General features: G+C 66.7%; 50 protein-coding genes and 4 pseudogenes (1 of these 54 running past the window's edge). 21 read left to right on the top strand and 33 right to left on the bottom strand.

Annotation, left to right across the window (positions count from 1 at the left end; translation table 11 throughout):
* On the bottom strand, positions 1-69 hold the start of the coding sequence (locus OC159_RS09475; protein ID WP_265500906.1) for a nucleotidyltransferase family protein. 948 nt of this gene lie to the left of the window's left edge; the window shows 69 of its 1017 coding nt (coding positions 1-69); its start codon is at positions 67-69; its stop codon lies beyond the left edge, outside the window.
* Positions 70-207: 138 nt separating this feature from the next.
* On the opposite strand from OC159_RS09475, the gene OC159_RS09470 reads away from it, so the two are divergent.
* The 7 genes from OC159_RS09470 (at position 208) to OC159_RS09440 (ending at position 7596) form a co-directional block, all read left to right on the top strand.
* Positions 208-867, top strand: coding sequence for an HAD family hydrolase (locus OC159_RS09470; RefSeq protein WP_265500905.1), 660 nt, complete (start codon positions 208-210; stop codon positions 865-867).
* Positions 864-1820: a sugar-binding transcriptional regulator gene (locus OC159_RS09465; protein WP_265500904.1), complete on the top strand. Its 957-nt coding sequence runs from the start codon at positions 864-866 to the stop codon at positions 1818-1820. The genes OC159_RS09470 and OC159_RS09465 overlap by 4 nt, the downstream gene beginning before the upstream one ends.
* A 129-nt stretch (positions 1821-1949) precedes the next feature.
* On the top strand, positions 1950-3275 hold the full coding sequence (locus OC159_RS09460; RefSeq protein WP_265500903.1) for an ABC transporter substrate-binding protein: 1326 nt from the start codon (positions 1950-1952) through the stop codon (positions 3273-3275).
* A 59-nt stretch (positions 3276-3334) separates the two neighbouring features.
* Positions 3335-4204, top strand: coding sequence for a carbohydrate ABC transporter permease (locus OC159_RS09455; RefSeq protein WP_265500902.1), 870 nt, complete (start codon positions 3335-3337; stop codon positions 4202-4204).
* Between the two features lie 10 nt (positions 4205-4214).
* Positions 4215-5039 carry a carbohydrate ABC transporter permease gene (locus tag OC159_RS09450; protein WP_265500901.1) on the top strand — a complete coding sequence of 275 codons (825 nt, stop codon included), beginning with the start codon at positions 4215-4217 and terminating at the stop codon, positions 5037-5039.
* 10 nt (positions 5040-5049) lie between these two features.
* Complete coding sequence (locus tag OC159_RS09445) at positions 5050-6054, top strand: ABC transporter ATP-binding protein (protein WP_265500900.1); 1005 nt, start codon at positions 5050-5052, stop codon at positions 6052-6054.
* A 75-nt stretch (positions 6055-6129) separates the two neighbouring features.
* Positions 6130-7596 (top strand): mannitol dehydrogenase family protein, encoded by a 1467-nt coding sequence (locus OC159_RS09440; protein WP_265500899.1) that lies wholly within the window; start codon positions 6130-6132, stop codon positions 7594-7596.
* 12 nt (positions 7597-7608) lie between these two features.
* Here OC159_RS09440 and OC159_RS09435 read toward each other — a convergent pair whose 3' ends face one another.
* From OC159_RS09435 to OC159_RS09370, 14 genes are all read right to left on the bottom strand, one after another.
* A complete protein-coding gene (locus OC159_RS09435; protein ID WP_265500898.1) occupies positions 7609-7899 on the bottom strand; it encodes a hypothetical protein in 291 nt (96 codons plus the stop codon).
* Between the two features lie 112 nt (positions 7900-8011).
* Positions 8012-8416 (bottom strand): DUF2934 domain-containing protein, encoded by a 405-nt coding sequence (locus OC159_RS09430; protein ID WP_265500897.1) that lies wholly within the window; start codon positions 8414-8416, stop codon positions 8012-8014.
* 42 nt (positions 8417-8458) lie between these two features.
* Positions 8459-10531, bottom strand: a complete 2073-nt coding sequence (gene glgX, locus OC159_RS09425) for a glycogen debranching protein GlgX (RefSeq protein WP_265500896.1) — start codon at positions 10529-10531, stop codon at positions 8459-8461.
* The gene (locus OC159_RS09420; protein WP_265500895.1) at positions 10524-11705 is read right to left on the bottom strand and encodes a sugar phosphate nucleotidyltransferase; all 1182 of its coding nucleotides are present in this window, start codon (positions 11703-11705) and stop codon (positions 10524-10526) included. Before OC159_RS09420 ends, glgX begins: the two co-directional genes overlap by 8 nt.
* A gap of 102 nt (positions 11706-11807) precedes the next feature.
* Positions 11808-14051: a malto-oligosyltrehalose synthase gene (gene treY / locus OC159_RS09415; protein ID WP_265500894.1), complete on the bottom strand. Its 2244-nt coding sequence runs from the start codon at positions 14049-14051 to the stop codon at positions 11808-11810.
* Positions 14048-15742 (bottom strand): malto-oligosyltrehalose trehalohydrolase, encoded by a 1695-nt coding sequence (gene treZ / locus OC159_RS09410; protein ID WP_265500893.1) that lies wholly within the window; start codon positions 15740-15742, stop codon positions 14048-14050. Before treZ ends, treY begins: the two co-directional genes overlap by 4 nt.
* Before the next feature lie 97 nt (positions 15743-15839).
* Positions 15840-15989 carry a hypothetical protein gene (locus OC159_RS09405; protein ID WP_265500892.1) on the bottom strand — a complete coding sequence of 50 codons (150 nt, stop codon included), beginning with the start codon at positions 15987-15989 and terminating at the stop codon, positions 15840-15842.
* A gap of 150 nt (positions 15990-16139) precedes the next feature.
* Complete coding sequence (locus OC159_RS09400; protein ID WP_265500891.1) at positions 16140-17900, bottom strand: acetyl/propionyl/methylcrotonyl-CoA carboxylase subunit alpha; 1761 nt, start codon at positions 17898-17900, stop codon at positions 16140-16142.
* Between the two features lies 1 nt (position 17901).
* The gene (locus tag OC159_RS09395; protein WP_265500890.1) at positions 17902-19446 is read right to left on the bottom strand and encodes a 5-oxoprolinase subunit B/C family protein; all 1545 of its coding nucleotides are present in this window, start codon (positions 19444-19446) and stop codon (positions 17902-17904) included.
* A complete protein-coding gene (locus OC159_RS09390; protein ID WP_265500889.1) occupies positions 19443-20204 on the bottom strand; it encodes a LamB/YcsF family protein in 762 nt (253 codons plus the stop codon). The genes OC159_RS09395 and OC159_RS09390 overlap by 4 nt, the downstream gene beginning before the upstream one ends.
* Before the next feature lie 56 nt (positions 20205-20260).
* Positions 20261-21109, bottom strand: coding sequence for a sulfate ABC transporter permease subunit CysW (gene cysW / locus OC159_RS09385; RefSeq protein ID WP_265500888.1), 849 nt, complete (start codon positions 21107-21109; stop codon positions 20261-20263).
* Positions 21106-21954: a sulfate ABC transporter permease subunit CysT gene (gene cysT / locus OC159_RS09380; RefSeq protein WP_265500887.1), complete on the bottom strand. Its 849-nt coding sequence runs from the start codon at positions 21952-21954 to the stop codon at positions 21106-21108. The genes cysW and cysT overlap by 4 nt, the downstream gene beginning before the upstream one ends.
* On the bottom strand, positions 21951-22943 hold the full coding sequence (locus tag OC159_RS09375; RefSeq protein WP_265500886.1) for a sulfate ABC transporter substrate-binding protein: 993 nt from the start codon (positions 22941-22943) through the stop codon (positions 21951-21953). Before OC159_RS09375 ends, cysT begins: the two co-directional genes overlap by 4 nt.
* Positions 22940-24031, bottom strand: a complete 1092-nt coding sequence (locus tag OC159_RS09370; protein ID WP_265500885.1) for a sulfate/molybdate ABC transporter ATP-binding protein — start codon at positions 24029-24031, stop codon at positions 22940-22942. Before OC159_RS09370 ends, OC159_RS09375 begins: the two co-directional genes overlap by 4 nt.
* A 263-nt stretch (positions 24032-24294) precedes the next feature.
* On the opposite strand from OC159_RS09370, the gene OC159_RS09365 reads away from it, so the two are divergent.
* Positions 24295-24888, top strand: a complete 594-nt coding sequence (locus OC159_RS09365) for a DUF2585 family protein (protein WP_265500884.1) — start codon at positions 24295-24297, stop codon at positions 24886-24888.
* Between the two features lie 6 nt (positions 24889-24894).
* Here OC159_RS09365 and OC159_RS09360 read toward each other — a convergent pair whose 3' ends face one another.
* The gene (locus OC159_RS09360) at positions 24895-25251 is read right to left on the bottom strand and encodes a hypothetical protein (protein WP_265500883.1); all 357 of its coding nucleotides are present in this window, start codon (positions 25249-25251) and stop codon (positions 24895-24897) included.
* A 56-nt stretch (positions 25252-25307) separates the two neighbouring features.
* Positions 25308-28868, bottom strand: coding sequence for a hybrid sensor histidine kinase/response regulator (locus OC159_RS09355; protein ID WP_265500882.1), 3561 nt, complete (start codon positions 28866-28868; stop codon positions 25308-25310).
* A gap of 310 nt (positions 28869-29178) precedes the next feature.
* On the opposite strand from OC159_RS09355, the gene OC159_RS20165 reads away from it, so the two are divergent.
* The 3 genes from OC159_RS20165 to OC159_RS20155 are packed head-to-tail and all read left to right on the top strand — an operon-like array spanning position 29179 to position 29785.
* Positions 29179-29340, top strand: a complete 162-nt coding sequence (locus OC159_RS20165; RefSeq protein WP_407674083.1) for a hypothetical protein — start codon at positions 29179-29181, stop codon at positions 29338-29340.
* On the top strand, positions 29292-29552 hold the full coding sequence (locus OC159_RS20160) for an imelysin family protein (RefSeq protein ID WP_407674087.1): 261 nt from the start codon (positions 29292-29294) through the stop codon (positions 29550-29552). Before OC159_RS20165 ends, OC159_RS20160 begins: the two co-directional genes overlap by 49 nt.
* A complete protein-coding gene (locus tag OC159_RS20155; RefSeq protein WP_407674086.1) occupies positions 29546-29785 on the top strand; it encodes an imelysin family protein in 240 nt (79 codons plus the stop codon). Before OC159_RS20160 ends, OC159_RS20155 begins: the two co-directional genes overlap by 7 nt.
* 181 nt (positions 29786-29966) lie before the next feature.
* Here the strand turns inward: OC159_RS20155 and OC159_RS09345 are convergent, their stop codons facing one another.
* The 4 genes from OC159_RS09345 to OC159_RS09330 form a co-directional block, all read right to left on the bottom strand.
* Positions 29967-30164 carry a hypothetical protein gene (locus OC159_RS09345; protein ID WP_265500881.1) on the bottom strand — a complete coding sequence of 66 codons (198 nt, stop codon included), beginning with the start codon at positions 30162-30164 and terminating at the stop codon, positions 29967-29969.
* A gap of 603 nt (positions 30165-30767) precedes the next feature.
* On the bottom strand, positions 30768-31109 hold the full coding sequence (locus OC159_RS09340; protein WP_265500880.1) for a hypothetical protein: 342 nt from the start codon (positions 31107-31109) through the stop codon (positions 30768-30770).
* 3 nt (positions 31110-31112) lie between these two features.
* Positions 31113-31292 (bottom strand): GMC oxidoreductase, encoded by a 180-nt coding sequence (locus OC159_RS09335; RefSeq protein ID WP_265500879.1) that lies wholly within the window; start codon positions 31290-31292, stop codon positions 31113-31115.
* Complete coding sequence (locus tag OC159_RS09330) at positions 31276-32232, bottom strand: GMC family oxidoreductase (protein ID WP_265500878.1); 957 nt, start codon at positions 32230-32232, stop codon at positions 31276-31278. The genes OC159_RS09335 and OC159_RS09330 overlap by 17 nt, the downstream gene beginning before the upstream one ends.
* A gap of 159 nt (positions 32233-32391) precedes the next feature.
* Here OC159_RS09330 and OC159_RS20150 point away from each other — a divergent pair.
* From OC159_RS20150 to OC159_RS09305, 4 genes and pseudogenes are all read left to right on the top strand, one after another.
* Positions 32392-32871: pseudogene (locus OC159_RS20150) on the top strand (PepSY domain-containing protein); the annotation flags it as partial.
* Positions 32872-32980: 109 nt separating this feature from the next.
* Positions 32981-33635: pseudogene (locus OC159_RS20145) on the top strand (response regulator).
* Entirely contained in the window at positions 33632-34294 is a 663-nt protein-coding gene (locus OC159_RS09310; RefSeq protein ID WP_265500874.1) for a hypothetical protein, read from the top strand. The pseudogene OC159_RS20145 and the gene OC159_RS09310 overlap by 4 nt, the downstream one beginning before the upstream one ends.
* 93 nt (positions 34295-34387) lie before the next feature.
* Complete coding sequence (locus OC159_RS09305; protein ID WP_265500873.1) at positions 34388-34951, top strand: ATP-binding protein; 564 nt, start codon at positions 34388-34390, stop codon at positions 34949-34951.
* Between the two features lie 184 nt (positions 34952-35135).
* Here the strand turns inward: OC159_RS09305 and OC159_RS09300 are convergent, their stop codons facing one another.
* From OC159_RS09300 to OC159_RS09280, 5 genes are read right to left on the bottom strand one after another with little or no spacing between them, the layout of a single operon-like run.
* Positions 35136-36833 carry an ABC transporter ATP-binding protein gene (locus tag OC159_RS09300; RefSeq protein WP_265500872.1) on the bottom strand — a complete coding sequence of 566 codons (1698 nt, stop codon included), beginning with the start codon at positions 36831-36833 and terminating at the stop codon, positions 35136-35138.
* Between the two features lie 11 nt (positions 36834-36844).
* Entirely contained in the window at positions 36845-37612 is a 768-nt protein-coding gene (locus OC159_RS09295) for an ABC transporter ATP-binding protein (protein WP_265500871.1), read from the bottom strand.
* Entirely contained in the window at positions 37609-39570 is a 1962-nt protein-coding gene (gene fhuB / locus OC159_RS09290) for a Fe(3+)-hydroxamate ABC transporter permease FhuB (RefSeq protein WP_265500870.1), read from the bottom strand. The genes OC159_RS09295 and fhuB overlap by 4 nt, the downstream gene beginning before the upstream one ends.
* 1 nt (position 39571) lies before the next feature.
* On the bottom strand, positions 39572-40477 hold the full coding sequence (locus OC159_RS09285) for an ABC transporter substrate-binding protein (protein ID WP_407674082.1): 906 nt from the start codon (positions 40475-40477) through the stop codon (positions 39572-39574).
* Positions 40471-42561: a TonB-dependent siderophore receptor gene (locus OC159_RS09280; protein ID WP_265500869.1), complete on the bottom strand. Its 2091-nt coding sequence runs from the start codon at positions 42559-42561 to the stop codon at positions 40471-40473. Before OC159_RS09280 ends, OC159_RS09285 begins: the two co-directional genes overlap by 7 nt.
* Positions 42562-42688: 127 nt before the next feature.
* On the opposite strand from OC159_RS09280, the gene OC159_RS09275 reads away from it, so the two are divergent.
* Positions 42689-43681, top strand: a complete 993-nt coding sequence (locus tag OC159_RS09275; RefSeq protein ID WP_265500868.1) for a siderophore-interacting protein — start codon at positions 42689-42691, stop codon at positions 43679-43681.
* Positions 43682-44248: 567 nt separating this feature from the next.
* On the opposite strand, the gene OC159_RS09270 is transcribed toward OC159_RS09275, so the two are convergent.
* Positions 44249-44413 (bottom strand): hypothetical protein, encoded by a 165-nt coding sequence (locus OC159_RS09270; RefSeq protein ID WP_265500867.1) that lies wholly within the window; start codon positions 44411-44413, stop codon positions 44249-44251.
* Between the two features lie 140 nt (positions 44414-44553).
* On the opposite strand from OC159_RS09270, the pseudogene OC159_RS20140 reads away from it, so the two are divergent.
* Positions 44554-44949 (top strand): annotated as a pseudogene (locus OC159_RS20140) (Rrf2 family transcriptional regulator); the annotation flags it as partial.
* Between the two features lie 59 nt (positions 44950-45008).
* Positions 45009-46115: an HPP family protein gene (locus OC159_RS09265; protein ID WP_265500939.1), complete on the top strand. Its 1107-nt coding sequence runs from the start codon at positions 45009-45011 to the stop codon at positions 46113-46115.
* A gap of 216 nt (positions 46116-46331) precedes the next feature.
* On the opposite strand, the pseudogene OC159_RS09260 reads toward OC159_RS09265, so the two are convergent.
* From OC159_RS09260 to OC159_RS20135, 3 genes and pseudogenes are all read right to left on the bottom strand, one after another.
* Positions 46332-46860: pseudogene (locus OC159_RS09260) on the bottom strand (4Fe-4S dicluster domain-containing protein); the annotation flags it as partial.
* Positions 46861-47148: 288 nt separating this feature from the next.
* On the bottom strand, positions 47149-49710 hold the full coding sequence (locus OC159_RS09255) for a GcvT family protein (protein WP_265500866.1): 2562 nt from the start codon (positions 49708-49710) through the stop codon (positions 47149-47151).
* A 109-nt stretch (positions 49711-49819) separates the two neighbouring features.
* Positions 49820-50401 (bottom strand): tetrahydrofolate dehydrogenase/cyclohydrolase catalytic domain-containing protein, encoded by a 582-nt coding sequence (locus OC159_RS20135; protein WP_407674085.1) that lies wholly within the window; start codon positions 50399-50401, stop codon positions 49820-49822.
* Between OC159_RS20135 and OC159_RS09245 the strand changes: the two genes are divergently transcribed.
* Positions 50318-50518 carry a hypothetical protein gene (locus OC159_RS09245; protein WP_265500864.1) on the top strand — a complete coding sequence of 67 codons (201 nt, stop codon included), beginning with the start codon at positions 50318-50320 and terminating at the stop codon, positions 50516-50518. The two genes, OC159_RS20135 and OC159_RS09245, sit on opposite strands and share 84 nt — an antisense overlap.
* Here the strand turns inward: OC159_RS09245 and OC159_RS09240 are convergent.
* Together OC159_RS09240 and OC159_RS09235 are read right to left on the bottom strand one after the other, a co-directional pair.
* Positions 50497-51429: an electron transfer flavoprotein subunit alpha/FixB family protein gene (locus OC159_RS09240; RefSeq protein ID WP_265500863.1), complete on the bottom strand. Its 933-nt coding sequence runs from the start codon at positions 51427-51429 to the stop codon at positions 50497-50499. The two genes, OC159_RS09245 and OC159_RS09240, sit on opposite strands and share 22 nt — an antisense overlap.
* A gap of 17 nt (positions 51430-51446) precedes the next feature.
* The gene (locus OC159_RS09235) at positions 51447-52196 is read right to left on the bottom strand and encodes an electron transfer flavoprotein subunit beta/FixA family protein (protein WP_265500862.1); all 750 of its coding nucleotides are present in this window, start codon (positions 52194-52196) and stop codon (positions 51447-51449) included.
* Positions 52197-52423: 227 nt separating this feature from the next.
* Here OC159_RS09235 and OC159_RS09230 point away from each other — a divergent pair, with 227 nt between their 5' ends.
* Positions 52424-53446, top strand: a complete 1023-nt coding sequence (locus tag OC159_RS09230; protein WP_265500861.1) for a GlxA family transcriptional regulator — start codon at positions 52424-52426, stop codon at positions 53444-53446.
* 61 nt (positions 53447-53507) lie between these two features.
* On the opposite strand, the gene OC159_RS09225 is transcribed toward OC159_RS09230, so the two are convergent.
* Positions 53508-55154 (bottom strand): BCCT family transporter, encoded by a 1647-nt coding sequence (locus OC159_RS09225; RefSeq protein WP_407674081.1) that lies wholly within the window; start codon positions 55152-55154, stop codon positions 53508-53510.
* Between the two features lie 485 nt (positions 55155-55639).
* Between OC159_RS09225 and purU the strand changes: the two genes are divergently transcribed.
* A complete protein-coding gene (purU, locus tag OC159_RS09220; RefSeq protein WP_265500860.1) occupies positions 55640-56524 on the top strand; it encodes a formyltetrahydrofolate deformylase in 885 nt (294 codons plus the stop codon).
* Positions 56525-56852: the final 328 nt, after the last annotated feature.

Here is a 56852-nt window from a genome sequence, read left to right as displayed (position 1 = left end):
CCGCAGGGACCGCAGCAGGTCGTGGTAGGCGGCGTGGGCAAGGGCGGAATGGCGTGTCGGCATGGTCATGTTCAACAGTCAGGTCAACTGTTGAATATGGCCATGTTCAACAAATCGCAAGTCTGTTGAACACCCCGTCCCGCGCCTCGGCTATTCCCCGCAGCGCGATTCGGGATTATGCCTGCCGGTCTTGAAGGGGCCTGACGAATGCGGATCGACCTGATCATCTTTGACTGCGACGGCGTGATCGCCGACAGTGAGATCCTGTCGGCCGAGGTGCTGATCGACCAGCTGGCGCAGCTTGGGATCGTCATTACGCTGGACGACGTCCGGCGCGATTTCCTGGGCCGCAGCTTCCCCACCGTCGCCGCCAGCATCCGCGACCGCTTCGCCCGCGCCCTGCCCGAGGGGTTCGAGGCGACCTATCGTGCCCGCCTGCTGGAGCGCTTCGCTGTGGACCTGACGCCGACGCCCCGCATCGGAGAGGTGCTGACGGCGCTGACCCGGCCGGTCTGCGTGGCGACCTCGTCCAGCGCGCCGCGCGTGGCCCGGACCCTGCAGCTGCTGGGGCTGACCGAACGGTTTGGCCCGCATGTCTTCACGGCCAGTCAGGTGGCACGTGGCAAGCCCGCGCCCGACCTGTTTCTGCTGGCCGCCGACCGGATGGGCTGTGACCCCGCTCACGCGCTGGTTATCGAGGACAGTGTACCCGGATTGCAGGCCGCTCGCGCCGCAGGGATGCGCGCGCTGCACTATGCCGGCGGCGCCCATCTGGCGGGCCAGCCCGCCCCCGACGGCGCCCGCAGCTTTGCCGACTGGCGCGACTTCCTAGGCCTTCTGGCCTCGGTCGAGGGGGCCCCGGCATGAGCCAGAATCGCTTCACCCCGGAATCGACGCGGCTGGACGATGCCGCCCGCGCCGGGTGGCTCTATTACGTCGCGGGCAACACGCAGGACGAGATCGCGCGCAAGATGGGCGTCAGTCGCCAGACGGCGCAGCGCCTGGTCGCGATGGCCCTGTCCGAACGCCTGGTCAAGGTCCGGCTGGATCATCCCATCGGCCGCTGCATGGACCTGGCGGCCGCGCTGCGCGACCGTTTCGACCTCGGCATCTGCGAGGTTGCGCCCTCGGACCCCGAGGCGCCGGATCTTCTGACCGGAATCGCCATCGCCGCCGCGGCCGAGCTGGAGCGCGTGTTGAAATCGCCCGAGCGCAGGATCGTCAGCCTGGGCACCGGCCGCAACCTTCGCGCCATGGTCGAGCAGCTGCCGATCATGTCCTGCCCGCAGCACGTCGTCGTGTCCCGGCTTGGCAACATGATGGCCGACGGCTCGGCCACGCCCTACAACGCCACGATCCGCCTGGCCGAGCGGATCGGCGCGCCGCATTTCCCTTATCCCCTGCCCGTCCTGGCAAGCAGCACGCAAGAGCTGTCCGCGATGCAGCAGCAGCAGGCCGCGCGGAACACCATTGACCTCTGCGCGCGGGCCGACCTGTCGCTGGTCGGCATCGGCCAGATGGACCTGACCGCGCCCCTGCATGTCGACGGCTTCCTGTCCCGCGCCGAGATGGACGAACTGTCCGGGGCCGGCGCCGTGGGCGAGATCACCAGCTGGGTCTATGACCAACACGGCCACATCATCGATTGTGCCTTCAACCGCCGCGTCGCATCCGCCCCCCTGCCCCATTCCTCGGAACGGCCGATGGTCGCGGTCGCCTCGGGCCTTGCCAAGCTGCCGGCGATTCGCGCAGCATTGGCGGGACGGCTGATCAACGGCCTGATCACCTCCGAAGCCATGGCCGAGCGTCTGCTGAGCTGAAACTCCCGCTTTCGCCGTTCATTTGGTGCGAATGGCAAAGGGGGTTCCGGGGATGTTGACAGACTTGCAATGTCAGGCGAATATATGCCCATCGGAGGGGCAATTGCCCAACCGGCAAGGGAGGACACCATGAACTCGACTTTCCGCGCCCTTCTGGGCGCTACGGCCCTGTGCGCAGTGGGCGGCGCGGCTGCCGCGCAGGACCCCGTGACGCTGACGATCGCCACCGTGAACAACGGCGACATGATCCGCATGCAGTCGCTGACTCAGGATTTCACCGAAAAGAACCCGGACATCACGCTGGAATGGGTCACGCTCGAGGAGAACATCCTGCGCGAGCGCGTGACGACCGACATCGCCACGAATGGCGGTCAGTACGACGTCCTGACCATCGGCACCTACGAGGTTCCGATCTGGGCGCGCCAGGACTGGCTGACCCCGCTGGACGACCTGCCCGCGGAATACGACGTCGATGACCTTGTCCCCGCTGTCCGCGAGGCGCTGTCGGTGGACGGCACGCTCTATGCCGCGCCGTTCTATGCCGAATCGGCGATGGTGATGTACCGCACCGACCTGGCCGAGGCCGCAGGCGTCACCATTCCCGACAACCCGACCTGGACCGATATCAAGACCGCCGCCGAGGCGATGACCGACAAGGACAACGAGGTCTATGGCATCTGCCTGCGCGGCAAGCCGGGCTGGGGTGAAAACATGGCGTTCCTGACCGCCATGGCCAACAGCTATGGCGCGCGCTGGTTCGACGCCGATTGGGCGCCCCAGTTCGACAGCCCCGAATGGCAGGAAACGCTGACCGACTACCTGACGCTGATGAACGAATACGGGCCTCCGGGCGCGTCGTCCAACGGCTTCAACGAGAACCTGTCGCTGTTCCAGCAGGGCAAGTGCGGCATGTGGATCGACGCCACCGTCGCCGCCAGCTTCGTGACCGACCCCGAGGACTCAACTGTCGCCGACAGCGTGGGTTTTGCGCAGTTCCCCAACAAGGAAGGCGTCGACAACCACGGCAACTGGCTCTGGGCCTGGAACCTGGCGATCCCGGCCTCCAGCCAGAAGCAGGACGCCGCCAAGACCTTCGTGGCATGGGCGACCAGCAAGGAATACACCAACATGGTGGCCGAGGCCGAAGGCTGGCGCGCCGCACCTCCGGGCACGCGGACCTCGCTCTACGAGAACCCCGAATACCAGGAGGCCGCGCCCTTTGCCGCGATGACGCTGGAAGCGATCAATTCGGCCGATACGCAGAAGGCCTCGGTCCAGGACATCCCGTACACTGGCGGCCAATTCGTCGCGATCCCCGAATTCCAGGGCATCGGCACGATGGTCGGGCAGACCTTCTCGGCCGCGCTGGCGGGTCAGACGTCGGCGGATGATGCGCTGGCCGCAGCGCAATCCGCGACGGCACGCGAAATGGCCCGGGCGGGCTATCCTAAGTAAGCGGTTCCGCGCCGTCCCGGTTCGGGGCGGCGCACCTCCCCATCGCAAGGACGCAAGCCATGGCCACCCGCCAGACCGCAAGTCTTGCGCGCCTGATGCGCGCACCCGCAATCATCCTGCTGCTGATCTGGATGATCGTCCCGCTGGGGATGACGCTGTATTATTCGTTCCTGAACTACAACCTGCTGAACCCGGCGGGCACAAGCTGGGCGGGCTGGTTCAACTATCGCTATTTCTATACGGATCCGGCTTTCTTCGACGCGATCCGCAATACGCTGGTGCTGGTGCTGGGCGTCCTGGTCATCACGGTCGTGGGCGGCATCGCCATCGCGCTGCTGATCGACAAGCCGATCTGGGGACAGGGGATCGTCCGGATCCTGATCATCTCGCCGTTCTTCGTCATGCCGCCGGTCGCGGCGCTGATCTGGAAGAACATGATCATGCACCCCTCCTATGGCGTCTTCGCCGACATCGCGAAGTTCTTCGGCGCGCAGCCGGTGGACTGGTTCGCGCAGTTCCCGCTGACCTCGATCATCATCATCGTGGCCTGGCAATGGCTGCCCTTCGCCACGCTGATCCTGCTGACCGCGCTGCAATCGCTGGACGGCGAACAGATGGAAGCGGCCGAGATGGACGGCGCCGGCGCGTTGTCGCGCTTCATCCACCTGACGCTGCCGCACATGGCCCGCGCCATCACCGTGGTGATCCTGATCCAGACGATCTTCCTTCTGGGCATCTATGCCGAGATCCTGGTGACGACCAACGGCGGTCCAGGAAATGCCTCGACCAACCTGACCTACCTGATCTATCGCGCCGCACGGCTGAACTTCGACATCGGCGGTGCCGCCGCCGGGGGGATCATCGCGGTGATCCTGGCCAACCTGGTCGCCATCTTCCTGATGCGCGCCGTCGGCAAGAACCTGGATTGAGGAGCATCACATGGCCCGCGCCGTCTCATCCCGCGCCAAGGTCGGCTATACCGTCGCCGCCTGGATCGTCGCCCTGCTGATCTTCTTCCCGATCCTCTACACGATCATCACCAGCCTGAAATCGGAACAGGAGGCCATTGCAGGCTTTGACCTGATCCCGTCCTTCACGCTGGAAAGCTTTCGCGCCGTCCAGACCCAGAACGACTATTGGAAGCCCTTCACCAACTCGGTGATCCTGTCGATCGGCTCCACGTTGCTGGCGCTGGTCGTGGCGATCCCCGCGGCCTGGGCGATGGCGTTCTCGCCCACCAAGCGGACCAAGGACATTCTGATGTGGATGCTGTCCACAAAGATGATGCCCGCCGTGGCGGTGCTGGTGCCGATCTACCTGATCTTCCTGCGCACCGGCCTGATGGACACGCGGATCGGCCTGACGGTCATGCTGATGCTGATCAACCTGCCGATCGTGGTCTGGATGCTCTATACCTACTTCCGAGAGATCCCCGGCGAGATCCTGGAGGCCGCGCGCATGGACGGCGCGACCCTGCGGGACGAGATCATCCATGTCCTGACGCCGATGGCGATCCCGGGCATCGCCTCGACGCTGCTCTTGAACGTCATCCTGGCCTGGAACGAGGCGTTCTGGACGATCCAGCTGACGACAACCAACGCGGCGCCGCTGTCCGCCTTCATCGCCAGCTTCTCAAGCCCGCAGGGGCTGTTCTGGGCCAAGCTGTCGGCGGCGTCCGTCCTGGCCATCGCGCCGATCCTGATCCTGGGCTGGTTCAGCCAGAAACAACTTGTCCGCGGCCTGACCTTCGGCGCGGTGAAATAAGGGGACGACCATGGGACGCATCACCCTGGAAAACGTGACCAAGCGGTTCGGAGATGTCGAGGTCATCCCGCCCCTGAACCTGGACATCAACGACGGCGAATTCGTCGTCTTCGTCGGCCCCTCGGGCTGCGGCAAATCGACCCTGCTGCGCCTGATCGCGGGGCTGGAGGACACATCCGGCGGGCGCATCCTGATCGACGGGCAGGACGCCACCGCGACGCCCCCCGCCAAGCGCGGCCTTGCGATGGTGTTCCAGTCCTACGCCCTTTATCCGCACATGTCGGTCAGAAAGAACATCGCCTTCCCGATGCGCATGGCGGGGGTGCCGCAGGACGAACAGGACCGCCGGATCGAGGCCGCGGCCAAGGCCCTGAACCTGACGAACTACCTGGACCGCAAGCCGGGGCAGCTGTCGGGCGGCCAGCGCCAGCGCGTCGCCATCGGCCGCGCCATCGTGCGCGAGCCTTCCGCGTTCCTTTTCGACGAACCGCTGTCGAACCTCGACGCCGCCCTGCGCGTCGGCATGCGGCTGGAGATCAGCGAGCTGCACAACCGCCTGGACACCACGATGATCTATGTCACGCACGACCAGGTCGAGGCGATGACCATGGCCGACAAGATCGTCGTCCTGCAGGCCGGCCGGATCGAGCAGGTCGGCAGCCCGATGGAGCTTTATCGCGCGCCGAAGAACCTGTTCGTCGCGGGCTTCATCGGGTCCCCGAAGATGAACCTGATCGAGGGCCCCACCGCGGCCGAATTCGGCGCCACCACCATCGGCGTTCGTCCCGAACACATCGCCGTTTCGGGGACCGAGGGCAGGTGGAAGGGCCGCATCGGCGTCAGCGAGCACCTGGGCAGCGACACGTTCTTCTATGTCGAGGACACGGGCCTGGCCGAAACGATCACCGTCCGCGCCGGCGGAAACATTGACCTGCACCACGGCGACACGGTCTGGCTGACCCCGGACATCGCCGAGATGCACCGCTTCGACGCGCGCGGCGACCGGATCGCCTGATCCGTCCACCGCTGCCCGATAGACCCTGCCCCGCGCCAGACACGCGCCGGTGGCGCCCTGACAAGAGGTCCGGCCATGGCCACCCCCCTGACGCAAGCCGCCCTGCCCCATCTGTCCGACGAGGTCGCCCGCCCCGGCTATGACCGCGCCGCGCTGACCCGCGGCATACTGCATGTGGGCGTCGGCAACTTTCACCGCGCGCACCTGGCCTGGTATCTCGACCGGCTGTTCCAGTCGGGCCAAGGCCATGACTGGGCGCTGGTCGGCGCCGGCGTGCGCCCGGGCGATGCGGCGATGCGTGACCGCCTGCGGGCGCAAGACTGGCTGACGACGCTGGTCGAACTTGACCCCGAGGGCCTGTCGGCGCGGGTGTTGGGGTCCATGATCGACTTCGTGGACGTGGATCCGGCCGCAACGATCGCGGCCATGGCCGATCCGGCGATCCGCATCGTCTCGCTGACCATCACCGAGGGCGGATACTATGTCGACGCCAAGACGGACGACTTCGATGCCACGCATCCCGATATGGTCCATGACGCCGAACATCCGGACGATCCGCGTAGCGTCTTCGGGATGATCCTTGCGGCGCTGCGGGCGCGGCGGGCCGCGGGCGTGCCGCCCGTCACGGTCCTGTCCTGCGACAACCTGCCCGAAAACGGCCATGTCTGCGCCCGCACGGTAGTCGGCCTGGCGCGGCTGTCCGATCCGGCATTTGCCGACTGGATCACCGCCAACGTGGCCTTCCCCTGCGGCATGGTCGACTGCATCACGCCAGCGACCTCGGACCGCGAGCGCGCGCTGGTGCGTGACCGCTTCGGGATCAGCGACGCGGCCCCGGTCGTCTGCGAACCGTTCCGGCAATGGGTGCTGGAGGACCGCTTTCCCCAAGGCCGCCCCGCGATGGAAACCGTCGGCGTCGAGTTCGTCGAGGACGTGACCCGTCACGAGCTGATGAAGCTGCGCATCCTGAACGGCGGGCATGCGGCCATCGCCTATGCCTCGGCACTGCTGGGGCATCACTTCGTGCATGACGCGATGGCTGACGACCAGATCGCCGCTTGGCTACGGGCGCTGGAAACGCGAGAGATCATTCCGACGCTGCAGCCGATCCCCGGCGTCAGCTACGACGAGTACCTGGGCCTGATCGTGTCTCGCTTTTCAAACCCGCAGATCGGCGACACGATCCCGCGGCTGTGCCTCGACGGGTCGAACCGCCAGCCCAAGTTCATCCTGCCGACGCTGCGCGACCGTCTGGCGGCCGGCGCGCCGATCGACGGGCTGGCGCTGGAGCTTGCACTCTGGTGCCGCTATTGCGAGGGCACAACCGAGGCCGGAGAGGCGATGGCGCCGAACGACGACAGCCATGCTGTCCTCAAAGCGCATGCCCAGGCCGCGCGTGATAATCCTCAGGCGTTCCTGGACAACCGCGCTGTCTTCGGCGACCTCGGCGACAACGCGACGCTGGTGACTGCCTTTGCCGCCGCGCTGGCAAGCCTGCATCGGGACGGCGTCCGTGCGATGCTGGCGCGCTATATCGGCTGACGCCGGCCGCGGTCAGGGCCGAAGCAGGATCATGGCGATGGCGACCACGATGACCAGGACGACCGGGATGGCGATGGTCCCAAGGGCCAGCCGTGCCCCCGTCTTCTGCGTAGTGCGATAATAGTCCATGTCGCTCGGCGCGCCGGTCTCTCCGGCCGAGCGGTCGATGCCCGCCTCGCCGACCTGCGCCTGACCAGGTGTGATAGGGTCGCCGCTGGACGGATCGACCGGCCCATGGCTGCCATGGACCTGCGGGGTTTCGTGGGTTGCACCGTCGGATGGACGTGGGTCGTTGGTTGTCATTGGTCTGCCCCTTCTGCGGCCGATGCCGTGGCGCGTTCAACATGGCAGCACGCGCTTTGTTCCGCGCAACCAATGGCCCCGGCGCCCGATCGGGGCCCGGGACCGTCGTGACCTATTCGGTAGGAGTCCGCTTGGCCCGCGGTTTGGTTGCGCGGGGCTTCGTCGCCGCGGCCCGCTTCCTGGGCGCAGCCGATTTGGCAGCCGTCTGTTCCTCGGCCGGAGGCGTCGCATCAAGATCGCCCGACGCCATGTCCGACCGTTCCGCCGCGATCAGGTCGTCGGTCTCTACGGGATTGTCGATCGAGGTTACGCCGGCTTCCTCGGCCGGAACCTCTGTCCCGTCAACGTCGGCACCGGCATCGCGGAGCGTCACCGCGCCCTGCGGGCCTTCGGCGACTTCCTCGTCGCTGATCTCGGCCTCGGCACGCATCCAGTGCTCGGACTCGCGGCCCTCTGGGCAGCCCTCGCTTTCCCAGATCTCGTGCGCGCGGGCCCTGATGCGTTCATTCCTGTCCATGTCGTCCTCCATCTCTTTCGGCGCGCCCGGAACCGGGACCGCCTATGATTGTTCCTGCGGCGCCTTCACCAGGGCCACCACGCTCTGCCACGCCAGGGGAAGCGTGCCTTCCACCGGCTCGTCACAGGCCACGACGGCTTCGGCCGTGTCGATCCGCCGCCGCCACGTGCCCTCGGGCAGGTCAAAGTCGATGTCGTCGCCGGCGTTCACGATGATCAGCACCTGCGGCATGTCGTCCGATTTCAGCATCAGCCCCAGGCAGCGCTGTTCGCCATCCGACCAGTCGCCTTCGCCCATGGCGTCGCCGCGCGGATGCAGCCACTGGCTGACCGGCTGACCCGGCTGCGCATCCTCGGGTCCTGCGGCAAAGCGCGAATGCGACAGGCCGATCTCGGCCCTGAAGGCGGCAAGCGCCTGGACGGCGTCGCGCACATCGGCGCGGCCGGCGTCCCAGTTCAGCCAGCTGATCTCGTTGTCCTGACAATAGGCGTTGTTGTTGCCACCCTGACTGTGGCCCAGCTCGTCGCCCGCCAGGATCATCGGCACGCCCTGCGACAGAAACACCGTTGCCAGCATCCCGCGGACCCGGCGCAGGCGGGCGGTGTCGACCGCCTCGTCCTCGCTCGGGCCCTCGGTGCCCATGTTGTCCGAGATGTTGTGGTCGTGGCCGTCGCGGTTGTCCTCGCCATTGGCCTCGTTGTGCTTGTCGTTATAGCTGACGGTGTCCCACAGCGTGAAACCGTCATGCGCCGCCACGAAGTTCACCGATGACGTCGCCGGTCGCTCGCTGTGGTTGAACTGCACGGGTGAGCCATAGAGCCGTTCCGAGATCGGCCCAAGCATCCCCGGATCGCGCCGCCAGAAGGCGCGCGTGTCGTCGCGGAACTTGTCGTTCCATTCGCGGAACGGCCAGCGATAGCCGCCGACCTGATAGCCGCCGTCGCCCACGTCCCAAGGTTCGGCGATCAGCTTGATGCCCGACAGGATGGGGTCTTGGCGGATGGCGTTGAAAAAGCTGCCGTCGCGCTCGAAGCCCTCCGCCTCGCGGCCGAGGGTCGAGGCGAGGTCGAAGCGGAAGCCGTCGACATGCATCACCTGCACCCAGTACCGCAAGCTGTCCATCACCATCCGCAGCACCATCGGATGGGCGACATTCAGCGTGTTGCCGGTGCCGGTCGTGTCGAAGCTGTGGCGCTTGTCTTCAGCCAGCAGGTAATAGGACGCGTTGTCGATGCCGCGGAAGGACAAGGTCTGGCCCAATTCCGACCCCTCGCAGGTGTGGTTGAAGACCACGTCCAGGATCACCTCGATCCCGGCCTTGTGGAAGCGGCGGATGGCTTCCTTGACCTCGCGGATCTGGCCGGACTTCAGATAGGGCGCATGGGGCGCAAAGAAGGACAGGGTCGAATAGCCCCAATAGTTCGACAGCCCCTTTTCGACCAGATAGCGGTCGTTGGCAAACGCGTGGATCGGCAGCAGCTCCAGCGTGGTGACGCCGATCTCGTTCAGGTGCTCGATGATCGGATCGGTGGCAAGGCCTTGAAACGTGCCGCGCAGGTCCTCGGGCACCTGAGGGTGGCGCTGCGTCAGGCCCCTCACGTGGCCTTCATAGATCACCGTCTCGTTCCAGCCGGTGCGCAGCGCGCGGTCGCTGTCCCAGTCGAAGTCCGAATCCACCACCACGCCCTTGGGCATGAAGGGCGCGCTGTCGCGTTCGTCGAAGCTCAGGTCATCCTCACCGATGGTATAGCCGTGCAGCGCATCATCCCAGATGATCTCTCCACGCAGCTCACGGGCATAGGGGTCCAGCAGCAGCTTGTTGTGGTTGAAGCGGTGGCCTTCGGTCGGCTCGTAGGGGCCGTGGACGCGATAGCCATAGACCTGCCCCGGCATGATGCCCGGCAGGTAGCCGAACCAGATGCCGCCCTCCATTTCGGGAAGCGGCAGTCGGTGAAGCTCCTGCTTGCCGGTGGAGTCGAACAGGCACAGTTCGACGCTGGTGGCATTTTCGGAATAAAGCGCGAAATTCGTCCCTTCTCCGAAGAACTCGGCCCCAAGAAGGTCGGATCGCCCCCCCGAGATGTCGAAGGCGGGAGGGCGGCTGGCGTCACGCATGAAGTCCTCGTCTGTTCAGGGAAAGCGTCGTTCGGGCCGGCGCAAGGGAAATCCGGCTGCGGCGATGGGCGGCACGGCGGTCCAGCATGGGCTGCGTGATCAGCACGGTACCACCAGGGCTGCGGGTGAACCAGCGGGCGTCTTCGTCGGCGTCCTCTCCGGTGGTCAGGCCGTCGGGGACACGCGCGCCTGCCGCGACGATGGTGCAGGAGAGCCGCGCCGAGGTGGGAACGATCGCGCCCGGCATAGCAATGCTGCCCCGGCCCAGGTGCCAGTCGGTCGCCGGGCAGGCCCGCGGCAGGCGCGCGGGCTGCCCCATGGCAAAGTCCAGCTGCGCCAGCCGAAGGGAATCCAGCGTCCCCACGTCGCGCCAATAACTTTCGCCGCAGGGACCGGAGGGCAGCTGCCAGACGGCCGCGACCCCCTGCGCCACGGCCGCGGGAATGACGTCGTGGCCGAAATCAAGCGCCTCGACCGGCATGTCGAACAGCGCAGTCTGCAGCCAAGCCTTCGAGAAGACGTAGATCCCCATGGACACCATGGCACGGTCGGGCCGGCCGATGATTGCAGGCGGCTGGCTTGGTTTTTCGAGGAAGGACAGGATGCGCCCCGACGCGTTGGCCTGCATGACGCCAAAGCCGCGTGCCTCGGCCAGTGGGACCACGTCCACCGCCACGGTGACCCCCGCGCCCTGTGCCTGGTGCGCGGCCAGAAGCGCACCGTAGTCCATGTCGTAGACATGGTCGGCGGCCAGGACCAGCACCTCGTCGCCGTCCATCTCCTGCATGTCCGCCCAGTTCTGCCGCACCGCATCAGCGGTTCCCAGGTATCGGCCCTGACCGTCGCGCAACTGCAGGCCACCACGGTCCAGGTGCCCCGACCAGCGCTTGGGCAGGTGGTCGTGCAGCGTTTCGGGCGCATACTGGGTGGCCACGACCATGCGCCGGATGCCCGACCGCACCGCATTCGCCATCGCAAAGTCGATGATCCGGTTCGCCCCCGCGAAATGCACCGCCGGCTTGCTGTCGGTGGCTGTCAGCTCGTGCAGCCGTGTGCCCTTGCCGCCCGCCAGCAGGATCGTCGCAAGATCCAGCGGGGGCGTCCTGGGGTGCTTTTCCCGGCTGTCGTCGAGGATGATCGGGCGGTTGTCAGGGTGGTGATGCTTGGCGGGCACGGCGACATCCTCGGGGGCTGAAGGTTGATCTGGGGCGGCGGATGATCGCGTGCCCGTTGATGAACCTCTCGGACGGGTTGTTGTTCCTTGTGACGTCAAAAGTTAACCGAAGGTCAGGCTGACGCGGCATCCGTCCGGCGCCGACCAGTCGAGCATGCGTGCGCCGTCGCCAGCAGGCGTGCCCGGCATCTCCAGCCGGGAGACCAGCTTCCGGTCGCCGTGACGCCGGATGATCGCGATGCCCGTCCCGTCCATCCGGGCCTCCGCCGTCGCCTCGGCAAGGAACGTCCGCTGTTCCTTGCGCAGGGCCAGAAGCGTCGAGGTCCAGTGCGCCTTGCGCGCGCTTTCGTTGGGGATTTCCGGATCTTCGTGCAGGCGTTTCAGGGCCGCCCAATCGACGGGCCGGCGGTTGTCCGGGTCGGTCAGCGCCAGGAACAGCGCGTCCGTGGCACGATAGATGTCCGGAAAGCCCGGCATCACCATCTTGAACAGCAACTGCGCCAAGATCAGCGCGTCGCCCCGCGCCAACAGGCGCGACAGCGCCTGCGGCTTGTCCGACCACTGCTCCAGCAGGGCGGCGGCGAAGGATGCCGCGGCCTCCTCGGACGCGGTGTCGGGGCGTGTCCAGAAGCTTGTCTCCTTGGCTTCTCTCATGGCCTTCTGCAGATGCGCGCCAAGCCGCTCGGCAGCGTCCGGGGCGCCGAAAAGGCCAAGGGCGCATTGTGCGACATACCAGCGCCAGCGCGGATCGACCGCCCCAGCCTGCGGAAGGTCGCCGGCGGCCTGCCATAGCGCCTGGAAATCCTCGGGCAGATGGCTGATCGCCACCATCCGCATCCGCGCATCCTCGGACCGCTTGGTGTCGTGCGACGATGTCAGGATCATGTCGGACGGACGCCCCCGAGACAGCATGGCGGTCGCGTCATGCGCCGAGATACAGGGCTCGTCAGGCTCGGCCCCCACCTCGTTGGCGGGAAGGTAGCGGGTCCAGCGGAAGCCTGCGGTATCTTCTTGCGACTTGGCCAGAAGGGCGCCGGTCACCTGCTGAAGCCGTGTCACCAAGGCCTGTTCCGATCGCGACTGAGGGTCCGCCCAGATCTTTGCCAGCAGCCGGAGAACGGCGTCGGACCGCAAACCCTGTGCAGCCTCGTCGGTGATCTTGGAAATCAGCTGCCGATCCTCGGGCCTGGCATCACCGCCCTCCACATAGGTGCGATAGCGCGGCATCGCCACCAGAAGACGGGTCACCGCCTCGCGCAGCGTCTCGGGGCCCGCCTCGGCCTCGGCCCGGCCGTCCAGCGCGGCGGTGGCCAGCTGCACCAGCTGAATACGCTCTGCCGCCAACTCGTGGTCCAGGACCTCGCGCTTCGATTGCGCCAGCACCTCGCGGAAAGACGATCGGTCACCCGTCGCGTCGCGCCAGACCGTATCCAGCCGCGCGATCCCTTCGGAGGGCGTCAGCATCCGCGCGATCAGGCGCGCGGCCTCGTACCCGGTCGTGCCGACGGTGGCCCAGTTCTGCGGCAGGACCTCGTCGCCGACGAGGATCTTCTCGACCCAGACCGGCGTGTCAGGCAGGCGGTCGGCCAGTCGGCGCAGATAGGTCTCGGGGTCGGCCAGTCCGTCAATGTGATCCACGCGCAGCCCGTGCACCTGTCCCGACCGCACCAGGTCGAGGATCAGCGCATGGGTGTCGTCGAGGACGCGCTCGTCCTCGACCCGCATGCCGATCAGGCCGGTCACGTTGAAGAAGCGCCGATGGGTGATGCTGTCGCGTTCCTTTTCATAATGGACCAGCCGCCAGTGCTGCGCCTGGTGCAGCATGTCCAGGTCGTCGGTCGTGGCACTGCCCGGTGCCAGGGGGATCGCCATGTCGCCCACCATCCAGTCGTCGCCCATGACCCGGAACGCGCCATCCTTCAGCATCTTGCGGAACGGCTCGGCCAGGAAGGGCAGGACCAGCGGCCCGGCGTGCCAGTCGATGTCGAAATGCCGTGCATAGCGGCTGGCATGACCATGGCGCAGCACGTCGGCCAGCCACGGGTTCTGCGGCGTGAAGGCCGTGTGGTTCGGAACAATGTCCAGGATGATGCCCAGGCCACGTTCGGCCGCGGCCGCGGCCAGTCGGTCAAAGCCTTCGCGGCCGCCAAGCGCGGGATCTACCTCTGTGGGGTCGGTCACGTCATATCCGTGGGTGGATCCCGGCGTCGCCGTGAAGATCGGCGACAGGTAGAGGTGAGAGATGCCCAGGCTGACCAGCTGGTCCAGCCGCTGCTGCACCTCGGTAAAGTCGAACCCTTCCCGCAACTGGATGCGACAGGTGGCGGTCGGAAACTGCATGCTCATGCAAGGGCCTTCACGGTCAGGGAAAACGGCTCGTCGGGGCGGCCGAATTGCAGGTTGGGATCCAGAAGGGGTTGCGGGTCCGGCTGGCCCAAGGCCAGCGACAGCGCCAGCCCACCGTCGTTGAAGCGCCAGGTGGCGCGGATCAGCCGCGGCTTGGGTCGCGTCACGTCCGACGACAGAAGCCCGCTCTTCAGCAGCGGCACGACATGGCGGTTGCGGAACGCCAGGGCGCGGCGGGTCAGGCCAAGCCACGACTGCGCCGGCGCGTCTTCCCGCCAGCCCAGCTTCGAGCGCTGGAAGGTCTTTGGCGACAGCGGGTCGGGAACGGCATCGCCAAGCGCCGCGATGCCCGCGAATTCGGCCGCGCGCCCCTTGCGGACAGCCTCGGCCAGATCGCCGGTGAAGTCGGCGAAGAACTGGAACGGGTTCGACTCGCCACGTTCTTCGCCCATGAAGACCATCGGGATATAAGGCGACACCAGCAGCAGCGCATGCATGACCGCGACGGCCTGAGGGTCGGCCAGCGTCAGCAGCCGGTCGCCATGGGCGCGGTTGCCGACCTGATCATGCGTCTGCGTCGCGTTGACGAAGGCGGTCGGCGGAAGGTGCCCCGAAGGTGCGCCGCGACGTTCTGCGCTGGCGCGGGGCTGGCCTTGCTCGATGTGCCCGCGCGACAGTGCCAGGGCCAGGTCTGCGATCGGATCGACGGCGAAGTTGGCGTAATAGCTGTCGGACTCGCCAGTCAACGCGACATGAACGGCATGGTGGAAGTCGTCGTTCCAGCTGGCGTCATAGCCCATGTCTTCACGCAAGTCGGGAATGTTGCGCTCGTCTTCCGTGACCAGGTGGCGGCGGGGCGACAGGTCGTGCACCGACGCTGCCAGTTCGCGCATGAAGCCGTCCGCCCCCGGACCCGAGATCTGGTGCACGGCATCCAGCCGCAGCCCGTCCATGCGGTAATCCACCAGCCAGTGCCGCGCGCACGAGATCCAGTAGTCCCGTACCGCGTTGCGCGAAAAGTCGATCGACGCCCCCCAAGGGGTCTGGCGGTCGGCGTTGAAGAAATCGGGCGAGGAATGGTGCAGCCAGGCGCCGTCCGGCCCGAAATGGTTCATCACGAGGTCGAGGATGACCATGAGCCCGGCGTGGTGCGCGGCATCGACAAGGGCCTTCAGGTCGTCGGGCGTCCCGTAGGCCGGGTGCGGTGCAAAGGGCAGCACCCCGTCATAGCCCCAGCCCCGCTGGCCCGGAAACTGGCCCAGGGGCATCAGCTCGACGGCGGTGAAGCCGAGATCCGCCAGATAGGACATGCGTTCCGCCGCCGCCCTGAACGTGCCGTCCGGGGTGAAGCAGCCGACATGCAACTCATAGATCGACGCCTCGGGCCAGGGGCGGCCCTGCCAGTCTGCCTTCCAGTCGAACATGTCGCGACCGGTGACGACCGAGGGGCCGTGGACGCCGCCCGACTGCAGGCGGCTGGCGGGGTCGGGCATGTCCTGCCCGTCGATGCGGAACATGTAGGTGTCGCCCGGCCGCGCAGGCGCAAGACGCGTCCAGGTGCCCTCTGCCGCTTGCTCCATGGGCTGGGGCTGGCCGTTCAGGATCAGTTCGACTCCGGATGCCTGCGGTGCCCACAGCCGAAAGGTGCTGTCGCCCTCACCCGGAACGGTGCCCCAGAAGCCGTGCGTCATCGATGGTCTCTCCTGCAAACTGCAGGTTCAATGACGGCGGGGCCGGGCGCGTTCCACGTGCCGCGCAAAAAGCTGTCGCGGGCGCAGGTGGGGGCGTTCAGGCGTCTGCGGAAGGGCGCGGACCCACGAAGATCCGCTGGCCATCGGGCGTGATGGCCCACACGCCATCTCTGCTCAGTTCGACGGTCAGCGGGTCGTCCTCGGCCGTGGCCTCGAAGACGACGATCAGGTTGCGCAGCATTTTCATCGTGAACGGGACGCGAACGGTAGGGAAACATTCGCCGGGTGGAGTCCCCCCCGAGGTTTGAGTCATCGGATACCTCTTGACGCGGGCGTGAACTCTGAACGCCCGAAGCTTAGCAACAAGGGCAGGTTATCGCCATAGCCCTGCGTCGGTTCAGGTCTCGATGCGCGCAACTCCGCTTCCGGTTGTAACGGATGCGCCTTCCGGCTGAAGGTGCGCCAGACGGCCCGCCATCGGGGCGGTGACAGCGGTTTCCATCTTCATCGCCTCGATCACGGCGATGACCTGGCCGGCCTCGACCTGCGCGCCATCTGCGGCCTTCCACAGCGACAACGTCCCCGACACGACGGCCGAAACGATTTCAGGATCGGCCTTGGGCGGGTCCTGCTGCTGCGTTCTCGCGGGTGCCGCTGTCATAAGGCCGGGGGGCAGCGCCAGCATGTGCCGCCGTCCGTCGATCTCGATGGCCAGGCGCAGCATCGGCGGATCGTCGGCGGGTGTCACCCGCGCCGCCGGTGCGACGGCCGTGGCCATGCGGTCGGCGAAGTCGGTCTCGATCCAGCGCGTATGAACGGCGAACCCGTCCGTGGCCCGAAACTCTGGCGCGGTCAGCACTGTCCGGTGGAACGGCAGCGTCGAGGCGACGCCGTCGATCCTGAACTCGGCCAGCGCACGCGCCGCCCGGTTCAGCGCCGTCTGGCGGTCCGGTCCCCAGACGATCAGCTTGGCCATCATCGAATCGAATTGCGGCGGCACGGCATCCCCCTGCTCGACGCCGCTGTCGAGGCGGATGCCGATCCCGCCGGGCGGCTGCCACAGCGTGACCGGTCCCGGCGTCGGCAGAAAGCCGCGGCCTGGATCCTCGGCATTGATGCGGAACTCGATGGCGTGGCCCCGCGGCTGGGGCATGCGGTCATCGACCAGCCGCGCCCCGCGCGCCACGCTGATCTGGGCGCGCACGATATCGATGCCGGTGGTCTCCTCGGTCACGGGATGTTCGACCTGCAGGCGCGTGTTCACCTCGAGGAAAGAGATCGTCCCGCTTTCCGACATCAGGAACTCGACCGTTCCGGCGCCGCTATAGGCCGCACGGGCGCAGATGTCGCGGGCGGCGCCGGTGATGCGGTCCTGCTGATCGGGCGTCAGGAAGGGTGCGGGCGCTTCCTCGATCAGTTTTTGGTTGCGACGCTGCAGGGAACAGTCGCGGGTGCCCAGCACCTTGACCGTACCATGGCGGTCGGCCAGCACCTGCACCTCGACATGCCGGGGGCGGTCGAGGAACTGCTCCAGATAGCATTCGCCGCGTCCGAAGGCGGCCACGGCTTCGCGCGTGGCGCTTGCAAACAGCTCCTCGACCTCGTCGAGATCCCAGGCAACCTTCATCCCACGACCGCCGCCACCGAAGGCCGCCTTGATGGCGACGGGAAGGCCGTGGTCGCGCGCGAACGCCAGTGCCTCGGCCGCGCTGGCGACGGGTCCGGGGGTGCCCGCGACAAGCGGTGCCCCCACCTGCCGCGCAAACTCGCGGGCGCGGATCTTGTCGCCAAGCGCGTCGATGGCGGCCGGATCGGGGCCGATCCAGGTCAGGCCGGCATCCTGCACAGCCCGCGCAAATCGGGCGCTTTCCGACAGGAAGCCATAGCCCGGATGGACCGCATCGGCATGCGACAGGCGGGCAACTTCCAGGATGCGCGCGGTGTTCAGGTAGGTCTCGGACGGACGGGTGCCGTCCAGCGGGAACGCCTCGTCGGCCAGTCGCACAAACGGGGCATCGCGGTCGGGATCGGCATAGACGGCAATTGCGGCAATGCCTTCGTCCCGGCAGGCGCGGATGATCCGCAGCGCGATTTCGCCCCGATTGGCGATCAGGACGCGGGACATGGGGCCAAGCGGCGTGTCGTCGAAGATCGTCATGTCAGCCTTCCGGATCGATGGGCGCAAAGGGCGCGGCGGCATCGAAGCGGATGCGCGCGCCCGGCGGCAGCTGGCCCGCGAGGTCCAGCGTATCCGGTTGCAGGGTGGCGATGACGGGATAGCCGCCGGTCAGCGGGTGGTCCGCCAGGAACAGCACCGGCTGGCCGGAATGCGGCACCTGGATGGCACCGGCCGCGCAGCCCTCCGAGGGAAGCTCGGCGGCGTCCGGCCGCAGGATCGGGCCGCCCGAGAGCCGGATCCCCACGCGGGACGAATGCCGCGTCACCAGCCATTCCTGCGCCAGGAAACTTTGGACCGCGCTGTCGTCGAACCAGTCGGTCCGGGGGCCGAGGGTGACTGGCAGGTTCACGACGTCGCCGATTGCCGGCAGGTCCGGCGCCGGGTCGGGATCGCTGACTGCCATCGCGGCCTGGTGCGCCAGCGCCAGCGCATCGCCCGCAACCAAGGGGGACGGGCCAACATGCGCCAGCGTGTCGGTCGCCGCAGAGCCGAGCGTCCGCTGCACCTGAAACCCGCCGCGAACCGCAAGATAGCTGCGCATCCCGGCCGTCGCGGCGGCAATCTGCAGGTGGTCGCCGGCGTCCAGCGCGAAGGCCCCGCCCGGCTCGACCGCAGCGGCGCCGAAGGTTGCCCGCGCCGCGCCGGAAAGTGCCAGCGTCATCGAGACTTCCGCCAGAAGCCGCACGGGGCCTGAGGTAACCTCCAGCGCCGGCGCGCCCGCAGGGTTGCCGACGGCGCGGTTGGCGCGGCGCAAGGCGCCCCGGTCCAGCGCGCCGGACGCACTGACCCCCTGCCCTGCCTGCCCCGGGCGGCCCAGATCCTGCACAAGGATCGGAAACGCCGTCTCCTGAACCCGCAGCCCCTGCACCTTGGCCGTGGGCGCGGGGGTGTCGGACCGCACGACCACCCGCCCCGGCACGAAGCGGACCCGCATCCCCGGCCGCAGCAACGCGGGTGGCTCGCGCGACAGGTCCCACATCGCCGCATCGGTGCGGCCGATCAGCTGCCAGCCGCCGGGCGACTCTTGCGGATAGACGCCGCAGAACCGACCCGCCAGGGCGACCGAGCCTGCCGGGATCCGTGTCCGCGGCTCGGTCCGGCGGGGCAGATCGAAGCGGGCATCGTCGCAGGTCATGTAGGCGAAGCCGGGCGCGAAGCCGCAGAAGGCAACCTGCCAGATGGCGGCCTGGTGCGCCTTGATGACCTCTGCCACCGTCAGGTTCATCAGGCACGCGACCTCGTCCAGATCCTCGCCGTCATAGGTGACCGGCAGCTCGATCACATCGGCGATCCGGTCGCTGGCCTGCGGGGGCGCAGCCGCGCGGCCGCGGATCGCACGGGCAAGCGCCGCGTCAGCCGCGATGCCCGGCGCAGTGCGCACCATGATCGTGCGCGCCGCGGGCACCAGGTCGATCACACCCGGCAGCGGGTCGGCCAGCAGCGCGTCGTAAAGCGCCAGGGTAGCGTCGAGGTCCGCAAGCTCGGCCAGGAAGCAGCGTGGGCCGACGGGCAGGAAGCGGATCATGGTGCGAACGCCGCGATCCCGACCCCTCCGGCGATCAGGGCCTCTCGGATGCAGGCGGCCATTGCCACGGCGCCGGGGCTGTCGCCATGCACGCAGATGCTGCCCGCGCGCAGGGACAGCAGGGTGCCGTCCTGCGCCTCGATCTGGCCCTGGCGCGCCAGGCGGACCATGCGTTCGGCAATCTGGTCGGGATCGGTCAGGACGGCTCCGGAGGTGCCGCGCGCCAGCAGGGTCCCGTCGGCGGCGTAGCCCCGGTCCGCGAACGCCTCGGCCACGACGGACAGTCCGGCGGCGGCGGCCCGGTCCAGGATCGGGGCGCCCGCCAGCCCCATCAGCACCAACGACGGGTCGACCGCCAGCATCGCCGCGATCACCGCATCGGCCTGCCGCGCGTCATGGGCGATGGTGTTGTAAAGCGCGCCGTGCGGCTTGACGTAGGCAACCCGCGTCCCCGCGGCCCGCGCCAGCCCCTGCAGGGCGCCGATCTGGTAGATGACATCGGCTTCCAGATCGCCCGGCGCGACATCCATCGCCCGGCGTCCAAACCCCACGCGGTCGGGATAGCTGACATGCGCCCCCACCGCCACGCCTCGCCGCGCCGCCTCGCGCAGCGTCGCCAGCAGCCCCGCCGGATCGCCCGCGTGAAATCCGCAGGCGATATTGGCCGAGCTGACGATGCCCAGCATCGCCGCGTCGTCGCCCATCCGCCAGGCGCCGTAGCCTTCGCCCAAGTCGCTGTTCAGGTCGATCGTGGTCACATGCGCCCCCTTCTTCCGGGGCAGGATCAGGGGTTCGGAAGGGGGCGTCAAGGCCCTCAGCCGCGCCGCGATTCCAGCGCCGTCTTCAGCGCCAGCGCGACCAGCGCGATCAGCGTGAGGGTGGATGCGGCGGCAAAGGCACCGACGGTGTTCAGGTCGTTGAACAGCAGCTCCACATGCAGGGGCAGCGTGTTCGTCTGGCCGCGCACGCTGCCGGAAACGACGGACACGCCGCCAAATTCGCCAACCGCCCGTGCGGTGCAGAGGACCGCGCCGTAAAGCAGCGCCCACTTGATGTTGGGCAGCGTCACCCGCCGGAAGACCTGCCAGCCGGACGCGCCAAGCGTCACGGCGGCCTGTTCCTGGTCGGTGCCCTGCGCCTGCATCAGGGGCAGGACCTCGCGCGCCACAAAGGGGGCGGTCACGAACATCGTCACCAGAACGATGCCCGGCAATGCGAAGACCACCTGCAGGTCCATCTCTCGCAGCCATGGGCCCAGCAGCCCCTGCCGGCCATAGAGCAGCAGATAGCAGATGCCGGCGATGATCGGAGAGATTGAAAACGGGATCTCGATCATCGTGACCAGCACGCCTCGTCCGGGGAAGCGGTGCTTGGCGATGGCCCAGGCTGCGGCGATGCCGAAGCCGATGTTCAGCGGCACCACGATCACGGCGATCAGGCTGGTCAGCCAGATGGCGTGCAGCGTGTCGGGGTCCATGATGTTGGCGGCATAAACCTGCCAGCCTTCGGAAAAGGCGCGCACGAAGATATAGGTCAGCGGCGCCACCACGACCAGCAGCGTCAGGACAACGGCCAGCGCCACCAGCAGGCGCGCGCCGCCGGTGCGGGCGGGGCGGCCGTGATGTGGCGTCGCGCCGGGGGCGATCAGGGGCTGCGCGCTCATCTGGTGGCCTCGCGGTGGCGGGCAGCCCAGGATTGCAGGATGTTTGAAACGACCAGCAGCACCAGCGCGAAAGCCAGCAGGACCAGCGCAATGGCGGCAGCGCCGTTATAGTCGTATTCCTCAAGCCGGATATAAGCCAGCAGCGCGGCAATTTCCGTCTCGAACGGCAGGTTGCCGGCGATGAAGACGATCGCCCCGAATTCGCCAAGCGACCGGGCAAAGGCGGTCGTGCAGCCCGCCAGCCAGGCGGGCAGGATCGCCGGGAAGACGACGCGGGAAAAGATCTGCCAGGGGCGCGCGCCAAGCGTCTCGGCCGCCTGTTCCAGCGAGCTGTCCAAATCCTCCAGCACCGGCTGGACCGTGCGCACCACGAAGGGGATCGAGGTGAAGGCCATCGCCAGCGCGATTCCCCAGATGGTGTAGACGACCTGCAGCCCGGCGGCGTCCAGCACGGACCCGAACCAACCATTGGCGGAAAACAGCGCCGTCAGCGACAGTCCAGCCACCGCTGTCGGCAACGCGAAGGGAATGTCCATCAGCGCGTCCAGCAGGCGCTTGGCGGGAAAGTCGTACCGGACCAGCACCCACGCCATCAAGAGGCCATAAGCGGCGTTGAAGGCGGTGGCGATGGCCCCCGCAGTCAGCGTGATGCGAAAGGCCGCCACCGCCCGGTCGCTGCTGACGATGGCCCAGAAGGCGGCGGGACCGATCTCGGCCCCCTTCAGGACCAGCGCCGCGATCGGGATCAGAACGATCAGCACCAGATAGAGCAGCGTCGTCCCCAGGCTGAGCGTAAAGCCCGGCAGGACGCGCTTGGCGCGGATGGGGGCGGCCGCCGCGATCATCGGTTCACGAAGACCTGGTCCAGGATGCCGCCGCTGGCCAGGTGGTTTTCGGTCACGGCATCCCAACCGTCGAAGACCTCGTCCACGGTGACCAGTTCGACCGGGGCCTGTGCGTCGGCGAATTCGGCGGCAACCGCTTCGTCGGTCACACGATAATCACGCTCGGCCAGAATGCGCTGTGCCTCCGGGGTATAGAGCCAATCCAGATAGGCCTGCGCGACGTCGGTGGTGCCGTTATCCTCGGCATTCTCGGCCACGACGGCAACCGGGAAGGCGGCAAAGAGGCTCATCGACGGTGTCACGCGTTCGAAACCCTCGGCGGAGTATTGTTCTGCGATCTGGCCGGTCTCGGCTTCGAAGGTGACCAGCACGTCGCCGATGCCGCGTTCGGCGAAGGTCTGGGTGGCAGCACGCCCGCCCGTGTCAAAGACCGGCACACCGGCAAAGATCTTGCGCACGAAGTCCTGCGCCGCCGCTTCATCGCCATCGTTCTGGGCCAGCGCATAGGCATAGGCGGCCAGATAGGTATAGCGGGCATTGCCGCTGGTCTTGGGGTTCGGGAAGACGGGCGCCACATCCTCGCGCGCCAGGTCGTCCCAATCGTCGATGTTCTTCGGATTGCCTTCGCGCACCAGGAAGGCCGGCAGCGAATAGAAGGGCGAGGCGCCGTTCGGGAACGCGTCGCGCCAGTCCTCGGGCAGAAGGCCGCCCTCGGCCAGGACGTCGATATCGGTTTCCTGGTTGAAGGTCACCACGTCGGCCGGCAGCCCTTCCAGGATCGCGCGGGCCTGCTTGGACGACCCGCCATGCGACATGTCGATGGTGATGGTCCGGCCGGTCTCTTCTTGCCAATGTTCGGCAAAGGCCGGGTTCAGCACCTCGAACAACTCGCGGGCGACGTCATAGCTGACGTTCAACAGCTTGTCCTGCGCGGCGGCGGGACCGGCCAGTGTCAGGCCAACGGCGGCGGCCAGAAGGGGCAGTTTCATCGGGCGATTTCCTTTCGCAAGGGCAGGACGTGGGCCGCATGGTCGCGGCGGCTATAGGGGAATACCGCGGCGGCTTCGACGCCGAGGGTGACGGTGGCGCCACGGGTCAGGGCAGGCGCACCGCGGCGGGGCATCTGGACCTCGACCTCGGTGCCGTCGGGGCGGGAGGCGGTCAGATGCAGTTCGGCCCCGGTGCTGCCTAGGCTGCCGACCGTCCAGCAGCCGCCGGCATCGGGAACCGCGCGGATGTCGGCGGGGCGGGCAAGGATGTGCGCCGGACCATCCGGCAGCGCGCGGCGCGGCAGGGCGGTCAGGTCCAGCCCCGGCCCGCTGGCACGACCGGCGAGCAGCGTCACCGGCAGCTCGACCGTGGCGCCCATGAAGCGGGCGACGAAGGGGCTGGCCGGGTGGTCGTGGATCTCGTCGGCATGTCCGATCTGCTCGATCTGGCCTTGCCCCATGACGACGACGCGGTCGGCCAGCTCGAACGCCTCCTCCTGGTCGTGCGTCACGAAGATCGTGGTCGATCCGGTTGCCTCGTGCACGCCCCGCAGCCAGCGGCGCAGGTCGCGGCGGATCGCGGCGTCCAGTGCACCGAAAGGTTCGTCCAGCAGCAGCACGCGCGGCTGGATCGCCAGTGCCCGGCCCAGGGCCACGCGCTGGCGCTGGCCGCCCGACAACTGCGCCGGATAGCGGTCAGCCAGCTGGTCGATCTGCAGGAACGCCATCAGCTCATCGACCTTGGCGGCGATCTGTGCGCGGGACGGCCGTTGTCCCCGGGGCTGGACGTCAAGTCCAAAGGCGATGTTGTCGCGCACGCTCATGTGCGGGAACAGGGCGTAGTGCTGAAAGACGAACCCGATGCGGCGGTCGCGCGCGGCCAACTGCAGCCAGTCCTGCCCCGCCACCTGCAACTGTCCCGCGTCCGGCCATTCCAGACCCGCGATGATCTTCAGAAGCGTCGTCTTGCCCGACCCTGACGGCCCCAGCAGGGCCATCAGCTCTCCGTCGGCGACGTCGAGGTCGATGCCGCGCAGCACCTCGGTCCTGTCGAACCGCTTGGTCATTCCGCTGATCGTGATCGACATGGCGCGCCCCCTTCTGTCACCCCGTCAGCTAGCCAGCGCGCCCGCACCCGGCAAGCCCCGATCGCGACGCCGAGGCCATGCGGGGCGGGATCGCTGTTCCAAGGAAGGCGGCGCTGCGCAGACGTCCGTCAACGACACGGACAGGGCGGCGAACGCTGTTCCACAAGGTCGCTGCCCTGCGAACCGCATGTTCTTATTTCGTCGCTGCCGCACCCGGCACGGCGGGTCTTGCCACCGGCATCCGCTGCCCTAATCTTCGCGCAATGAGCAGCGACTCCTCCTCGACCGTGCCGGGTGCACCCACGACGCCGCCCCGCGCCCGGCGCGGGATCACGCGTGGTCAGGCGATCGCCGCGCTTCTGGGGGCGACGCTGGCAAAGATCGGGTTCTTCCTGTGGCTGGACCGGCCGGTCGGCTGCGACTGCGGGCGCATCTGGGCGCTTCCTTCGGAACCGCGGCTGAACTCTCAGGTGATGCTCGACCCCTATACGCTGCTGCATGTGGTGTTCGGGGCGGTTCTGGCCGTCGTCCTGATGCGCCTGCGGCCGCGCTGGACCGGGTGGACGCTGGTGATGGCCGTCGTCATCAGCAGCACCCTGTGGGAACTGGCCGAGAACCTGCCGCCGGTCATCCTGATGTTCAACTATGACGCAGGCGACCCCCTGGCCTATCACGGCGACAGCCTGCTGAACGCCTCGGCCGACACGGCGGCGGCGCTGCTGGGTGCCGGGATGGCGCGGCTGCTGCCGGTTCCGGCGGTCCTGCTGGCCGCCTTGGCGGTCGAGCTGTGGCTGTCGGCCTGGATCGGCGATGGCTTCGTCATCGCGACCCTGCGGGCGATCCCGGGCCTCGGCTAGCCGGGATCAGCCTTTATCGAAGTCTGCGCCGCGGGCGTTGTCATCGGTCAGCGCCGCCGCTGCCACTGAAAAGAACCCGTAACCCAGCATCCCCTGCCGCAGGCGCCGGTCGCCGACACGCATGGCCGCGATGCAGAAGGCCGCGCCCTGCGCGGCATCGATGGCGCGGTGCGTCGTCATGCCGATAGGCCGGTCCTGGTCGGGACGATAGCGGGTCAGCAGGCTGTAGCCTGCAACGAAGGCGCCGGCCGCCAGGAACCTGCGCCGGACATGCGGACGCGTCCGCGTCAGCAGCGGCGGCAGCAGCGCCAAGGCAGCCGCCGAGGCGGCATCGAGCATCGCGTGTTTCTCGGGCGGGATCATCCAAGCCTCCTTCCGGACCGGAGGGGGAACCGTCGAGGCGCCGCGATGTTCCCATGTCAGCCCCTCGTCACGTCCAGCGCTTCGATGGCCGCCGCCAAGGCGATGTCGTCGAAGGGCTTCGAGAGAAGCCGCGTGCGACCGTCAGGCTTGAAGCCCGGCACCTCGGAATGGCCCGTCGCGAAGATCAGGGGAAGCGTCGGGTTGCGGTCCCGCGCCTGGCGCGCAAGCTCGTCGCCCTGCATGTCTGGAAGGCCCACATCCGTCAGCAGCAGGTCGACCTTGTGCCGGGACAGCAGATCCAGCGCCGTCGTCGCCCGCCCCGCCTGCAGGACGTTGTGGCCCAAATCCTTCAGCATGTCGACGACCGAGATGCGGATCAGCACGTCATCCTCGCAGACCAGGATGCAGAGGCCCGGGGCGCTGCTGGTCGCCGGTTCCGGCGCCGGGGCGGCCTCGGGCTGCGGCGACTGCGGCGGCGAGGCACGACGCTGCGCCGAATTGGCGAACTGGTGGCGGATCTTGCGGGCCAGATCCTCGCGGCCATAGGGCTTGCTCAGAAGCTCGACCCCCTCGTCCAGGCGACCGGCATGCACAATCGAATTTTCGGCATATCCAGACGTGAACAGGACCTTGAGGTCGGGCATCCGAGCCTCGGCCAGCCGCGCAAGCTCGGTCGATTTCATCGGTCCGGGCATGACGACATCGGTGAACAGAAGGTCGACATGGACGCCGCTTTCCAGAATCGCCAGCGCACCCTGCGCATCCGAGGCCTGAAGGACGTTGTAGCCGAGGTCGCGCAGCGTCTCGACGACGGTCTCACGCACGCCCTGGTCGTCTTCGGCCACGAGGATGGTCTCGGTTCCGCCGGTGATGGGACCGAAGTCGCGGCTGTCAATCTCGTCCTCGGGACGCTGGACCCGCGGCAGATAGAGCGTGATGGTCGTGCCGACGCCGACCTTGCTGTCGATCCCGACATGGCCGCCCGACTGGCGCACGAAGCCGTAGACCATCGAAAGCCCTAGGCCCGACCCCCTGCCCTCGGGCTTGGTGGAGAAGAACGGATCGAACACCTTGTGGAGGATCTCGGGGTGGATACCGCTGCCGGTATCGGTCACCGACAGCATGACATACTGCCCTGAAACAGCCTCGGGGTAATCTCCGATCCGGAGACCTTCCAGATGCGCGTTGTCGGCGCGGATGGACAACTTTCCGTGCCCCTCCATCGCGTCGCGGGCGTTGATCGCCAGGTTCAGAAGCGCGTTTTCCAGGTTGCCGCGGTCGATCAGCGTGTTCCACAAGTCGTCCGCGATGGCGGTATCGACCTGCACGGCCTCGCCCACGGCGTGGTGCAGCATCTCGTCCAGGTCCGGTATCAGCCGCCCCAGGTTGACGACCTTGGGCGCCAGCGGCTGGCGACGGCCGAAGGCCAGAAGCTGCGAGGCCAGCCGGGACCCGCGGGCCACGCCCTCCATCGCGATCTGGATGCGGCGGCGCGCCTTGTCGTCGTTGGCTGCATTGCCTGCCAAAAGTTGCAGGCTGCCGCCGATCACCTGGAGGAGGTTGTTGAAATCATGCGCGATTCCGCCGGTCAGCTGGCCGATCGCCTCCATCTTCTGGGCCTGGCGCAGGGCCGCCTCGCTGCTGGCCAGGGCGGCGGCGGTCTCTCGTTCGCCGGTGATGTCGCGGCCGAAGGCAAAGATCGTCTCGCTGTCGAAGACGGTGGTCCATTCGACATGGCGATGCTCGCCGTTCCGGGCGACCAGCGTGGCCTGCAGCGGGTGCGCCGGAACCCCGTCGGACGAGGTGCCGAGCAGCGCGCGCAGGGCCGCACCAAGCTCTTCCTGATCCTCGGGCCGGATGAATTCCAGCGCGGTGCGGCCGACGGTTTCCGCCTGCGTCCAACCCAAAAGATCCGTCCAGGCCGGGTTCACGGCGGCAATGCGGCCGGAATGTTCGGCGATGATCTGCAGCACGGGCGACAGCGTCCAGATCCGCTCACGCTCTCGGGCAAGGCGGCGCTCACGCGTGATGTCGCGGCCCACGGCATGGATGCGGCCGCCATCCGGCACAGCCGTCCAGTCCAGCAGACAATAGCTGCCGTCCCTGCAGCGATAGCGGTTCTCGAATGCCAGCGTCGGTTCGCCGCGCGACAATCCCTCAAGCTCGGCCAGCGTCGCTGCAATGTCGTCAGGGTGCAGGAAATCCAGCAGCGGCTTTCTCAGCATCTCGGATTGCGACCAGCCCAACAGACGCTCGGCCGAGGGGTTGATCGCCGTGATCAGGCCGGCCGAGTCGCAGACCAGCATCATTTCCTGCGACAGGTTCCACAACCTGTCGCGGTCCTGCGTCGACTGCGCCTCGGCCAGCTTCTGTTCATGGATGTCGGTATTGGTCCCGATCCAGCGGGTGATATAGCCGAGCTCGTGGCGGATCGGCAGCGCACGCACAAGGTGCCAGCGATAGGCGCCGTCGGCGCGGCGAATGCGGAACTCGGCCTCGTAGTGGCGACCCGAGCGGATGGCTTCAGCCCAGTTGAGTGCCGCCGTCTCTCGGTCGTCGGGATGCGCAACGGCAAGCCAGCCGTCGTCGAGCAGCTGGTCGAAATCGCGGCCGGTATAGTCGATCATCCGGTCGTTGAACCAGTCCGATTGGCCATCTGGCGGCGCCGTCCAGACGTGGTTCGGCATGGCCTGCGCAAAGGTCCGGAACTGCGCATGCTGTTCCTTGATGGCGGTTTGCGCGGCTATGCGCTCGGTCACGTCGATGCCGGTGACGAAGATGCCCGTCACCTTGCGTTGGGCGTCGGTCATCGGCTGATAGACGAAATCGAGATAGCGCCGCTGGACCGCACCCGTCGGCTCAACCGAAACGTCGTAGACGGCGCCGTTCATCCGAACCGCCTCGCCGCTGGCGAAGACCCTGTTCAGATGGTCCAGATAGCCCTGCTGCACCGCGTCCGGCAATGCCTCGGCCACGGTGCGTCCCAGGACGTCGCGTTGGCCGATGACCTGGTTGAAGGCCGGGTTGACCAGGACGAAGCGGTGTTCGGGGCCCTCCAGCATGGCCATGAGCGATGGCGACTTCTCGTGCATCTGCTGCAACCGCTGCCGGTCGTCCTGCAGCTGGCGATCGGTCAGGACGCGAACGGTCGTCTCGACAACCATCGCGATCACGCCCAACGGCGTGCCATCGTCACCGAGGATCGGTGAATAGTCCAGGTTCAGCCAAGCGGGCGCAGGCGCGGCGCCGCGGTGCAGGATCAGTTCCTGATCCTTCAGCGACACCGTCTCGCCACGACCGAGAACCGCCTCGATGATCCCGTCGTTGAATTCGGCGACCTCGGGCCAGGCCTCGCGCACATTGGCGCCCATGACCTCGGGGTGGCGGCTTCCCGCGACCTGCGCATAGCCGTCGTTGTAGATCATCACGCCTTCCTCGCCCCACAACGTGACGATGGGCAGAGGAGAGCGCAGCATCGTTCCTACCACGGCCCGGACGGCCACGGGCCAGTGCGCGATATCGCCCAGTGGCGTCTTGGACCAGTCAAAGGCGGCCACAAGGCGCGGCGCCTCGCCCGGTGCGTGAACGAAGGCGTTGCGGTCGATCACGTCGTTCATCCCGATCCTTCGGCACACATGGTGGACAATTGCCTGTTGATCGGAAAAAGCGAACGCCGATGCAAGCCGATCAAGAACAATTGCCCGCGACGAAACGCCGGATTTCATTAATATTTGTCAATTTCCAGGCTCACATCGCGTGCTCTGCCCGGCGTCGAGGTTCCCATGACGTCCGCCGCCGGCCCTGCGGGTCCACACCAAGTAAAAGTATCAACTATGTAGGTGCGGCTTCTCTGCGCTGGATCGGTGCCATGCACGTCGGCAGCCGCGTCCCGCCGCTCGACACGCCGGATCTGATCGGGCAACCGCGATGAAGCGCCATTTTGCCTCTGCCTTGTCGTCGACCACGTTGATCGCCACGCCCATGCTTGTCGCCGATCCCGCCGCAGTCGTGAGCCATCATGCCGACATGGCGCAGGCCAGATACTCCGACAGCCTGAAAACCGTGCGCAACCTGCAGTCGATGCGCTGATCGCCTCGCCCTCCGAGGAGACCCAGGCCGCGGCCCGCGTGGCCCGGGTCTCGGCGCGCGTGCCCTATCAGCAGACCGAGGTGTTCCGCTTTGGCAATCCGCTCGTCGGTGACGGGGAAGATTGCGTGAACGCCTGGCCGCTGGACGAGGGGCTGATGACTATGTTGCCGACGGATCTGCACAGAACGAAAAGAACGACTTGGCGGTGCTGAATGTCATCGCGGCTCCGCAGTTCACGCTTTCGGGCACCAAGGTCGAAGCGACCCAGATCACGCCTGCGCTGGTCTTGGACACGCTGCACGAGGCCGACGGGGTCGAGGCCAACGTCGCCTCGGGCTGTCACGCCATCGAGTTCCTGCTGTGGGCCAAGACAAAGGTACGGGATCCGCGCCACGGCGCAGAACCTTGCTCGGCTTGCCGCCCAGCTGCGCCATGGCTGGACTGAAAATTTCGGCCCGCTGCTGCTGTCGGCCGGACAGCCTGGAGGTCGGGACAGCATCTCGCGGAACAGCCGGGGCCCGACGCGGCACATGTCGCGGGTCCCGACCACTGCACCAACGGTTCGGCGTCTGGAGCGTTCACCTCGCGTGTCAAGCGCCGGCAGGTCCGAGAAGATGACGATCTCGCTAGGATGCTGTGCTGCGCCATCGCCCCGGCCGGCTTGGGAATGCTGAGATGTAAAGCACGAAGACCAGGCATGAAAAATCCATATCCCAGGAATAGGCCGATATCCGGATGATAAAGCGGAACAGCATCGCCAGCACGAAGCCGACTGCGAAATGGCGGCGCCAGTAGAGCGCGACGATCGCGATCGCATCGATCATGAAGGTCCCTTAGATCGCGAGGTAGCGGCCGACAAGGTTGCCCTAGAGCCCGGACGGACTGGCGAGCGGAAGGTAAAGGCCGACGGCGCAGCTGACCGTCGGGTTCAGGAGGTCCGTGTTGATCTTGTGGAAGATGCCAGAAGTACATCACGGCGAGCAGCGCGCGGGCCACGATGCGGATCTGTCCGTAGAAGGCGATGCGCTCGATGCCCGTCGCGCCAGAGTTGATGTAAAGGTAGCCGGCACGCAGCAGGATGGCGGGGTCCATCACCATCGTGATCGTCTGTTTGTTCGACGCGTTGGGCGCGCAGCGGATAGAGGATCATCACCGTTGCCGCCAGCGACAGCAGCACGGCTGTCGCCCTGGGGCGGGCGATCAGCAGAACGCTCTGGACGATGACGGCTTAGGCCGGGACGGCATGAAAGAGCCCGTTGGTGCCCGATAGCGGCCGGCAGTCGCCCGCGATACTGAAGCCAGCAAGCGCCCACATCGGCGCGCCGCCAGACCATCCCGGGCGTCGAGCGGCTGGTCGACCGTGCGGGAGCGGAACGAGGACATGAATGAACTTCTGGTCAAACTGGTCAAAAGCACCACGCAGCGACTTACTGAAACTCGCCCGGAAGGTGACGCTCGTACTGTCCGATGATCATTCCGCGATTGCCGGGCGGCGCATGGCGCACGATCCCAGAGGTATTCAACCGTTCTGCCGCACCATAGATGACGGCGAGCTTTTCGGCGAGAAGAAGCCACGGTCTTTGTGCCCGCACCTCGGAAAGAAATGCGGTGCGGTCCTCGGGCGACATGCGGATCGGTCCCAGGTGCCGCTCAAGCACGGCATGTGCCAAGTCCTCATCGGAATGGGTGGCGCCAGGGACGGTTGCCCCGGCGACAGCCAAGGTGCCGCCGACAAGAACGGCCAAGGTCGATCTTCGTGAGAGCGCCATGATCTACCTCGGCTGCAACAACTGTTGGGCGGCGCAAACCGAGGGTGCCGCCGCCGTCAGACTGGGGGCGGCGCGAGAGAAGGTCGGGAAGGTGCTTGTGCCCACAACGACAAGATTGCGCAGGCGGTGGTGGACCACCCCGGCATCGACAACCGAGGTCGCCGGATCATCGCCGGCCCGCAACGTCCCCTGCAGGTGTGGTTCGGTTCCGCGGACACGATGATCGAAGATGTCCCGGACCAGCAGGGGCGCCAGAAGATCGGGCAGTTCCCTGCGTGCCTCGGCCACCCCCGAACGGCCTAGTCGGACAGCCCACAAATTCGACGAAGGCACCGTCGTCGGCGTCCAGCACCACGCGATTGCGGTCGTCAAGCAGTTCCTCGGTGACGATCACGATAGGGAAGGTCGGGCGCATGCGTTCCGGCTCGACCCGCATGCCGTGGGACCAGCGATTTTCGAAATAGACCAGGGCCGCGCCGTGTTCCGTAGGGTGCGCGCCGTCGTAGAGACCGAAGTTCAGGCCCGTCGTGATGGTGCTGCCATCGAAGTTTTCGATACCGTCGAGGAACACTTCGAAGCTGGCGCCGTGAGACTCGTGCAGGCCCAGCCCGACGAGGCCGCCGCAAAGGACTGATCGCAGCAGGATCGCGGGGGTCTGGATCGCGTTCGCGCCCAGCACGAAGAGGTCGGCGGACGCCGTGTAATCCCGCCCTCCAGCGCGATAGGTGACAGAGCTGACGCTGTTTCTGGCATGTCCCAGGTGCCGAACCTCGGCTCCGGTTACGACACTGACCTCGGGGGCGGCGAACAGATGCATCAGCCCGTTGCTGACCGTGAACTTGGCGTCGGCCGGGCAATATCGACACCGCAGCGAGGCGCAGTAGGCGATCCGCGTCTCTGTCGCCTGGCGCGCACGGCCGGTCGGCATGGTGAAATGCTGGTGCGGTTGCGCGGCCTTCATGATGCGGTCGGGAGGCGACATGCGGTGGGGCGGCTGGGGAAACGGGAGCGATCGCGGCATGACGTGGGCCATGTCCCCGTCGCCCGAGATCGACATGGTCGCCTCGGCGCTGCAGCAGGCACCCTCGAGGTCGTCGTAGCTGATCGGCCAGTCTGCCCCCACACCACAAAGTGATTTCCAGAGGGAATCACTGGGGTGCAATCGCGGCGGCGGCGCGCACCACCAGCAGTTCGTGCCGCCACCCAGGCCGATTGTGAAGTCCCAAGGCTTGTCAGAATCAGACCGGTAGGTCGAGCTGTCCGGGATCGGGCTGTTCGCCTGATGCATAACCTGCCAGGCATGCGGCACATGCTGACCACATTTCAGCAGCAGGATCCGGCCAGGGCCGCGAGCGAGCATCTCGTGCAGGAAGAACGCCGAACAGAAACCGGAGCCGATCACGATGCAGTCGAAATGGTCACTGGCGACAGCCTATGCAGGCATATTCAGCATAAGGCGCCATACCTCGACAAACTGACCTGCAAGGAGACGACCCGTGCCGATCTGAAGTGGTTCTCAAACCGGCAAGGCCGGAGCCTCGCCTCGCAGACTTTCGCTTGCAGCGTTCGCAGACGAGTCAACGATCATCGTCTCCTACACCATCAATGCGATATAGAGGTGACACATGTCCTGCGCGGCGAGATCCTGCCGCTGGACCGCATCCTGGACGTCCTGCAGGCCGAGACGACGGACCAGATCATCGAGATCCAGCTGGAATATGACGGCGGCCGCCTGACATTTGAATTCGATCTTCTTGCGAACAATGGCCATCTCTACGAAGTCGACATCGATGCGCAGAATGGCACGGTGCTGGAGATCGAGGCCGAGGACGACAGCAGGGACGACGATTGGCGACTGACCGGGGCGGACGATGCGCTGCCTGATCGTCGAGGACGACGAAACCATCGCCGCCGGGGTTGCCTGCGCCTTGCGCCGTGCCGGCTTCGTCACCGAACGCGTGGCCGACGGCGAAAACGCCTGGCTCACCGGCGGGACCGAGGACTGGGACATTGTCGTGCTGGACCTTGGCCTGCCGCGGCTGGACGGGCTGACGCTGCTGAAACGCTGGCGCGCCGAGGGGGCCGAGATGCCGGTCCGGATCCTGACCGCCCGCGGCAGCTGGAGCGAGCGGATCGAGGCATCGATGCCGGCGCCGACGACTACCTGCCCAAGCCGTTCCGCATGGAGGAGCTGGTCGCACGGGCCCGGGCGCTGGTGCGGCGGGCGCGGGGCCCCGCGCATCCGGCGCAAGAGGTCGGTCGACTGGCCCTCGATCTGAACCGCCAGACCGTCAGCGTCGCGCCCTGGACCTGACCCCGCTGGAGTTCCGGCTGATCTCGTACCTGGTGCTGAACCTCGACCGGACCGTGCCGCCGACCGAGCTTCTGGACCTTCTGCTAGGCACCGACGACGCCCGCGACACCAATGCCATCGAGGCGGTCGTCGCCCGCCTGCGCCGCAAGACGACCCCCAATGTGATCGGGACGCGCCGCGGCTTCGGCTATCACGTCGAGCAGTCGCGGTGATCCTGGCCCGTGCTTCGGTCCGGCTGCGCCTTGCGCTTCTGTCGGCCGTGCTGGTCGTGGCGGGTCGGGGGCTGGGCATCCTGTTCGACCGGCAGGTCACGCAGCTTCTGGTCAAGGAATTGGAGGCCAACAGCAACACCTTGATGGCCGGGCGAACCCGGTCGGTCGCTCGATGTCCGTCCCCGCGACATGGGCCGGGACCCGCGTTATCTCAGCCCTATTCGGGTCACTATTGGCAGATCGAGGCTACGGGGCGCACCACGCGCTCGACCTGCCTTTGGGACGCGGTGCTGGCGGTGCCAGAGGTCGCCCCGCGTCCCGGGGAAACCGTGGTGGGGGAAGCCACCGGCCCGGACCAGCAGGATCTGCTGCTGATCGACCGGACGGTGACCATCGGGGCGGACCGCACGCCGCTGCGCATCACGGTGGCGGTCGACCGCGCCTCTCAGCGGCAGACGGCGCATCTGTTCCAGCGGGACCTGCTGCCGTTCCTGCTGGGGTTAGGGGCGCTGCTGATCCTGGGCTTTGCGGTGCAGCTGTCGGTGGGCCTGCGTCCATTCGACCGGATCCCGGCGACCATCACCGCCCTCGCACGGGCACGCGCCCCCGGGTCGGGCAGGACCTGCCGCAAGAGCTGCGCCCCCTTGCGCAGGCCATAGACGGGTTGCTGGACGACCGACGACCGCATCCGCCGCGCCCGCCACCGCGCCGCCGATCTGGCGCATACGCTGAAGACGCCGCTTCAGGCGCTGATGGGGCAAAGCGACGGCCTGCGCCGGCGCGGCCAGCCCGAGGCCGCGGCGGCCATTGACGCCATTGCCGGCACCATTCACGATCGCGTCGACCGGGAACCGGGTCGCGCCCGCATCGGCGGACGCGGTCCCGCCGATGCGCATCAGGTCGCGCAGGGGCTTGTCCCGGTCCTGTCGCGCACGCCGCGCGGCGATCACATCGCCATCCGGAACGACTTGCCCGAGCGGGTGATGCTGCCCATCGATGCCGCGGATCTGGCGGATCCTCTCGGCAGCCTGATGGAGAATGCGCTGCGCCATGCTGGCCACCCTGTCCGCATCAGCCACGACGACCACGGCGGCCAGCGGCGCATCCAGGTCGAGGATGACGGTCGGGGCGTGTCCGACGCCGACCTCAACCGGATCGTGACCCGGGGACTGAGCCTCGATGAAGGCAGCACCGGCCTGGGCCTCGCGCTTGCCCGCGACATCGCCGCCGCCGCCGCCGCCGGGGCCCATCTGCATGTGACCAGCTTGTCACCTGGCTTCCGCGCAAGTCTGGTCTTCGACGATATCGTCTTCTGATCCGCCCAATCGGGCAAAGACAAGCCGCCCTGCCTGGCCCGGCGGCAGCCCGACCGGCCGCAGGCACGGCATTCAAGAAGGCCCAGTGACAACAGCCGAGGGCGCGCGTGACAGCAGCAGAACAGCTGGCACACCCCGCACGTTCCCCGACCGTACCTTCCCAGCAGGCGCGCCTGCGGCGCCTTCAGGCTGCCAGCGCCGCATAGATCCCGTTCAGCGAAAGCAGCTCGGCATGGCTGCCGACCTCGACAATGCGGCCCTCGTTCATGACGACGATCCGGTCGGCGTTGCGGATCGTGCCCAGCCTGTGCGCGATGACCAAGGTCGTGCGCCCGACCGACAGGGCGTCCAGCGCGCCCTGGATCTCGCGCTCGGTCTGGCTGTCCAGGGCGCTCGTCGCCTCGTCCAGGATCAGGATCGGCGGGTTCTTCAGGAACGCCCGCGCAATTGCCACGCGCTGCTTCTGGCCGCCCGACAGCATCATACCGCGTTCGCCGACTACGGTGTCCAGCCCTTCGGGCAGGGTCGCGATCAGCGTCGTCAGCTGCGCCTGCGCGGCGGCCTGCCGGATCTCGTCGTCCGAGGCCCCCAGCCGACCATACGCGATATTCTCGCGCAGCGTGCCGCCGAACAGGAACACGTCCTGGCTGACCAGGCCGATCTGGCGGCGCAGGCTGTTCAGCCGCATCTGCGGCAGCGCCAGGGCGTCAATGGTGATCCGCCCCTCGGTCGCCTCGTAGAAGCGGGGCAGCAGCGCCAGCAGCGTCGTCTTTCCGGCACCCGATGGTCCCACGAACGCCACCGTTTCACCGGCACGGATGTTCAGGTCGATGCCCTGCAGGATCGGCCGCCCCTCATCATAGCCGAAGCCCACGTTTTCGAAGCGGATGTCGCCGCGCAGGGCGGGCGCATCGGCGGCATCGGGCGCGTCCGCGATCTCGGGGTCGGTGGCCAGCAGTTCCTGGAAGCGGCGGAAACCCGCGATGCCCCGCGGATAGGTCTCGATCACGGCAGCGATCTTTTCAAGCGGGCGATAGAAGACGCTGACCAGCAAGAGGAAGCCCACGAACGCCCCCGTCGTCAGCTCGCCCGACAGCACGAAACCCGCGCCGACGACCATCACGACGACCTGCACCAGCCGCAACCCCATGTATTGCAGAGCCGACGATGCCGCCATGACGCGATAGGCGTCCAGCTTGGCCTGCCGGTAACGCGCGTTGTCCCCGGCAAAGAGGTGGCTTTCGTGGCTTTCGTTGCCGAAGGCCTGCACGACGCGCACGCCGCCAAGGGCCTCTTCCAGCCGGACGTTGAAGTCGCCGACGCGGGAATAGATGGCGCGCCAGGTGCGCGTCATCCGCCCGCCATAGAAGATCACCAGCGCCAGCATGGCCGGAACGATCAGCGCCACGATGACCGCCAGCTGGGGGTTGATCCAGAACATCAGGATGAAGGCGCCGACAAAGGTCATGATGGCGATGAACGCATCCTCGGGGCCGTGATGGGCGACCTCGCCGATCTCCTCCAGGTCGCGGGTCACGCGTGCGACCAGCTTGCCGGTGCGGGCGCGGTCGTACCAGCGCCACGACAGGCGCGTCAGGTGGTCGAAGGCCTCGGCCCGCATCATCGTCTCGATGTTGATGCCCAGCTTGTGGCCCCAATAGATCACCACCGTCAGCAGACCCGCATTGATCGCATAGAGCGCCAGAAGCCCCACGGCCGCCGCCACCGTCAGCGTCCAGTCGCCCCGCGGCAGCAGGTGGTCGATGAAGCCGGTGACCGCCAACGGGAAGGCCAGTTCCAGAAGGCCGGTCATGACGGCACAGCCGAAGTCCAGCCAGAAGAGTCCCATGAAGGGGCGGTAATAGGAGAAGAAGCTGCGCATCGTCGTCTTTCTCAGGCGGGGGTGGCGACCGGCAGGCCGTCGTCGCGGGTCAGGACCTGCATGGGCAGGCCATAGATGGCGTGCAGCGCGTCGGGCCGCATCAGGCCTGCCGGGCCGCCCTGCATGACCAGCCGCCCGCCCTTCAGCGCCACCACGTGGTCGCAGAAGCGGGCGGCCATGTTGACCTCGTGCAGGACGATCACGGCGCTGCGGCCCTGCGCATGGCACATGCGGCGGACAAGGTCCATCACCTCGACCTGGTGGGCGATGTCCAGCGCGCTGATGGGTTCGTCCAGCAGCAGCGTGCCTGCCTGCTGCGCGACCATCATGGCCAGCCAGACGCGTTGACGTTCACCGCCGGACAGCGTGTCGACAAGGCGGTCGGCGAAGCGGTCGACGCCGCATTCCTCCATCGCGTCCGCGACGGCGGCGTGATCGGCCGGGCCGAAGCGGCCGAGTGCGCCGTGCCAGGGATAGCGGCCAAGCGCCACCAGCTCTCGGACCAGCATTCCTTCCGCCGGGGGCGTCGTCTGCGGCAGGAAGGCCAGTCGGCGGGCGTGGTCGCGGGCGCGCCAGGCGTCAAGGGGGCGGCCTTCGAAGGCGACATGCCCCTGCCCCGCCATCTGCCGCGCCAGCACCTTCAGCAGCGTGGATTTGCCCGATCCGTTATGTCCGATCAGCGCGATGACCCGGCCCGCGGGCAGGTCCAGCGACAGGTCGTCCAGCAGGCGGCGCCCGGGCACGTCCACCGAAAGGTTGCGGATCTGGAACAGGTTCATCGCGGCGTCCTCGTCAGCAGCCAGACCAGCCACGGCGCGCCGATCAGCGTCGCGAACAGGCCAAGCGGAAGTTCATAGGGAAAGCCCGCCATCCGGGCTCCGAAATCGGCGGCCAACATCAGGCCGGCGCCGATCAGCGCGGCCCCCGTCAGGTGATCCGCCGGGCGCACCAGCCCGATGCGCCGCGACAGGTGCGGCGCCATGAGGCCGACGAAGCTGAGCGGGCCGGTGATCACCGTCGCCGCGCCGGTGGCGAGCCCCGCCAGCCCGATCAGCGTCAGCCGCGCCAGCGGCAGATTCAGGCCCAGCCCGGCGGCAACGCCGGGTCCAAGGGGCAGCAGCGACAGCCACCGTCCCGCGGCCAGCCCCGCCAGCCAGACCGCACCCGCCAGCGCCGCCAGCGCCAGCGCACCCGTCAGCGTGACGGTGCCGGTCGCACCGCTGAGCCACGACAGGATCGCCCAGGATCGTGCATCCCCCACGGCCATCATTGCCGACAGCACCGCCGAGGCCAGCGCCGACACCGCGATGCCGGCCAGCAGCACACGCTCGGCCGGCATGTCCCGCCTTGCGGTGAAGGCGACCAGCAGCAACAGCGACAGCGCGCCGCCGAGCATGGTGCCAAGTGTCAGCATCAGCGCCGAAGGGGCGGCGATCGCGAAGGTGACAGCAGCGAACCCCAAGGATGCTCCGCCCGAAACGCCCAGCACCTCTGGCGAGGCGAGCGGATTGGCAGTCAGCCGCTGCAGCATCGCCCCCGCCAGCGCCAACGCTGCGCCAGAGGCCGCGGCCGCGACCAGGCGCGGCAGGCGCATCGGCAGGAACGCCATCAGGCTTTCGCGGTCCAGGACCGCCCATCCCCCCGGCACGCGCCCGATCCAGAGCAGCAGCAATGCCGCCACGATCAGGGCCAGCGCCAGAGCCGCCAGCAGGCGTCGGGGACGGGACAAGCGGAGGGCAATGCCCTCGGCGGCCTCGGTTCCCGGCGGGGTCGAACCGCGCAGGCGCGGCAGCAGCCAGATCAGCAGCGGCCCGCCGACCAGCCCGGTCAGCGCGCCGGTCGGGAACATCTCTCCGCCAAGGCCCGCGACGGCCAGCACAAGCCCGTCGCAGACCGACAGGACCAAGGCACCGACCACCGGTGACCAAAGCAGCAGCGGCCCGATCCCGCGCGCGCCCATGCTGCGCACCAGCGCCGGGGCGGCCAGACCGACGAAGGCGATCAGTCCCAGTTCAGCCGAGACGCTGGCGGCAAGCCCGACGGCAAGCACCACCGCCGCCATGCGCACAAGCGCCACGTTCAGGCCAAGTCCCGCCGCGCCTTCGGACCCCAGCGACAAGACCCGCAGCGGGCGCGCCAGCGCCCAAGCGGATACGCCGCCAAGCGCCAGCACCGACGACAGGTTGCGCACGCCCGTCCAGTCCTGCTGAACCAGCGACCCGCCGTTCCAGATCACCAGCGACAGCAGGTACTGCCCCTGCGCCAGCGTCACCGCCGTCGCCACGGCCGAGGCGGTCAGCGCGACCAGCATTCCCGCGATAACCATCGTCACCGGCGCGAAGGCCCTTTGCGCGCCGATCGCCAGCACCAGACCGGCGGCCGACATGCCGCCCGTCATGGCGATGGGCCAGCGGCCGCCCACCAGCAGGTCCGGTGCAAAGACCGTCACCAGGACCAGCGACAGCTGCGCCCCGGATGAAATTCCCAGTGTCGTGGGATCGGCCACGGGGTTGCGCAGGACGACCTGAAGGATGGCCCCCGACAGCCCCAGCGCGGCACCGGCCACCAGCGCGATGACGCCGCGCGGCATCAGGCCAAAGCCCATCCGGATCTGATCTAGGCTCATGTTGTCAGGGTCCAGCGGCCAGACGGGCCAGGGAAGCTGCCGCGCCGCCAGCAGCCACAGGGCCAGGGCAGCGGCGGCCGCGACGGGCAGAATGGTCCGGGCCTGCGGCATGTCAGGCGCGTCCGTCCGGTCCGGCCAGTGCCTCGACCAGAAGGTCGGCAAAGCGCAGCGCGGCGGGGACGCCGCCGAAGGCGTTGACCTTCGGCAGGTGATGCACGCGGCCCGATGCCACCTGCGGCAGGGCCTGCCACAATACGCTGCGGGACAGACCGCGGCGCGCCTCTGGCGGGATCTGGCCGACGATGACCAGACGCGCGTCGGGCATGGTGGCCAGCCGCTCGATCGGGACCGGGGCCATGAAACTGAAGGCGGTCTGGCCTTCCCAGGCGTTGGTCAGGCCGATCCGGGCCAGCGTGCTGCCGAAGAGGCTGTCGAAGCCGAAGGCGCGCAGATGCCGGGCGTCGCCGATATTGATGATCGCGACGGGACGCGCGGCGGGCGGCGCCAGCCGCGCGGCAGCCGCATCGAGCGCGGCGTTCGTCCGCCGGACAGCCTCCCGGCCCGCCCGGGGATCGTCGATGCGCTCGGCGAGCATGGTCAGCGCATCCATCGCTTTGGGCAAAGGCGCTTCCCCCGGCAGGTAGAAGGGCAGCGACAGGACCGGGGCAAGTTCTCGCAGGCGGTCCTCGTAGCGCGTGTAATAGGGCGAGCTGAGGATCAGCGACGGCCGCGTCAGCTGCAGCAGCTCGAAGTTGGGGGCGCCGCGCAGGCCCAGGTCCACGACGGTCTGCGGGATCTTCGGGCTGACGGCGTCGGCGCGATAGCGGATCAGCTCGCAGGCCGCGACGGGCATGTGGCCGATGGCGATGGCGGTTTCCAGCATTGCCCAATCGATGGCGGCCAGCCTGGGTGCCGGCTGCGCCGCACGCAAGGGCAAGCCCGCCGCCAGAAGCGCTCCGGCGGCGGTCAGGAGGGTTCGACGCGAGGGCCCGAGGGATGAGGCCCCGCGGCTTACCACTTGTAGGCCACCTTGGCGCTGAGAGTGCGCCCCTCGCCATAGTAGCAGCCGAAGGAACCGCAGTTGGCCAGATAGACCTCGTCGGTGATGTTGTTCAGGTTCAGCGTCGCCTCGACGTTGCCCTGCGTATAGCTGGCGCCCAGATCGACCATCGTCACGCTGTCCAGATCGAAGGTATTGCCGAAGTCACCCTTGCGCGACCCGATATGGCGCAAACCACCGCCGGCGCGGAAGCCGTTGTCGAAATTGCGGTCCACCCACAGGCTTGCCAGGTGGCGTGGCGCGTTCGGCATCTCGAGCCCGTCTTCGGGACCGCCGACCTGTTCGGTCTCGTTATAGGCATAGCTGGCGCGGATGTCCCAGCCTTGTGCCAGTTCGGCCGTCGCCTCCAGCTCCAGCCCCCTGGATTCCACCTTGCCGACCTGGCGGATGACCCCGGCGCCGACGTTCCGGGTCAGGTTTTCCTGCGTCAGGTCATAGATCGCCGCCGTGAACAGCGCGTTGTAATCCGTCGGCTGGTACTTGACCCCAAGCTCCCACTGCTTGCCTTCCGTAGGTTTCAGCGTCTCGCCGGTGGTATCATCGATGCCGATTTCCGGGTCGAAGGATGTCGAATAGCTGACATAGGGCATGACGCCGTTGGCCATGACATAGGACAGGCCCGCCCGCCCCGTCAGGGCGTTGTCTGATTGGTCGATCTCGCTTTCGCCAGCGAAGTTCGTGAAGTCGGTTCCCGACAGGTCGGTCCAGTCGTGGCGCAGGGCGAGCGAGCCCCGCCAGTTGCCGACCGAGATCTCATCCTGGGCATAAACGCCGATCTGACGCAGCTGCACATCCTGAATGCTGGTATACCAGGCCGGCGTCGTCGGCAGAGACCCGTAATCCGGATCCTGCCAATTGATCGGCTGGCCATAGAAGAACTGGGTCGTCGTATCGGCATCGTATTGCCGTATATCCAGCCCCACCAGCACGTCATGGGTCATGGCGCCGGTGTTCAGCGTGTTCGACATGCGGGTGTCGAGGTTGATGCCCGTCGTGTTCTCGAGCTGGTAGTTCGCGCCACGGGTGACAGACAATCCGTCTTCGGTCAGGCCGGATACGTAATGGCCGGTGTATTCCCAGTCGAACTTCTCGTAGCGGAAGCCCTGTCCAAGGGTCCAGCCGTTCTCCAGCTCGTGGCTGATCTCGACGCCGAAATTGGCCATCTTTCGGTCACTGTCGTCATACCCCGGCTCGCCGAAATATTCGTCGCGCAGGTCCTCGCCATCGGCGATCCGCGTCAGCGGATAAGGCACACCCGGAGGCGAGATCGGCGCATCCTCGGTATAGGACCCGATGACGTCGATCGTCGTCATGGCGTCTGGCGTATAGCGCAGCGCGGCACCCAGATAGCCCCGCTCGTTGGTCAATTCGCTGATCTGGGTCTTGTTGTCGCGCGCGATGCCGGTCAGGCGCCAGGAAAGCACGTCCGAAGGTGCCCGGTTCACGTCGAAGAACAGCTGGCCCGCATCGTTGCTGTCGTAGCCGACGCCCACTTCGTTGAAGTCGTCGGCCTGGGCGCGCTTCTGGACCTGGTTGATGATCCCCGACGGCGACCCCGCGCCATAAAGCGACGAGTTCGGGCCCTTCAGAACCTCGACCTGCTGGACGCCATAGGTTTCGAATGCCGGGGCGCCCATGTATCGCAGCTGCCGCAGGCCGTTCACGTACTGCGAGCTGCGCGCCTCGAAGCCGCGGATCGTGGGGCTGTCAAAGCGCGGATCGGTGCCGAAAGGCTCTCCCAGGACGCCGGCCGTGTAGCGCAGGGCCTGCCCCAGGGTCTGGGCGTTCTGGTCCTCGATCTGCTGGCTGGTGACCACCGAGATCGACTGCTGCGTCTCGGCCAGGGGCGTGTCGGACTTGGTCGCGACCTGTCCGTAACTGGCGACATAGCCTTCCTGCTGCGCGGCGATGTCGGTCGTCGCCGTCAGCACGATAGGATCGAGCGCGACCGGCTGCTGCGCATTCTGCGCCACCGCAGCTGACGTTGAAAGGGCGATGACGCTGACGCCGGTGTGGAAGGCGGTTCTGATAGTGGTGGACATGGGCGGCCTGCTGATTGACGAGTCGCGTCGTATCTGACTAGTTCGCTCGGGATAGTCAATCTGCCGTAACGGGCAGCGAATCGAAACGCGGTGGCACTTTCCGTCATCGCAACAGCCCGGGGGACACATGTCGCATCTGCGGACTTTTCGAAGCACCGGGACCGTCGCAACGGCCTCTGGCGCCGCAGTGGCGGCACTCAAGACCCGCGCTGCCGCGTGGGAGGTTCCGCTTGTCGAGGACGATGACGGCCTGTCGATGATGGTCTGGGGATGCGAGCTGCGCCTGACGCGGCAGACGGACAGCCTCCGCATTGACCTGCTGGCGCCCGAGAAGCGGCTGGTCGGCACCCTTCAAGACACCGCGACCGACGTCTTCGCCGAGGTGGGCCTTGCGGTCCAGTGGGATCACGTCAACGTCGGCGCGTTGGCCCCGGGACTGTCGCTGCTGCGGGTCGAGCATGTGGTCCGCCGGACGCCGAATTTCATCCGGGTGCGTCTGCGCGGGACCGATGCCGCACGGTTCGGCACCGGCAGCTTGCATTTCCGACTGTTGTTGCCACCACAGGGACGGTCGCCGCAATGGCCGCGGGTGTCCGAGACCGGCCGCACGGTCTGGCCCGAAGGTGAGGACGCCCTGCACCGGCCCGTCTACACGATTGCGGATCATGGTGCGGACTGGATCGACTTCGACATCTTCCGCCACGCCGACAGCCCGACCTGCACCTGGGCCGAAGCCGATCCCGACGGCCAGCTTGTCGGTGTGCTGGGACCAGGCGGCGGCTGGTGCCCCGATGCCCGGCGGCTATGGTTGTTCGGGGACGAGACCGCGCTGCCGGCTATCGTCCGGATGCTGCAGCTGACCGAGGCCGACGTGCGCGCCGTCCTGCGCTGCGCCCCCGAGGATCTCGGCTCACTTGCGGATCACCCCGCCGTTACCCGATGCGACGACCTGCTGGCTGCGCTCCAAGAGGTTCGGGATCTGGACGACGGCTTTGTCTGGTTCGCCGCCAGCACGGCCGAAGCCCGCCTCGCGCGGTCCGACCTGCTGGAACGAGGCCTGCCCAAGGGACGCTTCAGCGCCATCGGCTATTGGTCCGGCAACGACTGCGCTGCGGGCTGAGGGATCTGGCAAGACGGCTTGTTCTGGCCGCTCAACCCGATCTTGGCCGTTGCGGGCTGTCAAGCTGCCCATGCGCCTGAACGAGCGGCTTTGGCGGCCGCTTCGGCCCTGCTGACGCGGCAACTGTGGCCCGTATGCCCAGGTCGCCGGGGCGGCCGCTTTGATCTTGGCGGCGTTGGAAGTCTAGCTCCGCTCAGGATCTACGACCATGTTGGACGCGATGCTGACATGGGCCGCTGCTGGGCTTGCCGTCGCTATGATCGGCTGCCCGGGACTTCCCCCGGAATGCGCGGATCGCGCCTTGGCATCCATGCAAGGGCAGCCATCCTGCTGCATGTGCTGCCGGTCGTACTGTCCCTGCCGACTCGCAGTCACGGACTTGGTGGGATGGCGCCGCCCTGAACCGGCTTCATCATCGGCGGTGGCCGTCGCCCGGCAGCGTCCAAAATCGCCGGGCGGCAGGATGGCCCTTGCGGGTCTGTCTGGAAGTCGGAAGGGACAGGTGGTCTTTCCGCCGGCATCGACCACGCTATGGCAGGCGACACGCCAAGCTGAGGTGCGGCCCTCTCAGCGCCTCCGTGTTGCCAGCGTGATCAGCGTCTGTTCAAAGCCCTTCACGGTGCGCGTCATGCTATGGACGATGGCTGGGTCCTTCCTTGTTGTGAAGGCGCTCTCGAACAGGTGGATAAATTTGGTTCCGGAGTTCGACACGAAGAGAGCATTGCCAGCCATATCCGTCCTCGCAATGCTCCGTCTCCATTGGCCCTGCCTGCTCCACCCGGTCTGCCGCTTGCTTTCCTGAACCTGCGCCCTTTTGGTCGAAAAAAGGACGCTGACCTGCACAATGTCTTCCCGCTCCGCACGCTGATGGAGAGTTCGGGTCGATTTCGCAGATTGCCGATGCGCACGGCAATTGCCAGAACCGGCCGATCAGAATCGTTCAGCGCCTGGGGAACGCGAGCTTCATCGAGGCAGTCAGAGGTCGCCATGGCGGATTGCGACTTACGCGACCAGCGGCAGAGGTGATCGTCGGCCAGGTCGTTCGGCATATCAAGTCCATGGCAACGCGGTGGACTGCAGCACCTGCCCGCGCGCTGAAGGCTGCGGCCTGCTGGCCAACTTTTCAAATCGGTAAAGGCCTTCCTCTCCGTGCTCGACAGGAATCGCGTGTCAGATCTGGCGCGCACGGCGGATGCCGTCTGGCACCTGTCCGAGGTCGGATGACGCGGCCGTGTCAGCCACAGGTCTTCAATCTGCCTCCTGTTTAGGCTTATTGGTTCCTTTTCATGCAGTCCAATGCGCGGAGGTGTCGCTTTTGGTCCACGAACTGAGACGTGCGCTGCGGTCTTTCGGACCGTCCATTGCCTCTGCGTCATGGGCGGAGGCTTTGCGCGCGGGGGTCGGCGCGCTGGTTGGCCTTGCCATTGCCGGCATCTTCGCGCTGTCGCCCGCTGTCGACGCGCAGCTGGGATTGTACCTGATCGCCCCCTTCGGCGCGAGTTCGGTTCTGCTGTTTGCCGTTCCGAACAGTCCGCTGGCGCAGCCTTGGGCGGCGGTTGTAGGCAACACGGTGGCCGCAGTCATCGGCGTCGCTGCCTGTCTTCTCGTGGCTGACCCGGCACTTCGTATCGCGGTTGCTGTCGGGGCTGCCATCACGGCCACGATCCTGTGTCGCGCGCTTCATCCCCCGGCAGGCGCAGTCGCGATGACTGCGGCCATGAGTCCGGACGCCATCGCGGATCTCGGGTTCCGCTTCGCCGTGACACCGGTCGCCGCAGGAACGCTGTTGCTGGTGGCCCTTGCGGCAGTCTACGCGCGCCTGACCGGTCGTCACTATCCGATGCGGCAGCATGATGAGCCGAACATCAACCGCACCTCCGATCCGTCGCCGAGCACGAGGATCGGCCTGTCGGAAACGCAGCTCGTCGACCTTCTCGAGCGCTATCGCCAGAACTTCAACCTCGGCGCCGAGGATCTGGCGCGGCTGGTGGGCGCTGCAGAGCTGCAAGCCGCAGCACAGCGGACCGGACCTGTCACCGCCGAAACAATCATGTCGCGCGACCTGGTAACGGTCGGCCCCGATACCCCGGCCGAGGAGGTCGCCGCCCTGTTTCGACGGCACCGGTTCACCTCGATCCCTGTCGTTGAGGAGGGGTGTTATCTTGGCGTCATCTACCAGATCCACCTGATCGGCGCCGACAGCGCAGACCCGGCGGACAGGTTGATGCAGGCAGATGTCCCCCACGCCTCTCCCGCAACGACACTTGGTGCATTGCTTCCTCTGATGGCCGAGGGTGACGTCGATGCCGTCCCGATCCTTGAAGACGAGCGCATCACCGGCATCGTGACGCGGACGGACCTGATCAGCGCGCTGGCGCGGCACAACATGCCGTGTGACATCGAAGGCGCTCTGGGACCGTGCCCTCAGACGTGAAAATGCATGGAATACATCGTCATCGACGGCCTTGGGCCCGAGCTTTCGATGATCTGCCAGGCATGCATGCGTCAGCATCACCAGTCGCATTCGACGGTCGGCATAGGCATCATACCCTTCTGCGATCCCGGTAACTCGAAGCCCCGCCAGCAGGACCTCAAGATGTAACGGCGACTTAGGGCACGACGGAAGATCACATATTCGCGCAAGTCTGTCCCCCTTCGGGGTGGTCCAGACGATGTTCTGGCTGGGGGCCTTGATGTCGCAGGTCTTGCAGTGGACGCAGTTCTGGAAGTTGATGACGAAGCGCGGGCCGTCCGCATCCTCGACCACCTCGTAGACGCCTGCGGGGCAATAGCGCTGCGCCGGTTCGGCATATTCCGGCAGGTTCACCCCGATCGGCACCGACGGGTCGCGCAGCTTCAGGTGGCAGGGCTGGCTTTCCTCGTGGTTGGTGAAGCTGAAAGCGACGTTCGTCAGCCGGTCGAAGGACAGCACGCCGTCGGGCCTGGCATAATCGATCGGCTTGTGATCACGCGCCTTGCCGGTGGCCGCGGCGTCGGACTTGCCGTGCTTCCAGGTGCCCATCGGGTTCCAGCCGGTCAGGTTCGCCACCCACATGTCGGCCGCGCCCAGCATCATACTGGCGGTCAGGCCCAACGCGCTTGAGGTCCTGCCCGATCGCACCGCCGCGCACGGCGTCGTCATAGGCGGTCAGCCGGTCGCCCTCGCGGCCCGCCTTGATGACGAAAAGACCTCGGGAGCATTTACAAGGTCATCGGAGCCAGCACCTGAAAGACTGCTTTCCAAGTCGGAGAAGGGTTAGATCAACGAATTCGCAATGCCATCTGAAGATGGGGCGCCTTCAGATGCTGGTTTTCGAAGCGTTGCCGTCTCCATGCCCGTTCCAACTTCGGATCCACGGGCGGGCGTCGGCGAAATGCACGGCTATTGGCAGTTTGGCCGGTGCAGCATGGTTATGGCGCGGCTGTACAGCCAGCCGCGCCATGGTGTTAGGTCAGCTAACGAACAGTCAGCTCCTCGGCTTGCTGTTCTCGGGGTCATAGAGGGGCTGGTAGCCGACGCCCGCGACTTCGACCGTATAGGGCTCATCGAAATATGTGACCTTCAACTTGCGGCCGACCTGGCAATAGCCCCACGGCAGGTAGGCAAGCGCGATGTTCTTGCCGATGCTTGGGCCAAAGGCGATCGAGGTCGTGTAGGACCGCCGCCCCAGCTCGTCGACCAACACGCGGCCGGTGTCCGGATCCATCACCGGTAGGGTGCCCACCGGATAGCGAGCGACGCCCTGGCTGTCCACGTTGCCGGTCATCACCAGCGTGCAGAGCATCGCGGGCTGGTGCTCGCGCGCGCGGAACTCCTGGTGCTTGGCCTTGCCGACGAAGTCCGCCTCCTTGACCTTGGGACGGGCGAGGTCGGCCTCCAGCAGGTTGTACTGCGTCAGCAGGTCGGCGTTCTGCAGGCGCAGCGACTTTTCCAGACGGCGCGAGTTCGCATAGGTCTCGACCCCCACGGCCATGACGCCGGCGCCCCGCAGCGCGTCCCAGACCGCCAGGCCGTCGTCATAGCGCATGTGCAGCTCCCAGCCCTGTTCGCCCACATACGAGATGCGGAAGGCCATGACCTTGCAGCCGGCGATCTCGATCTCGCGGATGGCGGCGAAGGGGAAGGTCGCCGCGTCCAGCGCGTCCGGATCGGCGACGACCTTCTTCAAATTCTCCCGCGCGTTCGGCCCCCAGATGCCGATCGTCGTATAATATTCGCTCACGTCGGTGACGGTGACGTCGAAGCCCTTGTCCTGCGCCACGCGGCGCATGTACATCAGGTCGCGCGGCCCGGCATCGGCGCCGTTCACCAGCCGGCAGCGGTCGGCCATGCGGAAGACGGTAAAGTCCGCGCGGACCATCCCCTCCTCGTCAAGCATGTGCGTGTAGATGCCCTTGCCGATGTTGCCGTCGCCGCCGATCCTGGCCGCGCAGAGCCACTCCATCAGCGCCACGTGGTCGGGACCGCTGATATCCGTCATGTGGAAGTGCGACAGGTTGATGATGCCGCAATCGGCGCTCATCTCCAGCTGCTCGGCGTTCGACACGCGCCAGAAGTGGCGACTGTCCCACTCGTTCTCGCGCACCGGCACCTGGTCGGCATATTTCTCCAGCAGGTGCTCGTTGGCGGCATAGCCGTGGGCACGTTCCCAGCCGCCCAGCTCCATGAAATAGCCGCCCAGTTCCTTCTCACGCTCGTGGAAGGGCGAGCGGCGGATACCCCGCGCATTGCCGAAGGGCTCGCGCGGATGGACCGGGGGGTTGTAGATCTTGGCGGCGGTTTCCTCGCAGCGGCCCCAGATATAGTCCTCGGTCAGCTGGAAGTCGTTGAAGCGCGCATAGTCGATGGCGTGGTGGTCGATCTCGGTGCGGCCCTTGGTCATCCAGTCGGCGATCAGCTTGCCCATGCCGGGCCCGTCCTTGACCCAGATCGCGACAGCATACCACAGCCCGCGCAGCTTGCGGCTTTCGCCCATGGACGGGCCGCCGTCCGTGGTGGTCTGCAGCAGGCCGTTGAACGAATGGCTTTCGTTGAAGCCAAGCTCGGCCAGGATCGGCGTCAGTTCCATCGCCCGCTCCAGCGGCTCGATCACGTCGTCCAGCACCAGGTCGCGCTGCGAGGGCGAGAGGCGCGCCTCGTGCTTTTCCAGCAGCTCGCGCGGATGAACCATCCGCACGTCCTTTTCGTAATAGTAGCCCCACTCGATCTGGCCGCCCTCGGTCGTGTCGGGGTCGCCCGTGTCGCGCAGGTAGGCCGAGTTGCCCTGGTCGCGCAGCAGCGGGCGGCCGATTTCCAGGCCGGTGCCGGCGAACTCGTCATAGGGGCCGAAGAAGGTCAGCGGGTGGTCGACCGGCATCACGGGCAGGTCCTCGCCCGCCATTTCGGCAATGAGGCGTCCCCAGAGGCCCGCGCAGACGACCACGTGATCGGCCATGATCGTGCCGCGCGTCGTGCGCACGCCGGTGATGCGGCCATTCTCGTGCAGGAGTTCGAGCGCCGGAGTGTTTGCGAAAGCCTTCAGCTTGCCCGCCGCCTCGGCCATATCGACCAGCTTGCCTGCAACCGTCTGCGAACGCGGCACGACAAGGCCCGCATCCGGATCCCACAGCGCGCCCTGGATCTGGTCCTCCTCCAGCAGCGGGAACTTCTCCTTCGCCTCTGCGGCCGAGATGATGCTGACATTGGTGCCGAAGGCGCGCCCGCTGTCCACGCGACGCTTCAGTTCTGCCATGCGGGCATCGTCGCCCACGCGCGCGACCTCAAGGCCACCGATGCGCTTGTAGTGGCCCAGCTTCTCGTAGAAATCCATGGAGTACATGGTGGTCCAGCAAGACAGCAGGTCATGGCTGGTGGCGTAGCAGAAATCCGAGGCATGCGCCGTCGACCCGACATCCGTCGGGATGCCCGACTTGTCGATTCCCACGATGTCGTCCCAACCGTTCTCGATCAGGTGATGGGCGACCGAGGCACCCACGATACCGCCAAGGCCGACGATGACGACGCGGGCGTGCTGCGGAAATGAGGACATCTTTTTGATCCTTGCGGCTGTTATGGCGCGGCGTCTGCGCCGGTCCTTCGGGTTGTTGCCCCGCCGCGGCGGCGGCGGGATCAGAGGTGCACATGACACCGGTACGGCATTATGCCCCTACGGCAGGGCGGTGATTCAGTCCAGCTTCGGCAAAGGCAGCCCTGCGCGGCGGAAGGCCGCAATCGGGGTGTCGTGCATCAGCGTCATGATGGTCATCGGTCCATGCTCGGCCGGGCCTGATGGCCCGTGCGCACAGGGTGGCCAAGGCGAGATCGACATCGCCCACAAGACGCTTGGCAACATCAGGAAGCCAAGGGGTGTGCGGGACACCAGCCCCGGCAAGCGCGACGCCAGGGAGCCCGCATTCTCCGGGTGCAGACCGCCCACGTCCTTGGACGGGTCGATCGCCTTTATCACCGCCAGGCTGTCCAGATAGCCCGGCAGCGGCAGCGGCAGCGGCAGCTGCACCAAGCATGCCATCCACCGCGTCATCTGCGTTCCGCTGCGCGACCAGCGCCATCGGCTCTGCCTGGGACACCGTCTCGGGCAGGGCATGTTCGAAGCTTTTCGTCCCCAGCTTGAGGGCCACGCGGCCCTTGCTGCGGACATGGACCTCGCTGCCGGGGCCGGTGCCGACCAGCACCACCGCCAGCCGCGGCGCGCGCCCGATGCGGGTGGTGAAGTCCTGCACGTGATGGACGATACGGTCGCCCGGTCCTGCGGCATGTGCTTTGCCGTCGATGATCGCGCCCGTGGCCGGACGCTTCCGCGTGGCGGCTTCGGCCATCACAACGCGCGCTCCATCTGAGGCACGATGTCGAAGATGTCGCCGACGATGCCGTAATCGGCCACCTGGAAGATCGGCGCTTCGCCGTCAGTGTTGATAGCCACGATGACGCGGCTGTCCTTCATGCCGGCCAGGTGCTGGATCGCGCCGGAGATTCCGCAGGCGATGTAAAGATCCGGCGCAACAACCTTGCCGGTCTGCCCGACCTGGAAATCGTTCGCGGCATAGCCCGCATCGACCGCAGCGCGGCTGGCACCAACGGCAGCGCCCAGCTTGTCGGCCAGAGGGTTGATGGTCGCCTCGAACCGCTCCTTCGAGCCGAGGGCGCGACCGCCCGAGACCACGATCCGCGCCGAGGAAAGGTCGGGACGGTCGTTCGCCGACAGCAGGTTCTGGCGGAAGCTGGACAGGACGGGCGCCACGGGAGGCTTGATGGCGATTATGGGCGCCACGGCGCTGCCGGCAGCGGCGGGCGTGAAGCTGGCGCTGCGGACCGTCAGGACACGCACGGCCTCGGCCGACTGCACGACCTCTATCGCGTTGCCCGCATAGATCGGGCGCTTGAAGGTGTCTGGTGAAACGACTTCGGTCACCTCGGACACCTGCATCACGTCCAGAAGGGCCGCGACGCGGGGCAGCACGTTCTTGCCGCTGCTGGTCGCCGGGGCCAGGATCGTGTCGTAGTCGCCGGACAGCTGCACGATCAGCGCGGCGACGGGCTCGGCCAGGCGTTCCGCCAGCGCGTCGCCCTCGGCCAGCAGTACGCGGCGCACGCCGACCAGGGCCGCGGCGGCCTCGGCCGCCGGGGCGGCGCCCTGGCCGGCGATCAGGATGTCCACCTCGGCGCCGATCTGCAGCGCGGCGCCGAGGGCGCGGGCGCTGTGTTCGGAAAGGGAGGCGTTGTCGTGGTCGGCGAAAAGAAGGGTTGCCATGTCGATGTCTCCCTGGATCAGATGACGGCAGCTTCGGTCTTCAGCTTGTCAAGCAATTCGGCGACGCTGCCGACCTTGATGCCGCTGGCGCGGGCTGCCGGTTCCTCGACCCGCAGGACGTTCAGGCGCGGCGCGACGGAAACGCTCAGTTCGTTTGGGGTCTGCTGCACCAGCGGCTTCTTCTTGGCCTTCATGATGTTGGGCAGCGACGCATAGCGCGGCTCGTTCAGGCGCAGGTCCGCGGTGACCACGGCGGGCAGCGTCAGTTCGATCTGCTGGAGGCCGCCGTCGATCTCTCGGGTAACCAGCGCACTGCCGCCCGACATCTCGATCTTGGACGCAAACGTCGCCTGGCTCCAGCCGAGCAGGGCGGACAGCATCTGGCCGGTCTGGTTGCAGTCGTCGTCGATCGCCTGCTTGCCCACGATGATCATCCCCGCCTCCTCCGCCTGCGCCACGCGCTGCAAGATCTTTGCGACAGCCAGCGGCTCCACCCGGCCTTCCGCAACGACCAGAATGGCACGGTCCGCGCCCATGGCCAGGGCAGTGCGCAGAACCTCCTGCGCCTGAGCGGGACCGACCGAGACGACCACGACTTCCGAGGCCTCGCCGTCCTCTTTCATGCGGACCGCCTGTTCGACCGCAATTTCGTCGAAGGGGTTCATCGACATCTTCGCATTGGCCAGATCAACGCCGGTTCCGTCGGTTTTCACGCGGATCTTGACGTTGTGATCGACCACCCGCTTCACCGGGACCAGGATCTTCATGTCGCTTCCTCTCTGGCGGTCGCCCCGCGGCGGGGCAGGTTCTATTGGGGCATCGACCCGGTAGGTGCCGCGCAGAGGTTCCCTCCGCCGTGCATTCACCCTCAATCGATACCGGTTCGGTCTTTCCCCCACCTTGCCGTTGCGCCGCCCCTGGCGACAGGACAATTGCGTCATCGCGGGATTAGGGCTACGACATGAAACTGCCAGAGTCAGCCTGAGGCCGCGACATGAGCCTTGCCCCCACCCTGCCCCGCCCCGATTTCCGCCCGCTTCGCCGCCAGCAGGGCGAGGCGCGACTGTCGGTGGGCTTCATCCTGGCCAAGCGGTTCACGCTGTGCGCCTTTGCCAATTTCGTCGATGTCCTGCGGCTGGCGGCGGACGAGGGCGACCGGTCGCGGCCAATCCTGTGCAACTGGACGGTCCTGTCGGACACGATGGAAGGCGTGACCTCAAGCTGTGGGATCAGCGTTCAGCCGAAAGAGCGGTTGGGCGATCCCGCCCGGTTCGACTACGTCGTCGTGATCGGCGGGTTGATGGAGGACGAGGCCATCCTGCCTCCCGGCTATCACAAGTTCCTGCACGACGCGGCGGCGGCGGCGGTTCCGCTGGTCGGTGTCTGCACCGGCGCATTCCTTCTGCACCAGGCGGGGCTTCTGCAGGGGTATCGCTGCTGTGTCAGCTGGTTCCACCACGTCGACTTCCTGGAGCAGTTCGAGGGTCTGAACCCCGTGACCGACCAGATTTTCGTGGTGGATCGGGACCGCCTGACCTGTTCCGGCGGGGCCAGCTCGGCCCATCTGGCCGCCTATCTGGTCGACAAGCATGTCGGCCGCGCGCAGGCCAGCAAGAGCCTGCACATCATGATCATCGACGAGGCGCTGCAGGCGGAAAAGCCGCAGCCCGGCATCACGATGGACTTCAAGACGCGTGACCCTATGGTCCTGCGGGCGCTGCTGCTGATGCAGCAGAACATCGAACAGCCATTTACCGTGGCCGAGATCGCAAAGCGCATCGGCCACAGTAAGCGACAGCTCGAACGTCATTTCCAGGCCGCCCTTGGCACGTCGCCACAGGCGGCCTTTCTGGACATGCGCCTGTCGCTGGCCCATCACCTCATCATCACGGGCGACCGCGCCATCTCGCAGATCGCGCTGGAATGCGGCTTCTGCGACTCGTCGCATCTCAGCCGGATGTTCCGCCGCCGCTACGGCCAGACCCCCCAGGCGCTGCGGTCCGTGTCGCGGCCCTGAACGATACGGACCCCCGCAGCACACGCGGGGGCCCGTGTTCATTTTCAAGAGAAGTTCTGGTTCAGCGCGGTTCGCTGGCCAAGCCCTTCCAGATCGCGACGCACATCAGCAGCAGCAGCACCGTGAAGGGTAGACCTGTCGAGATGACCATAGACTGCAGCGATGCCAGCCCGCCCGCCGACATCAGCAGAACGATTGCGACGATCGCCTCGAAGACGCACCAGAAGACGCGTTGCGGGATGGGCGCATCAACCTTGCCGCCAGAGGTGATCGTGTCGATCACCAGCGATCCCGAATCCGACGAGGTGACGAAGAACACAACAACCAGCACGATGCCGACGAACGACGTGATCTGCGCCAGCGGCAGCCCGTCCAGCATGGCGAACAGCTGCAGCGGCAGGTCGGCATCACGGACCGCACCAGAGCCTTCGCGGACAAGCTGGCTGATCGCCTCGCCGCCGAAGATCGACATCCAGACCACGCAGACAAGCGAAGGGATCAGAAGAACGCTGATGAGGAATTCCCTGACCGTGCGGCCGCGCGAGACACGGGCGATGAACATGCCGACGAAGGGCGACCAGCTGACCCACCACGCCCAGTAGAACGATGTCCACCCCTGCATGAAGTTCACGTCGTCGCGTCCGACGGGGTTCGACAGCGCCGGCAGATACTGGATGTATGCAACCAGGAAGTCGCCCATGTCGGTGATCAACAGCAGCGTCGGCCCCGCGAACAGCACGAACATGAGCAGCGCGAACGCCAGCACCATGTTGATTTCGGACATGCGCTTCACGCCAGCCTCAAGGCCCCGGACCACGGAGTAGAGCGCGATCGCCGTGATGCCGATGATCAGGATGATCTGCGAGGTTTCCGAGATCGGCATGCCGAACAGCTTGTTGAAGCCGGCATTGGCCTGCACCGCCCCAAGCCCGAGGGAGGTAGCAAGGCCGAAAAGTGTCGCGAAGACGGCCAGGATGTCGATCAGGTGGCCCGGCCATCCCCAGACGCGTTCTCCGAATATCGGGTAGAAGGCGGACCGGATCGTCAGCGGAAGACCCTTGTTATAGCTGAACAGCGCCAAGCTGAGGCCGACCACCGCATAGATTGCCCAAGGGTGCAGTGCCCAGTGGAAGATCGTCGCGGCCATGCCGAGGCGGATGGCCTCCTGTTCGGTCACGGCGGCGCCAAGCGGCGCCCAGTCCGTGCGGACCCCGTCGGCCGCGGCCACGACGCCGCCCGCCGAAGAACTGAAGTGGCTCAGCGGCTCGCTGACACCATAAAACATCAAGCCGATACCCATGCCAGCCGCGAACAACATCGAGAACCAGCTGACGTAGCCGAAATCCGGGGTCGCGTTCGCGCCGCCAAGCCGGATCTTGCCATACGGGCTGACGACCAGCACCAGGCAGAGGATCACGAAGACGTCCGCTGCGCCGATGAAGAACCAGTCGAACCGTTTCGTCGCCCCCGAAAACAGGGCCGAGAAAATGTTGTCCGCCAGCGTCGGGAAGATCATCGTGAAGGCCACGAAGCCGACGATGCAGAGGGCCGAGATGAGAAAGACCGGGTTATGGACGCTGAACCCCAATGGCCCCAGCCGCCCCTCGATGTTGTCCTGCCCCACTTCATATCCGGTGTGGATGACGCTTTCCGGCGGCGGCGCATCTGTCCGCTGTTCGGCTCCGCCTGGGTCTACGGTGAATGTCAATCTTTGTCCTCCTGTGTTGGCCCGTGCCTGCCTGAAGGGTCCATGCCGATGACGCCGTCTTGATCTTTTACGAGGCAGAAGGCACTGCGCCTTGGCGGCCGAGGGAGATTGATCTCCTGCGCGCTTCGTCCTGTAATTTCGCGGCTGAGTTCGGATCGGGGACGAGACAAGCAACGTGAAGTTCGACGGTTATGTGTCGAAGTGCTGCAACATTGCAGAACGGGTGCGACATTTTGCCGGTAGCTTCGCGGCGCGAACATCAGGCCCATCCAATTCGGAAGCATATCCCTTGTTGCTTTCCGCAGATCGGGACGGCAGTGCATCGTGCGCACTGGCGCAAAGTTGCTGGCACCCCGTCGCAAATCTTCACGCCGGTGACTTGCCGAGGCGTTAGGCGTGGAGGTCATGATATCCCGCGCTGCCCGCTGCCAGGGTCCGCGGGGTGATCGCCATTCCCCGATAGCGGCCGCGAAGAGGTAATTTCCATGCCCCAGTTCATCCTGACCGTCTCCTGCCCCGTCCGCATTGGGATTGTCGCGCAGATTTCCAACTTCCTTGCCGCAGCGGGATGCAACATCCACGACAGTTCGCAATTCACCGACCTGCAGAACGATCGCTTCTTCATGCGTCTGAGCTTCAAGTCCGAGCAGGGCAAGACCCGTGGGGAACTGGATCAGGAATTCCGTAGCGCGGCCAGGGACTCGGACATCGATTTCGCCTTTCACGATCCTTGCGAGAAGATGAAGGTCGTCATCATGGTCAGCCGCTTCGGACACTGCCTGAACGACCTGCTGTATCGCTGGCGGATCGGGGCCCTCCCCATCGACATCGTTGCCGTTATCTCGAATCACATGGATTATCAGAAGGTGGTGGTGAACCACGATCTGCCATTCCACTGCATCAAGGTCTCAAGCCAGAACAAGGCCAAAGCCGAGGCTGAGCAGATGCGTATCGTTCAGGAGACCGGGGCTGACCTTGTCGTTCTGGCGCGATATATGCAGGTCCTGTCCGACGAGATGTGCCAGAAGATGTCGGGGCGGATCATCAACATCCACCATTCGTTCCTTCCCAGCTTCAAGGGCGCCAACCCATACAAGCAAGCCTTCGACCGCGGCGTGAAACTGATCGGCGCCACCAGCCACTATGTCACCGCCGACCTCGATGAAGGTCCGATCATCGAACAGGACACGGTCCGCGTCACTCACGCTCAGAGTGCTGGCGACTATGTCAGCCTTGGCCGGGATGTAGAGAGCCAAGTCCTTGCCCGAGCGATCCACGCCCACATCCACCGCCGCGTGTTCATCAGCGGAGACAAGACCGTTGTCTTCCCCGCCAGCCCGAATGAGTATGCTTCCGAGCGTATGGGCTGATACACACCGTTTGCAGCGCCAGCGCCGGCCCTGCAGACGCCGAAATCTGCATTCACTTTTCCGGTGCGGTACCAGCATCGCCGCGCGTTGTCCCTTTCGCGCAATGATGTTCATGATGGACCCTTGCTGGAGAAGCAGGGGTGGGTTCAACCTGTCAGCGCAACATCTTTGATCCGAGATGTTCTGGAGGGACCCGCGATGGCACGAACCGGTCGCCCGGGCTTGTCGCATGATCAGAAGACCGAACTTTGGCGCCGTTGGAAGGCCGGGGGAGACGCTGAGTGGTATCGAGCGGGCTTTGGGCAGGCATGCCGCTTCGGTGTTTGGC

Source organism: Paracoccus beibuensis (assembly GCF_026162625.1).
In the GTDB taxonomy this organism is placed as follows: domain Bacteria; phylum Pseudomonadota; class Alphaproteobacteria; order Rhodobacterales; family Rhodobacteraceae; genus Paracoccus; species Paracoccus beibuensis.
Note: the sequence above shows the minus strand (reverse complement) of the source record. Positions and strands in the feature narration are given on the sequence as shown.

What these genes read in the sequence shown, in the direction of transcription:
- OC159_RS09345 (WP_265500881.1), bottom strand. Translation starts at nt 30,164, where the DNA reads ATGATCGATGCGATCGCGATCGTCGCGCTCTACTGGCGCCGCCATTTC.
- OC159_RS09270 (WP_265500867.1), bottom strand. Translation starts at nt 44,413, where the DNA reads ATGGCTGGCAATGCTCTCTTCGTGTCGAACTCCGGAACCAAATTTATC.
- OC159_RS09400 (WP_265500891.1), bottom strand. Translation starts at nt 17,900, where the DNA reads ATGACGATCTTCGACGACACGCCGCTTGGCCCCATGTCCCGCGTCCTG.
- OC159_RS09245 (WP_265500864.1), top strand. Translation starts at nt 50,318, where the DNA reads ATGGACCTCGCTGCCGGGGCCGGTGCCGACCAGCACCACCGCCAGCCG.
- OC159_RS09435 (WP_265500898.1), bottom strand. Translation starts at nt 7,899, where the DNA reads ATGACAACCAACGACCCACGTCCATCCGACGGTGCAACCCACGAAACC.
- OC159_RS09240 (WP_265500863.1), bottom strand. Translation starts at nt 51,429, where the DNA reads ATGGCAACCCTTCTTTTCGCCGACCACGACAACGCCTCCCTTTCCGAA.
- OC159_RS09355 (WP_265500882.1), bottom strand. Translation starts at nt 28,868, where the DNA reads ATGAACGACGTGATCGACCGCAACGCCTTCGTTCACGCACCGGGCGAG.
- OC159_RS09395 (WP_265500890.1), bottom strand. Translation starts at nt 19,446, where the DNA reads ATGATCCGCTTCCTGCCCGTCGGCCCACGCTGCTTCCTGGCCGAGCTT.
- OC159_RS09445 (WP_265500900.1), top strand. Translation starts at nt 5,050, where the DNA reads ATGGGACGCATCACCCTGGAAAACGTGACCAAGCGGTTCGGAGATGTC.
- OC159_RS09450 (WP_265500901.1), top strand. Translation starts at nt 4,215, where the DNA reads ATGGCCCGCGCCGTCTCATCCCGCGCCAAGGTCGGCTATACCGTCGCC.
- OC159_RS09370 (WP_265500885.1), bottom strand. Translation starts at nt 24,031, where the DNA reads ATGTCGATCACGATCAGCGGAATGACCAAGCGGTTCGACAGGACCGAG.
- OC159_RS09365 (WP_265500884.1), top strand. Translation starts at nt 24,295, where the DNA reads ATGAGCAGCGACTCCTCCTCGACCGTGCCGGGTGCACCCACGACGCCG.
- OC159_RS09295 (WP_265500871.1), bottom strand. Translation starts at nt 37,612, where the DNA reads ATGAACCTGTTCCAGATCCGCAACCTTTCGGTGGACGTGCCCGGGCGC.
- OC159_RS09375 (WP_265500886.1), bottom strand. Translation starts at nt 22,943, where the DNA reads ATGAAACTGCCCCTTCTGGCCGCCGCCGTTGGCCTGACACTGGCCGGT.
- cysT (WP_265500887.1), bottom strand. Translation starts at nt 21,954, where the DNA reads ATGATCGCGGCGGCCGCCCCCATCCGCGCCAAGCGCGTCCTGCCGGGC.
- cysW (WP_265500888.1), bottom strand. Translation starts at nt 21,109, where the DNA reads ATGAGCGCGCAGCCCCTGATCGCCCCCGGCGCGACGCCACATCACGGC.
- OC159_RS09430 (WP_265500897.1), bottom strand. Translation starts at nt 8,416, where the DNA reads ATGGACAGGAATGAACGCATCAGGGCCCGCGCGCACGAGATCTGGGAA.
- OC159_RS09305 (WP_265500873.1), top strand. Translation starts at nt 34,388, where the DNA reads ATGGGGCAAAGCGACGGCCTGCGCCGGCGCGGCCAGCCCGAGGCCGCG.
- OC159_RS09455 (WP_265500902.1), top strand. Translation starts at nt 3,335, where the DNA reads ATGGCCACCCGCCAGACCGCAAGTCTTGCGCGCCTGATGCGCGCACCC.
- treZ (WP_265500893.1), bottom strand. Translation starts at nt 15,742, where the DNA reads ATGACGCACGGCTTCTGGGGCACCGTTCCGGGTGAGGGCGACAGCACC.
- OC159_RS09460 (WP_265500903.1), top strand. Translation starts at nt 1,950, where the DNA reads ATGAACTCGACTTTCCGCGCCCTTCTGGGCGCTACGGCCCTGTGCGCA.
- OC159_RS09280 (WP_265500869.1), bottom strand. Translation starts at nt 42,561, where the DNA reads ATGTCCACCACTATCAGAACCGCCTTCCACACCGGCGTCAGCGTCATC.
- OC159_RS09340 (WP_265500880.1), bottom strand. Translation starts at nt 31,109, where the DNA reads ATGGCGCTCTCACGAAGATCGACCTTGGCCGTTCTTGTCGGCGGCACC.
- OC159_RS09405 (WP_265500892.1), bottom strand. Translation starts at nt 15,989, where the DNA reads ATGAAAATGCTGCGCAACCTGATCGTCGTCTTCGAGGCCACGGCCGAG.
- OC159_RS09230 (WP_265500861.1), top strand. Translation starts at nt 52,424, where the DNA reads ATGAGCCTTGCCCCCACCCTGCCCCGCCCCGATTTCCGCCCGCTTCGC.
- OC159_RS09360 (WP_265500883.1), bottom strand. Translation starts at nt 25,251, where the DNA reads ATGATCCCGCCCGAGAAACACGCGATGCTCGATGCCGCCTCGGCGGCT.
- purU (WP_265500860.1), top strand. Translation starts at nt 55,640, where the DNA reads ATGCCCCAGTTCATCCTGACCGTCTCCTGCCCCGTCCGCATTGGGATT.
- OC159_RS09470 (WP_265500905.1), top strand. Translation starts at nt 208, where the DNA reads ATGCGGATCGACCTGATCATCTTTGACTGCGACGGCGTGATCGCCGAC.
- OC159_RS20165 (WP_407674083.1), top strand. Translation starts at nt 29,179, where the DNA reads ATGAAGCGCCATTTTGCCTCTGCCTTGTCGTCGACCACGTTGATCGCC.
- OC159_RS09235 (WP_265500862.1), bottom strand. Translation starts at nt 52,196, where the DNA reads ATGAAGATCCTGGTCCCGGTGAAGCGGGTGGTCGATCACAACGTCAAG.
- OC159_RS09275 (WP_265500868.1), top strand. Translation starts at nt 42,689, where the DNA reads ATGTCGCATCTGCGGACTTTTCGAAGCACCGGGACCGTCGCAACGGCC.
- glgX (WP_265500896.1), bottom strand. Translation starts at nt 10,531, where the DNA reads ATGCGTGACGCCAGCCGCCCTCCCGCCTTCGACATCTCGGGGGGGCGA.
- treY (WP_265500894.1), bottom strand. Translation starts at nt 14,051, where the DNA reads ATGAGCATGCAGTTTCCGACCGCCACCTGTCGCATCCAGTTGCGGGAA.
- fhuB (WP_265500870.1), bottom strand. Translation starts at nt 39,570, where the DNA reads ATGCCGCAGGCCCGGACCATTCTGCCCGTCGCGGCCGCCGCTGCCCTG.
- OC159_RS09465 (WP_265500904.1), top strand. Translation starts at nt 864, where the DNA reads ATGAGCCAGAATCGCTTCACCCCGGAATCGACGCGGCTGGACGATGCC.
- OC159_RS09255 (WP_265500866.1), bottom strand. Translation starts at nt 49,710, where the DNA reads ATGTCCTCATTTCCGCAGCACGCCCGCGTCGTCATCGTCGGCCTTGGC.
- OC159_RS09300 (WP_265500872.1), bottom strand. Translation starts at nt 36,833, where the DNA reads ATGCGCAGCTTCTTCTCCTATTACCGCCCCTTCATGGGACTCTTCTGG.
- OC159_RS09440 (WP_265500899.1), top strand. Translation starts at nt 6,130, where the DNA reads ATGGCCACCCCCCTGACGCAAGCCGCCCTGCCCCATCTGTCCGACGAG.